We start from the raw sequence: 56291 nt of genomic DNA, 5'->3' as shown, positions 1-56291 counted from the left end.
GGTACCGCCGAGCCGAACAGCACGGTGACCCTCACCGACGGCAGCGGTAATCCGATCGGCCAGGCAACGGCCGATGGCAGCGGCAACTGGAGTTTTACACCGGGCAGCCCGTTACCCAACGGCACTGTGGTCAACGCTACGGCGAGCGACCTGGCCGGCAACACCGGCCCGGCAGCGACGGTCACCGTCGACTCCAGCGCGCCAGCTGCGCCAGTAATCAATCCGAGCAACGGCGTGACCATCAGCGGTACAGCTGAAGCCGGTGCCACCGTGACCCTGACCGATGGTGGCGGCAGCCCGATCGGCCAGATCACCGCCGATGGCAGCGGTAACTGGAGCTTCACCCCTGGCACGCCGTTGGCCAACGGCACCGTGGTGAACGCCACTGCAACCGATCCGACCGGCAACACCGGTCCGCAGGCTTCCACCACGGTAGACGCGGTGGCCCCGGCCGCACCAGTGGTCGAGCCAAGCAATGGCATGGAAATCAGCGGTACTGCCGAAGCCGGCGCAACGGTCATCCTCACCGACGGTGGCGGCAACCCGATTGGCCAGACCACCGCCGACGGCAGCGGCAACTGGAGTTTCACTCCAGCCACACCGCTGGCCAACGGCACGGTGGTCAACGCCGTGGCCCAGGACCCGGCTGGCAACACCGGCCCGCAGGGCAGCACCACGGTGGATTCGGTTGCACCCGCCGCGCCAGTGGTCAATCCGAGCAACGGCGCCGTGCTCAACGGTACCGCCGAGCCGAACAGCACCGTGGCCCTCACCGACGGCAGTGGTAATCCGATCGGCGAAGTCACCACCGACGGCAGTGGCAACTGGACCTACACCCCGATCACGCCGCTGCCCGATGGCGCCGTCGTCAACGCCACGGCNACGGCCGATAGCAGTGGCAACTGGACCTACACCCCGACCACGCCGCTGCCCGATGGCACCGTGGTCAACGCCACGGCGACCGATGCTGCCGGCAATACCAGCAATCCTGGTAGCACTACCGTGGACTCGTCGCTGCCGTCGATTCCGCAGGTCGAGCCGAGCAACGGCTCGGTGATCAGCGGTACCGCCGATGCAGGCAACACCATTATCCTGACCGATGGCAACGGCAACCCGATCGGCCAGGTCACCGCCGACGGTAGCGGCAACTGGTCGTTCACACCCGGCATACCGTTGCCGGATGGCACCGTGGTCAACGCCGTGGCGCGTAACCCCGGTGGGACCGAGAGTGCGCCAGCGGTCATTACCGTGGACGGCGTGGCGCCGGCCGCGCCAGTGGTCGAGCCAAGCAATGGCACGGAAATCAGCGGTACTGCCGAAGCCGGCGCGACTGTCATCCTGACCGACGGTGGCGGCAACCCGATCGGCCAGACCACCGCCGACGGCAGNACTGCCGAAGCCGGCGCGACTGTCATCCTGACCGACGGTGGCGGCAACCCGATCGGCCAGACCACCGCCGACGGCAGTGGCAACTGGGCCTTCACGCCTGTGACGCCGCTGGTCAACGGCACGGTCATCAATGCCGTGGCCCAGGACCCGGCTGGCAATACCAGCGGGCCAACCAGCGTCACGGTTGATGCCATCGCCCCAGCCGCACCGATCATCAACCTGAGCGACGGCAGCAGCCTCAGCGGTACCGCCGAGCCGAACAGCACCGTGACCCTCACCGATGGCAGCGGTAATCCGATCGGCCAGGCGACGGCCGATGGTAGTGGGAACTGGAGCTACACCCCCGCGACACCGCTGGCCGACGGCACTGTGGTCAACGCCACGGCGAGCGACCCGGCCGGCAATACCGGCCCAGCCGCGACGGTCACCGTCGATTCCAGCGCGCCGGCTGCGCCGGTAATCAATCCGAGCAACGGTGTGACCATCAGCGGTACCGCTGAAGCCGGTGCTACCGTCACCCTGACTGATGGCAGCGGCAACCCGATCGGCCAGATCACCGCCGATGGCAGCGGCAACTGGAGCTTCACCCCTGGCACGCCGTTGGCCAACGGTACTGTGGTGAACGCCACGGCGACCGACCTGACCGGCAACACCGGTCCGCAGGCTTCCACCACGGTGGACGCGGTGGCCCCGGCCGCGCCAGTGGTCGAGCCAAGCAATGGCACGGAAATCAGCGGTACTGCCGAAGCCGGCGCGACTGTCACCCTGACCGACGGTGGCGGCAACCCGATCGGCCAGACCACCGCCGACGGCAGTGGCAACTGGGCCTTCACGCCTGTGACGCCGCTGGTCAACGGCACGGTCATCAATGCCGTGGCCCAGGACCCGGCTGGCAATACCAGCGGGCCAACCAGCGTCACGGTTGATGCCATCGCCCCAGCCGCACCGATCATCAACCTGAGCGACGGCAGCAGCCTCAGCGGTACCGCCGAGCCGAACAGCACCGTGACCCTCACCGATGGCAGCGGTAATCCGATCGGCCAGGCGACGGCCGATGGTAGTGGGAACTGGAGCTACACCCCCGCGACACCGTTGCCCGACGGCACTGTGGTCAATGCCACGGCGAGCGACCCGGCCGGCAATACCGGCCCAGCCGCGACGGTCACCGTCGACTCCAGTGCGCCAGCCGCACCGGTAATCAATCCGAGCAACGGCGTGACCATCAGCGGTACAGCTGAAGCCGATGCCACCGTCACCCTGACCGATGGCAGCGGCAACCCGATCGGGCAGACGACCGCCGACGGCAGCGGCAACTGGAGCTTCACCCCTGGCACGCCGTTGGCCAACGGCACCGTGGTGAACGCCACGGCGACTGACCCAACCGGCAACACCGGTCCGCAGGCTTCCACCACGGTGGACGCGGTGGCCCCGGCCGCACCGGTGGTCGAACCGAGCAACGGCAGCGAAATCAGCGGCACCGCCGAGCCGGGCAGCACTGTCACCCTGACCGATGGCAGCGGCAACCCGATCGGCCAGACCACTGCCGACGGCAATGGCGACTGGAGCTTCACCCCGGCCACACCGCTGGCCAACGGCACGGTGGTCAACGCCACGGCGACCGATCCAGCTGGCAACACCAGCGGGCAGGGCAGCACCACCGTTGACGCCGTAGCCCCAGCCGCGCCGATCATCAACCCGAGCAACGGGGTGGTGATCAGTGGTACCGCCGAAGCCGGCGCCAAGGTGATCCTCACTGACGGCAGCGGCAACCCGATCGGCGAGACGACCGCCGACGGCGGTGGCAACTGGGCCTTCACGCCAGGGACGCCGCTGGTCAACGGCACGGTCATCAACGCCGTGGCCCAGGACCCGGCCGGCAATACCAGCACCCCAGCGACCAGCACCACGGTGGACACAGTCGCCCCCGGCCAGCCGACGATCGACCCGAGCAACGGGGTGGTGATCAGTGGTACCGCCGAAGACGGGGCCAAGGTGATCCTCACCGACGGCAGCGGCAATCCGATCGGCGAGACGACCGCCGACGGCAGCGGCAACTGGTCGTTCACGCCCGGTACGCCGCTGGCCAACGGCACGGTGATCAACGCCGTGGCCCAGGACGCGGTCGGTAACACCAGTGCCCCAGTGGTCAGCACCACGGTAGACGCGGTCGCCCCCGGCCAGCCGACGATCGACCCGAGCAACGGTACCGAGATCAGTGGTACCGTTGAAGCCGGGGCCAAGGTGATCCTCACCGATGGCAGCGGCAACCCGATCGGCGAGGCGACCGCCGACGGCAGTGGCAACTGGGCCTTTACGCCTGCAACCCCGCTGGCCAACGGCACAGTGATCAACGCCGTAGCCCAGGACCCGGCCGGCAATACCAGCGGGCCGACCAGCGTCACCATTGACGCCATCGCCCCGACGGCGCCGACGATCGACCCGAGTAACGGTACCGAGATCAGTGGTAGCGCTGAGCCCGGCGCCACCGTCATCCTCACCGATGGTGACGGCAACCCGATCGGCCAGACCACCGCCAACGGCAGTGGCGACTGGAGCTTCACCCCGGCCACGCCGCTGGCCAATGGCACAGTGGTCAACGCCGTGGCCGAGGACGCCGCCGGCAACACCAGCGGCCCGGCCAGCACCACGGTTGACACGGTGGCGCCGTCGGCGCCGCTGCTGAGCATCAGTGCCGACGGTGCGCTGCTGACCGGTACCGCCGAGCCGAACAGCCAGGTGCGCATCGTGATCGACGGCGATACCGCCAACCCGATCACGGTGAATGTCGACGGCAGCGGCAACTTCAGCCTGCCGTTCGCGCCGCCGCTGATCACTGGCGAGCTGATCGCCGGGGTCGCTGTGGACGCTGCCGGCAACCTAAGCGGTCCGGCGACGATCAACGCGCCGGACCTGGCACCACCGACCATCAGCGTGCCGGAGGCCGCCGATAGCTGGATCAACGCTGCCGAGATCAGCGACGGTATCCAGGTCGACGTGGCGATCCGTCCGACCATGCAAGTCGGCCAGGTGATCACCGTCGCGTTCGCCGGGCAGAACGGTTACGAGACGCAGGCAACGCATACCATCACCGCCGGCGATATCCTGGCAGGCAGCGTCACCGTGACCATTCCCCCTGGTGATGGCATGGGGCCGTTCCCGGAGGGCGCTTCGACCGTCACTGCCGATATCAATGGCGGTAGCGCGTCGAACCTGGTGCCGTTCACTGTCGACACCGTCCCGCCTGCGACGCCGGTGCTGTCGCTGGTGGGCAGCATCCTGACCATCTCCACCGATCCGGGAACCGAACTGACGGTCACCGTGGACGTCGGCGGGGTCACCGCCACCGCCACGGTGACTGCCGACAACAGCGGGCTGGCGTCACTGAACCTGCTCACCGACCTGGACATCGACCTTACCCTGGACCAGTTGCTCAATGCCCAGGTCTCGGTGATCGGCCAGGACCCGGCCGGCAACCCGAGCAATGTGGCGACCATCGGCGTCGGTAGCAGCATCGAACAGCCAGTTACCATCGGCAACTTCGGTGTCGATGTCAGCCTCAACCCGCTGAGCCCGCGGTTCGGCTTCAGCGGCACCACCGAGCCTGACTCCAGCGTGGTGATCCGTGTCATCACCCCGGCGCTGAATGTCGAGCTACTGCCGATCCAGGCGGACAGCTCCGGCAACTTCTCGCTGAACCTGCTGAGCCCGACCGTCCTCACCCAGTTGGGGTTGAACATCACCGATATCCTCAACCTCGGTTCGCAGATCTCGTTCAACCTCGTCGCTACCGACACCAACGGCAACGACAGTGCGGCCTACGGCATCACCCTGACCCCCAACGGGCTGTCGCTGAACATCGGCCAGATCGACGTCAACGGTACCGCCGGGGACGATGTCATGTCCGGGGCGAACGGTAGTTCGGAGCACATCAACGGAGGTGATGGCAGCGACCTGATCTTCAACGTGGGGACCGGCGACCAGGTAGTGGCCGGCGACGGCAACGACGCCATCCAGATCACCGCGACCGACTTCACCAGCATCGACGGCGGTGCGGGCTTCGACACCCTGATCCTGGCCGACGGCATCGATCTCGACTACAACGCCGTCGGCGTCGGTACGCTCTCCAACATCGAGCGTATCGACCTCGGCAGGGGCGACTCGGGGAGCGTGCTGACCCTGACCGCGGCGGAGGTCGACGCCATCACCGATGGCAACAACATCCTGCAGATCACCGGCGAGAACAATGACACCCTCAACGTGGTGGGTGCCGTGAATACCGGGACCACCCAGCAGGTCAACGGCATTACTTACGATGTCTACAACTTTGGCAGCAGTACCCTGCTGATCGAGGACAACACGGTACAGGTCGTGGTCTGATGCGCGGCCTGTCCGTGCTCAAGGGAAAGCGCCGTGGCGCGGGAGCCCTGTGGCTCCTGTGCCTCGGGCTGCCGTTGTCCGCCGCGGCCATCCCTCTCGACCAGGCGGTGCGGGAGGGATTGGCGATCCACCCCCAGGTGCGTTCGGCGATGGCTGAAGCGGATCGTGCGGGCACCGAGGTGGAGATCGCCAAGGGCGGCTATTACCCCTCTGTCGCCATGTCCGGAGGGCCGCAGGAGTTCGACGTTGGCGAGGTCGTCTACGACGTCACCGTATCGCAGATGCTGTATGACTGGGGACGGGTGACGAGCAAGGTCGACAGCGCCAGTGCAAGCCAGCGCAAGCTGTCCGAGGCGGTGCTGGTGGCGCGCGACGATGCGGCGCTGGATATCGTTGAGACGTATCTCGACGTGCTTGCCTCGGAGCGCCGGGTGGAGACGGTGCGCCAGCACATCCAGCGCCTCGACGGCATCCGCGAGATGACCCAGGCACGCGGTAGCGACGGTTACGCCGACCGCAGCGAACTGGACCGTGCCAACCTCGAGCTGTCGCGCGCCCAGGAACAGCTGTCGCTGGAAAAGGGCAACCTGCAGGACGCGCGCAACCAGTATGCGATTCTGGTTGGCCAGGACCCTTCCGAACTGGTGGAACCCGAACCGATGTCGCTGCAGCGCTACCTGGCTGCCAGCGACGTGGCGCGGGTGATCCGCGAGTCGCCGTTGCAGCGCAAGGCGTTGGAGGACGCCAATGTGGCCGAGGCGCAAGTCCGCGAGGCCAAGGCTTCGCTGCTGCCGCAGTTGAACCTGGAGGCCTCCGCGCTGCGCCGGGAGATTGGCGGTCGGCCGGAAAGCGACTCGGTGATGTCACTGCGCTTTCGCATGGACACCTTCCAGGGGCTTTCCAACTTTCGTCGGCCGACCGCTGCGCAACAGCGCCTGGAGTCGGCGCGATGGACGGCCGATGCGATGCAGCGTGATATCCGCCGGCAGTTGCAGACGCTGTTCGACAACGGTGACACGCTGCGCTGGCGGGAACAGTCGCTGAGCCAGCAGGTGACAGAGTCGGAGCAGGTTGGCGAGCTGTACCGCGAGCAGTTCGAGGTCGGCCGGCGCGACGTGATCGACTTGCTCAACGTGCAGCGTGAACGGTTCGAGGCCGAGCGGCAGTTGATCAATCTGCACATCGAGCGCAAGCGCATCGAGTACCGGGCGGCCGCGCAGGTCGGGCTGCTGGGGGCACTACTGGAGAATCGGTTGAATCATGGAAGTTGAACAATCCCCGGATAATGTCGTGACCCTGAACCACGACGACCCGCTACGCCAGGGCCTGCTGCTGTTGTGCAGGCAACTGGGCCGGCCACTGGGCGACGCCGAACTGGTCGACGGCCTGGCACTGGAGCACGGACGCCTGCCGCTGCGCCTGGTCGCTCGTGCACTGCGCCGCGCCGACATCACTGCCAAGGTCGCGGAGCTGCCGTTGCAGCAGATGGACGCCTACCTGCTGCCGGCCCTGCTGCTGCTCGACGATGGCCGCAGCCTGCTGCTGGTTGGCGTCGAGGACGAGCAGTGCGAGGTACTGGTGCCGCAGAGCGACGGTGGCAGTGAATGCATGGCGCTGCCCGCTCTGGAGGCGCTTTACAGTGGCACCGCGGTGTTCGCCAAGTGCCGCTACCGCCCCGACGGGCGGGTGGGCGACTACGCCAGCGGCCTGCCGGAACACTGGTTCTTCGGGCCACTCAAGCGGCTCTGGCGCTCCTATGCGGAAGTCACCGCGGCGGCCCTGGTGGCCAACGTCCTGGCCGTCGCCTCGGCGCTGTTCGCCATGCAGGTATACGACCGCGTGGTGCCCAACGCAGCCTTCGATACCCTATGGATACTCGCCAGCGGCGTGGCCCTGGCGATCATCGTCGACGGGATATTGCGGATCCTTCGAGGGCATTTGCTCAACGTGCTCGGCAAACGCCTCGACCTGCAACTGTCGAGCCTGCTGTTCGCTCGCGTGCTGAGTACCCGGATCGCCGCCAAACCGGCGTCGATGGGGGCGTTCAGCACCCAGGTGCGTGAGTTCGAGTCGGTCCGCGAGTTCTTCACTTCGTCAAGCGCCGCGCTGATCAGCGACCTGCCGTTCGTGGTCATCTTCCTGTTGATCATTGCCGTGATCGGTGGCCATGTGGTCTGGGTGCCGCTGGTGGCCTGCTTGTTGATGCTGTTGCCGGGGCTGCTGACCCAGCGCCTGCTGGGGCACCTGTCGCGGCAAAACCTGCGCGAGGGGGCGATGAAGAACAGTGTACTGCTGGAAGCCTTCGAACACCTGGAGACGGTCAAGGCCGCGCGTGCCGAAGGCCGCTGCCGCCAGCAGTGGGAGACGCTCACCGGGGAACTGGCCGGTACCGCGATGAAGACCCATGCCCTGGCCTCGACCCTCAGTTACTCGGCCAGCATCGTCCAGCAGCTGTGCTATGTCGGGGTGGTGGTGTTCGGTGTCTACCGGATAAGCGACGGGGCGATGACCGTCGGTGCCCTGGTGGCCTGTTCGATCCTTGCCTCGCGGGCCATCGCCCCCTTGTCCCAGGCTGCCGCCATCCTCGGCCGCTGGCAGCACACCAAGGTGGCACTGGAGGGCCTCGACCAGCTGATGTCGGCCGAGCAGGAGCGCCCGGTCGGCAAGCGCTTCGTGCACCGCGAGCGGCTCCACGGGCATTACCGCCTGGAGGCGCTGCGCCTGGCCCACGGCGACAGCCCGCCGGTGGTCGACGTGCAGGCGTTGAGCATCCAGGCCGGCGAGCGGGTGGCGCTGCTTGGCGGCAACGGTGCCGGCAAGTCGACCCTGCTGCGGCTGCTCAGCGGCCTGCTCGACGCGCAATCCGGCCGGCTGTTGCTGGACGACATCGCCCTGAGCCAGCTCGACCCGGCCGACCGCCAGCGTGGCATTGGCTACTTGCCGCAGGACGTGGCGCTGTTCCACGGCAGCCTGCGCGAAAACCTCAATCTGGCGAACGCCGCGCTGGGCGACGAGGAACTGCTGGAAGCCCTCGATGGCGTAGGGCTGGGCACCTTCGTACGCGTTCATCCGCTGGGCCTGGACATGCCGATCCTGGGCAACGCCAGCCTCTCCGGCGGCCAGCGCCAGGCGGTGGGGTTGGCCCGGGTAATACTGCAGGACCCGCCGATCCTGCTGCTCGACGAGCCGACCGCGGCCTTCGACCAGAACAGCGAGAAACAGGTTATCGACTACCTGCAGAAGTGGCTGGGCCGGCGCACCCTGATCATTACCACCCACAAGAAAAGCGTGTTGGCGCTGGTGGACCGTGCAGTGGTCCTGCGCAACGGCCAGGTGATCATGGACGGCCCACTGAACCAGGTGGTGCTGGGCAATCAGGTGCAGGCGCCGCAGGTCGCCGAAGGAGCTGGCCATGGCTACTGAAATGTGCTCTGTACCGCTGCGTCGGCAGTTGGCCGATCCCTTGCTGGCGACCACTCATCCGGTCTATCGCCCGCTGCTCTGGACTTTGCTCGGCAGTGTCGTGCTGTTCGTTGCCTGGGCCGCCTGGGCGGAGCTCGATGAGGTGACGCGCGGCGACGGGCGCGTAGTACCGTTCAGCCGTATCCAGAAGATCCAGAGCCTGGAAGGGGGCATTCTCGACCGTCTGCTGGTGCAGGAAGGTGACCTGGTGGAGGTCGGCCAGCCGCTGCTGCGCCTCGACGAGACGCGTTTTCTCACCAATTTCCAGGAGTCGGCCAACCAGGCCGGGGTGCTGCGGGCGGCCATCGCCCGGCTTGACGCTGAGGTGCTGGGCAAGGCGACCATCGAGTTCCCCCCGGACATCGATCCGCAGGGGCCGCTGGCGCGTTCCGAGCGCGAGCTGTTCAAGTCGCGGCGGGACAAGCTGCTCGAAGGCAGCCAGGCGATCCAGAGGCAGATCAGCCTGGCCCAGAGCCAGCTCGACCTGGTCCGCCCGCTGGTGGCCAAGCGTGCGGTGAGCCAGATGGAGGCTCTGCGGCTGAGCCAGGACATTGCTACCCTCAACGGCAAGCTGACCGAGCTGAAGAGCAGCTACTTCCAGGACGCCTACACCGAGCGCTCACAGCGCAAGGCCGACCTCAGTGCGCTGGAACCGATAGTCCAGCAGCGCCAGGACCAGTTGCGCCGTACCGGGATCGTTTCGCCGGTGCGTGGGCGGGTCAACACCGTGTTGATCAACACCCGTGGCGGGGTGATCCAGCCCGGCGAGGCGATCATGGAAGTGATTCCGGTGGAGGACCGCCTGCTGGTAGAGGCCAGGATCAAGCCGCGCGACGTGGCCTTCCTGGTGCCGGGCATGCCGGCCAAGGTGAAGATCACCGCCTACGACTTCAGCATCTATGGCGACCTCAAGGGCACCCTGGAGCAGATCAGCGCCGACACCATCGAGGAGGACACACCCCACGGCAAGGAGTCGTATTACCAGGTGCTGATCCGCACTGACGGTAGCCAGCTCAGGCGCGGCGAGGAGGTGCTGCCGATCATTCCCGGCATGGTTGCCGAGGTGGATATCCTCAGCGGCAAGCGCAGCGTCCTCAATTACTTGCTGCGCCCGCTGATCAAAGCCCGTCTCTATTGAGCCGTGTCGCAGCGTATGCAGCCAGGCGTTTGGAACGGGAATTGCTGCTTCCCTGAAAACCTGTGCATTTGGGGATACGGCCATGTTTCCAGAAGATCTGTACGTCATGTTCCTCTTCGCCGTTGCCGTGCTGGCTCTTGATGTGGCAGCCATCGTGCTCTACCGGGGGGCCAAGCCCTGACCCCGCGTTTGGGGACTTTCACCCTCAACCGGGTTTTGGTCTACAGTGCTGGGACGTCTCTCGTGTAAGGACACAGACATGGCAAAGCGTCGATGGGCAGTTATCGCGACCTCAATCGCGCTGGCAGTGGGGCCTGCGCTCACTTATGCCGACCCGGGTAACGGTAAAGGGCAGGGCCATGGCAAGGGCCAGCACGGTCAAGGTCACGGTGCCGCGTATGGTGGCCCGTCGATCAACCGTGGCGATGTGCTTGGCATTCTCGACGGGCACCGCAACTACTGGAGCGCAGGGCCGGCGCTGCCCCCCGGCATCCAGAAGAACCTGGCCCGTGGCAAACCACTGCCGCCGGGTATCGCCAAGAAGCTGGATGGCAGGCTGCTGGGGCAGCTCCCTCATTATGATGGCTATGAATGGATGCAGGCGGGTGCGGACTTGATTCTGGTGGCAGTCGCTACAGGGATCATCTACGAGGTGTTGAACGGCGCGCTGGATTGAGCTGGCGCAATCCCTGTGGGAGATCGCCCAGCCTTTGGGCTGCGCTGTCGCGTAGGGAACCGAGTTCGCACGCGGTGCGCGTATCCTGTGGGAGCGGCTTTAGCCGCGAAGAATCCAACGCGGTGCATGGCACCGGCTGCGCCGGTGTTCGCGGCTAAAGCCACACACACACAGAGGCACTGCTAATTCAATGAGTGATGTGCAGTTCCATGAGCGATCACCCAGCCCTTCCGGGCTGCGCATGACTTTAGATCTGCACTGACATCGAGATCTAGAACAGCATTCGACGACTGTGAACTGACAGCGCAGCCCAAGGGGCTGGGTGATATCCCACAGGGTCAGGTGTTCTCATGCACTTGCAGCACTGAACCCTTGTCGTCCGTCACCAGCAATCCGCTGGTTTGCCTGCCTTCTGTCTGCTGCTCGGCGAGCGGCACATCGGCATTGCGAAAAATGCTATGGCCTTGTTCACCGGTCTTCAGGGTGACAAGTTTGCCATTCTGATAAAAGAAGCGCGTGCTGGCGGTGTTCTGTTGCATGGCGGGTGCTCCGATGTCGGTGGGAGTTACACTTTCTCAGCGTACGCTCATCCACGCCACTGGCAGAAATATCAGGTGGTGCCCTGCAAACCCTGGCAGGCATCGTCCCATCAACTTTGGTTGATTGGTATCTGGTTGTAACCACCCGTTAGAATGCAGCGTATCCTTGATGGTCAATTGCAAATGCCTACGTTTCGTATCTTTCTCGCTTCTGTGCTAGTTGCCAGCCTTGCCGGCTGCGCAACCCCTGGCAAACCCACTGCCAGCAAGCTGACCCACAAATCACCCCAGCAGTATGCCGCCTGCGTACTGCCCAAGTGGCAAGCGCTGTCGCCGCAGGCCACGCAGAAATCGATCGCCCACGGCTACCGGCTGACGGCACCCAGCGCCGTGGCATCCGACGATGTGCTGGACGTAGTCGATTCTCGCGAGGGCAGCCGCGCGACGTTCTACAAGGGCAGCTTCCTGTCTGGCGACAAATTGCGCCAGGCTGCCAAGGAATGCCTGGACTGAATCAGTAGCCCGAGCCGCTAGAGCCGCCCATGCTGGGCAGACGGGTCTTGCGCTGGGCATTGCTCCACTCGGCGCAGGTCATGAACGCGGTATTGTCCACTTTGCCGGCGCCGTCGAAGCTGACGCTGTAAGGTTGCCGGTTGTCGGCCTTGCTCAGCATGTAGTCGAAGCAGGTGCCGGGCACCACGCTGCGCGCGGTCTCGGCATCGGGCTTGCCGCCGATCTGCACGACCTGGTCTTTGCTCATGCCGGTGTCTACTTTGGCCACCAGCGGTTGGTCGTGGTATAGCGCGGAGTTGGAGGAGCAGGCGGATAACGCGATCAGTGCGAAGATCAGCGCGTGAAAGGGTTTGTGCATGGCAGTGCTCCGGTAGAGGATGCCGATGAGGGCAGGTGCTGCGGATCGTGGAGCTGCTGGCGCAGCCCATCGCCAGCAAGCCAGCTCCTACATTGACCGCGTCGACCTCATGTCATGTGTAACTCCTGTGGTTTGCCGGCAACGGCGGCGCATGCCCTGGCGCGCCCCGACGCGACACAGGACCGCGCAGGCATCTGGATTTCGGATAAGACAGTTGCGCCCGCGCTCAGCCTGCATCACTGCGCTTGTTCATCTGCTCGCATTGCACCTGCGCAGCCGTCCTGCTTGGATAACTGGGCTTGAGCCGCTCCTTCGCTTGGTTGTCGTAAATGTCGAATCCCCCACAAACGGTAGCGGCGTAATAGCGGCTACCCACGCGGAACGACTCCTTTTCGATCGGCACAGCGGGAACGATAACGAATCTTGGTTGCATTTTTCGTGCCTCCCCAGGCAGATAGTTAAGTATTAGTCTGAGCATGGATAAGCATCAAGGCGACTCATGAATAAAACACGGTTTTCGTGAATGTCAGGTCGACGCCCGTACTGTCATCAAATGAAAACCCGCTGTCGTCCGATGCGAAGCACCCCGCACCCCAAGGGCATACAGTCCAATCACCCAGAACTGACGCCATGCGTCCAGATCGATGATTGGAGAGACAAGCATGTCCAAAGTCGTACGTTTCCATCAGACCGGTGGCCCCGAGGTGCTGCGCTACGAGGATGCCGAGGTCGGCGAGCCCGGTCCGGGGCAGGTGCGCTTGCGCCAGGTGGCGGTCGGCCTGAACTATGCCGATACCTATTTCCGCAACGGCACCTACCCGATCCCGCTGCCCAACGGCATCGGCGTGGAAGCGGCCGGCGTGGTAGAGGCGGTGGGCGAGGGCGTGACCCAGGTGGCGGTCGGTGACCGTGTCACCTACACCGGTTTCCTCAACACCCTGGGTGCTTACTGCACCGAGCGCCTGATCCCCGCTGCCGCACTGATCAAGCTGCCGGATTCCATTGCCTTCGAAACCGCTGCCGCCATGACCATGCGCGGTCTGACCTCCGCCTACCTGCTGCGTCGGCTCCATGATTTCAAACCCGGCGACAGCGTGCTGCTGCATGCCGCCGCTGGCGGAGTCGGCCTGATCGTTGCGCAATGGGCGCGGCTGCTGGGGCTGAACGTGATTGGCACGGTGTCCACCGAGGCCAAGGCCGAAGTGGCTCGCGCCCATGGCTGCAACCACGTCATCAACTACAGCGTCGAGGACGTGGCCACCCGCGTGCGTGAGCTGACCGACGGGATGGGGGTGAACGTGGTGTTCGACAGCGTTGGCAGGAACACCTTCATGGGCTCGCTCGATTCGCTCAAGCGCCGCGGCCTGATGGTTTGCGTCGGCACGGCGTCGGGCACCATCCCACCGTTCGACCCGCAGTTGCTGGCGATCAAGGGCTCGCTGCAGCTTACTCGCCCGGCACTGGCCGACTTCATCGCCGACCCGGCAGAAAAGGCCGACCTGGCCGGCGAGCTGTTCGACCACGTCGGCAGCGGGCGCATCCGTATCGAGATCAACCAGCACTACGCACTGCAGGATGCCATTCAGGCCCACCGCGACCTGGAAGCGCGCAAAACCACCGGCTCGTCGATCTTCGTCATCTGAAGAGGGCAACAGCATGCACATCGAACAACTGACCTGCGCGATCGGGGCCGAGGTAAGTGGCGTCAACCTGGCCGACGCCATCCACGACGACGACCTGTTCGCCCAGTTGCGCGCGCAGTTGCTCCGGCACCGTGTGCTGTTCCTGCGTGAGCAGCACTTCAGTCGCGCCGAACACGTGGCCTTCGCCCGTCGCTTCGGCGACCTGGAGGACCACCCGGTGGCTGGCAGCGACCCGGAACACCCGGGCCTGGTGCAGATCTACAAGCGCCCGGACCAGCCCAACGACCGCTATGAAAACGCCTGGCACACCGACGCCACCTGGCGCGAGGCGCCGCCGATGGGCTGTGTGCTGCGCTGCATCGAATGCCCGACAGTGGGCGGCGACACGATGTGGGCGAACATGGTGCTGGCCTATGACAACCTGCCAGGCGATGTGAAGGCCAAGATCGAAGGCCTGCGCGCCCGCCACAGCATCGAGGCCAGCTTTGGCGCTGCCATGTCGCTGGAAAAGCGCCTGGCGCTCAAGGCGCAGTTCCCCGATGCCGAACACCCGGTGGTGCGCACCCACCCGGAAACTGGCGAGCAGGTACTGTTCGTAAACGCCTTCACCACCCATTTCAGCAACTACCACACCCCGCAGCGGGTGCGCTTCGGTCAGGACGCCAACCCTGGCGCTGGCGACCTGCTGCGCTACCTGATCAGCCAGGCCTACCTGCCGGAGTACCAGGTGCGCTGGCGCTGGAAGCCCAACAGCGTGGCGATCTGGGACAACCGCAGCACCCAGCACTACGCCGTCATGGACTACCCGCCGTGCCACCGCAAGATGGAGCGTGCCGGGATCAAGGGCGGCCCCACGTTCTGAGTTCGCCGCCGTCGCTGGCGGCAACGCACAATAACAATAGCGAGGACTACAGCATGCAATTCTTCGACGATTCGTTGCACCCGGAAAACATGGAAAAGGTAGTGATCACCGTGGCCCCCTATGGCCCGGAGTGGATGCCCGAAGATTTCCCTGAAGACATTCCCCTGACCATGGACGAGCAGGTGCAGAAGGCCGTCGACTGCTTTGATGCCGGCGCCACGGTACTGCACCTGCACGTGCGTGAGCTGGACGGCAAAGGCTCCAAGCGCCTGTCCAAGTTCAACGAGCTGATCGCCGGGGTGCGCGAAGCGGTCCCAGACATGATCATCCAGGTTGGCGGGTCGATTTCCTTCGCCCCGGAAAGCGAAGGCGAGGCGGCCAAGTGGCTGTCGGACGACACCCGGCACATGCTCGCCGAGCTGACGCCGCGCCCCGACCAGGTGACTGTGGCCATCAACACCACGCAGATGAACATCATGGAGTTGCTGTACCCCGAGTACCTGGAAGGCACCTCGCTGGCCAGCCCGGCGATTCATGCTGCCTACAGCGAAATGACCGTGCCGGCCGGCCCGGCCTGGGTCCGTGAGCACCTGCGCCGCCTGCAGGCCAGCAACATCCAGCCGCATTTCCAGCTGACTGGCATGCATGCCCTGGAGACGCTCGAGCGGATTGTCCGCCGTGGTGACTACATGGGCCCGCTGAACCTGACCTGGATCGGCATCGGCGGCGGCTTCGACGGCCCCAACCCGTTCAACTTCTTCAACTTCATCCACCGCGCGCCGGACGGTTGCACCCTGACCGCCGAATCGTTGCTGAAGAACGTGCTGCCGTTCAACACCATGGCCCTGGCCATGGGTCTGCACCCGCGCTGCGGCAACGAAGACACCATCATCGACCAGCATGGCAAGCGCTTCACCTCGGTGCAGCAGATCCAGCAGACCGTGCGTGTAGCCCACGAACTGGGCCGCGAAATTGCCAGCGGCAAGGAAGCTCGCGCCATTTACCGTATCGGGCAGCAGTACGACAGCATCGAGCAGACCCTCAAGGCCAACGGCATGGCGCCGAATCGCCAGCCGGGCAACAAGGGCGTGCCGCAGCGCGGCTGATGCTGGTGCGGCAGGCCCGGCCTCTTCGCGGGCGAGTTCGCGAAGAGGCCCGCAAAAGCAACATGAATGTTGGCTGTAACCCATAACAACAAGAACAACCTCACGCCCCACACCCAAGGAGGCAACATGGCCACCTATCTCGCCAGTGCCGAAGACTCCGCCACCGACACCGCCCACAGCGTCCCCCGGCGCTATGCCTGGGTGGTCTTCGCCCTGACCTTTGGCCTGTTGATCTCCGACTACATGTCGCGCCAGGTGCTCAACGCGGTGTTCCCGCTGCTCAAGGGCGAATGGGCATTGAGCGACAGCCAGCTCGGCTTGCTCAGCGGCATCGTCGCGCTGATGGTCGGCCTGCTGACCTTCCCGCTGTCGCTGCTGGCCGATCGCTTCGGCCGGGTGCGCAGCCTGGTGCTGATGGCGGTACTGTGGAGCCTGGCCACGCTCGGCTGCGCTCTGGCGGAGAACTACCCGCAAATGTTTGTCGCACGGTTTCTGGTCGGGGTGGGTGAGGCTGCCTACGGCAGTGTCGGCATCGCTGTGGTGGTCGCCGTGTTCCCCCGCGACATGCGCTCGACCTTGGCCGGTGCGTTCATGGCCGGTGGCATGTTCGGCTCGGTGCTGGGCATGGCCCTGGGCGGTGTATTGGCCCAGCACCTGGGCTGGCGCTGGGCATTCGCCGGCATGGCGCTGTTCGGCCTGGTACTTGCGGTGCTGTACCCGTTGATCGTCAAGGAGGCACGTATTGCACCTGAATGCGCGCAGCATTTGCCGGGCAAGGCCGGCCGCCCGCTGCGCACCCTGTACAGCAGCCGTTCGGTGATTGCGGCTTACGTCGGCAGCGGCCTGCAGCTGTTCGTCGGCGGCACTGTGATCGTGTGGATGCCCAGCTACCTGAACCGCTATCACGCCATGGGCACAGACCGCGCCGGGGCAATCGCCGCGGTCATCGTGTTGTGCAGCGGCATTGGCATGATCCTCTGCGCCATGCTCTGCGACCGCCTCGGGCGGCAACGCCCGGACCGCAAGATCAGCCTGGCGATCGCCTACTGCCTGGGCAGTTGCGCGCTATTGTCCCTCGCTTTCGCACTGCCAGCCGGCACCGCGCAACTGGTGCTGATTGGCTTGGGCATGATGATCGCCGCCGGCACCAACGGCCCGTCCAGTGCCATGGTCGCCAACCTCACCCACGCCTCGGTGCACGGCACCGCGTTCGCCACCCTGACCCTGGCCAACAACCTGTTGGGCCTGGCCACCGGGCCGCTGATCACTGGACGGGTTTCCGACCTGATCGGCCTGCATGCCGCCTTCCAGCTGGTGCCGCTGATGAGTATCGCTGCTGCGGCGGTGTTTTTCCTTGGCAAGCGTCATTACCACCGCGACATGGAGCGTCTGCGTACCTCGGCACAGAACGCTGCCGGCGCACCCCGGGAGTTGAAGCCGTGAAACAGCTGCTATCCGTCGAAGTGTTCTTCGATTTCGTCTGCCCGTGGTGCCTGATTGGCCAGCGGCACCTGCAGGCCGCGCTGTTGCTGTTGCAGCGCGAACAGCCGCAAGTGCAAGTACAACTGCAATGGCGAGGTGTGCAGTTATTGCCTGGCTTGCCAGCCGGTGGCATGCCGTTCCATGCCTTCTACCTGCAGCGCCTGGGCAGCGAGGAGGCGATGCGCGAGCGCCAGGCCCAGGTGCGCGCTGCTGCTCGTGTGGTAGGCGAGAACATCGACTTCTCGCGTATTCGCCGCATGCCCAACACCGCCAGCGCCCACAGGCTGCTACAACGGGCCACCCGGCTGCTCGATGCACCGCAACTGGAAGCCCTGCTGGCACAGCTGCTCATCGCCCATTTCCACCAAGGCCGCGACCTGGGGGACAGCCGCACCTTGCTCGACATCGCCCAGCGTTGCGGGCTGGAGGCCGCACAGGTAGTCGACTGCCTGCGTGAGGATGGCGGCCCGTTCCTCAATGGGGCTGGGCGTGCAGGCAGTGCCGTGCCGCGGTTCCGCTTCAACCAGGGGCCGCTCATCGCTGGCGCGCAGCCTGCCGAGGTGCTGTTTGCGGCCATGATCGAAGCGCTGCAAGAGGTTGAACGGGTATGACCCGGCGTATTGCACTGGCCCCCCATCAGGTGCCGGAACGTAACGGCCGCGTGCTGCTGGCCTGCGAAGGCCGTAGCGTGGCCTTGTTCAACGTGGCCGACTCGTTCTATGCCATCGAAGACAGCTGCCCGCACCAGGGTGCGTCGTTGTGCGGCGGGCGGCTGGAAGGCCGTGTCATCCAGTGCTGCGCGCATGGCCTGCGCTTTGACCTGGCCAGCGGCTACCTGGTCAATTCCAGGGCCTTGAAGGTTGCCTGCTACCCGGTCGAGCAGCAGGGCGGGCAGGTCTACATCGTGTTTGACAGTGAGGAAGCGGGGCAATGAATACACTGGCACTGAGCGCTACCCATCAGCGTATCCGCACCCTTGCCCCGGGAGTGGTGGTCAGCCTTATCGTCGGCGCGGCCGCCAGTTTCCTCAGCGAGCATTACGCGGCGCCGGTCATGCTGTTTGCCCTGCTGTTGGGGATGGCGCTGAACTTTCTCGCGGTCGACGGCCCCTGCAAGGCCGGTATCGAATTCACCGCACGCACGGTACTTCGCCTGGGGGTGGCGCTGCTTGGCATGCGTATCACCCTGGACCAGATCGCCAGCCTGGGCTGGAAGCCCGTGGCCTTGGTCGTGACCCTGGTGGTGGTGACGATCCTGGTCTCGGTGGTGGTGGCCAAGGTGCTGGGTTTTTCACGGCTGTTCGGCATGCTCACCGGCGGTGCCACGGCCATTTGCGGTGCCTCGGCGGCGCTGGCGCTGGCAGCCGCCTTGCCCCAGCACCCGCGCAAGGAACATGCAACGCTGTTCACAGTGATCGGCGTGTCGGCGCTGTCGACCCTGGCGATGATCGTCTACCCGATGATTGCCCAGTGGCTGCAGCTGTCACCCGCGCAGGCGGGGGTCTTCCTCGGTGCGACCATTCACGATGTGGCGCAGGTGGTGGGGGCGGGCTACAGCATGTCCACCGAGACCGGTGACATCGCCACGGTGGTCAAGCTGATGCGGGTGGCCATGCTGTTGCCGGTGATTGTCTGCGCGGCCATGATTACCCGGCGCCAGGGCCTTGAAGCCGGTGGCCAGCGGCCGCCCTTGCTGCCCTGGTTTGCGGTCGGCTTCCTGCTACTGGCCTGCGTCAACAGCACAGGCTGGGTGCCGATGGCGGTGGAGGGCGGCATCAATGAGTTGTCGCGCATTTGCCTGGTGGTAGCAATCAGCGCACTGGGCATGAAGACCCAGCTCAAGGCGCTGGCCTCGGTCGGGCTCAAACCCATCGCGCTGATGGTGGGGGAGAGTGTGTTCCTCGTGCTACTGGTGCTGGCGCTGATGCACTGGGCCCTTTAGGAACTGCACAGGCCTAGAGAGCAGCGCGGTCGAGGTGGGAGCTGGCTTGCCGGCGATGGGCTGCGCAGCAGCCCCATGTGGCCTGTTCGCTCATGGCTAAGACCCTTGCTCATCCCGCTGTGCCCGCCAACTGGCCGGCGGCATGCCGAACTGGGCGATGAACCAGCGGGTGAACGAGCTGGGCATCGAATAGCCCAGCATGTCGGCGATACGCCCCAGCGAATAGCCGGGGTTTTCCAGGTAGCGCATCACCAGGTCACGGCGCACGCTGTTGATCAGGTCCTTGAAGGTCAACCCGCTTTCTTCCAGGCGCCGCTGCAGGGTGCGCACGTTCATGCCCTGGGTCTGTGCCACCTGCTCGATGGTGGCGCGGCCCATGGGCAGCAGCAGGTAGATGGTCTTGCGCAGCTCCAGCTCCAGCGACGGCGTGCCGCCCGCCGGCAGGCTGTCCAGGTAGCGCTGCGCCAGGCGCGCCATGGCTTCGTTGGCCTGCGGGCTGGCGCTGTCGAGATCGGCGGCCGGGCAGACGATGCCGTTGAACTCGCTGCCGAACACCAGCGTGCAGCCGAAAATGCGCCGGTGGGTGGCCAGGTCGGCGGGAGGCGCGTGGGTGAAGTTGACGCTGATCGGGTGCCAGTGGGCACCTAGCAGTGCCGCGCACAGACGCATCATCACGCCAATGGCCAACTCGGTGGCCTGGCGACTGAAGGGCGCGCGTTCGTTGATCACCTCCTCGCGAATGACCACGGTCTTGCCGGCTTCCTCGATATGAATGGCCAGGGCGTCGTTGAGCAGGTGACGGTACTGCACGATCACCTGCAGCGCATCACGCAGGGTGCGTTGGTGGCTGAGCAGCAGGCTGATTTCGCCGAAGTCCGACAGTTGCCGCAACTCGGCCATACGCAGCCCGAAGCTTTCGCAGCGGGTGGCGCTGGCGGAGGCCTCCAGCAAGGTGATGACGCTGGCAACCGGGATACGCCGGTTGGGGTCATCGAGCAACGCGGCGCTGAGGCCAACCTGTGCCAACAGCGCCTGGGGATTGAGGCCCAGGTGGCGGGACACCTCAAGGTAATTGGTCAAGCTGGCGGCACGAACTAGGGCGGGCATCGTCTGTTGTTTTCCATGCGGTTTCTTGTTTTTGGGTATGCCGACATGCGTTTTGTGTTTTATAGCCTGCGTGTCATGAATTGAAAAGCAAAGCCCTGCCTGGGCCATTGTCATCAAATGAAAAGCCCCTGACGCCGAATGTGAAGCACCCGGTGGGTGGGCTGTTTACTGTGAACCTCAAGCGCTATACCGCACACGAGGTTCACCGTGGAAAAATTGCAAACCACTGCCACCGTGCTGATCGTCCCCGGCCTGCGCGACCATGTCGCCGAGCACTGGCAGACCCTGCTCGCAGGCCGCCTGGCCAAGGTGCGCAGCGTACCGCCGCTGCAGGTCGACGGCCTGTGCTGCACGGCCCGGGTCGAGGCGATCCAGCGCGAGCTGGCCCAGATCGAGGGTGAAGTGATTCTGGTGGCGCACAGCGCTGGTGTGCTGATGGTCGCCCACTGGGCGGCGCGCTACCGGCGGCCGATCAAGGGTGCATTACTGGCGGCGCCACCCGACCTGAACGCGCAATGGCCGGCTCACTACCCAAGCCCGGCCAGCCTGGCCGAACACGGCTGGTCGCCATTACCCCTTGAGCCGCTGCCGTTCCCCAGCATTGTCGCGGCCAGCAGCAACGACCACTTGGCCAGCTTTGCCTCTGCCGGCGCCTTGGCCCAAGGCTGGGGTAGTGAACTGGTCGAGCTGGGCGCCGTCGGCCATCTCAATCCGGCCTCCGGCTTCGGCCCCTGGCCGCAGGCCGAGGCCTTCATCCAGCGACTGGACCAGCCCAACCTGCAATAGCGCATGGACGCCCCAGGCACGCCCGCATAAGACGGGCGGCGAAAAAAAAACAATAACAATACGTGGAGCCATCGTAATGCCAGAACACCGCATTCACCGTGCTGTGAAACCACAGCGCTGCCTGCTCGCCTGCGCCATCGGCCTGCTCACGCTGCCCGCCGCCCAGGCGTTCGAAGTCGATACCGGTAATGAAAACTGGGCCGTGCGCTTCGACAACACTGTCAAATACAACTATGGCGTGCGCACCGAAAGTGCCGACAAGCGCATGCTGGGCACGCCCAACAGCAACGACGGTGACTACAACTTCCGCAAGGCGGGCACCAACATCACCAACCGGGTCGACCTGCTCAGCGAACTGGACGTGGTCTACCAGGGCAACACCGGGTTCCGCATCAGTACCGCCAGCTGGTACGACAAGGCCTATGACAACACCGGTTCCAATAGCAACCCGTTCGTCAACGGCAACGGTGACCAGTCCGGCATCAACCCCAGCCTCAATGGCCTGCCCGGTACCGGCGTGCCGCTGGGCAGTCCGCACCTGAGCAACTACGCCCAGCGTTACTACAGCGGTCCGTCCGGTGAAGTGCTGGATGCCTTCGTGTTCATGAGCCGTGAAGTCGGCGAGGCCTCGCAGGTCAGCGCCAAGCTGGGCCAGCACAACCTGTTCTGGGGTGAAACCCTGCTCAACCCGGTGCACTCGCTGAGCTACGGCCAGTCCGGCCTCGACCTGGCCAAACTGGCCGCCTCTCCGGGCACCGAGGCCAAGGAGCTGTTCGTGCCGCGCAACCAGCTGTCGACCTCGTTTCTGGTCAACCCTGAACTGACCCTGGGCGCACAATATTTCTTCGACTGGGACGCCGCCCGCCTGCCCGAAGCCGGTACCTACTATGGCGGCTCGGATGTGGTAGGCGAGGGTGGCCAAAGCTTCCTGCTAGGCCACACCGGCACCCCGGGGCTGATCCCGGTGCGCGGCGCGCTGACCACCATCCGCCGTGGCCATGACCTGAAACCAGGCAAGAGCGGCGACTGGGGCGTCATGGCCAAGTGGTCGCCCGAATGGCTGGGTGGCACCCTCGGTTTCTACTACCGCAAGACCTCCGAGATCCTCCCGCAGGCCTGGCTCGACGCGCGCGGCATGACCGTCGCCAACGGCCCGTTCGGCAACCCGCCGGGCAGCCGCCAGGGCGCGGTCGGCAACCTGTACAACTCGTTGCAAAGCACTACTTACCAGTTCGCCTACTCCGACGACATCGACATCTATGGCCTGAGCCTGTCCAAGGATGTGGGCGGCATCAGTGTCGGCAGCGACCTGAACATCCGCCACAACATGCCACTGGCGAGCATCCCGGCGATCGTCAGTGCCCCCGGCCAAGGTGGCCTGGGCGGCGGCTTCGGCCTGCTGCCGGCACGCCTGCCCAGCAGCGGGGTGATCTACGACGTGCCCAAGGATGGCGACGGCCTGAGCGCCACCGGCGACACCCTGCACTGGACCTTGAACGGCTTGATGACCATTGGCGATACGCCGCTGTTCGATGCGGCAACCGTGCTTGGCGAGCTGTTCTACAGCAACCTGCTCAAGCTCGATAGCCACAACGAGGCCTTGTACAAGGGCAAGAGCAGCTACCGCGGCATCGACAAGTCCACCCGCGACAACTGGGGCATCGCCGTCAACTTCACCCCTACCTGGTACCAGGTACTGCCGGGCATGGACCTGAGTATGCCGCTGTCGGTAAACGTCGGTCTGGACGGCGTGTCGCCGGTGCAGGGCGGTGGCGCCGAGAATACCGGCAACTATGCGGTGGGCTTGAGCGCCGCAATCTACAACCAGTACTTCGTCGACCTCAAGTACGTCGACAGTTTCGGTGAGACCAAGGCCTGCAAGGACGGCCAGACCGACGGCAGCACCCCCAACGCCCTGGACGGCGAACAGGATTACACCTGCTACGGCGGCGGCTACGCCTCCTTCTCCGGCGGTGGTGCCACCACCGAGGACCGTGGCGCCCTGTACCTGACCGTCAAGACGACCTTCTGAGTCGTGTTTCCTACAGCCTACACAGGAAGACAACCATCATGAATTTCGTACGTATCCTGCTGGCCTCGTGCCTGTCACTGGCCGCACTGAACGCTGCCCAGGCCGCCGTTTCCACTGACCAGGCCGCGCGCCTGGGCACCAGCCTGACCGCCATCGGCGCGGAAAAGGCCGGCAATGCCGATGGCTCGATCCCGGCCTACCAGGGCGGCCTGCTGACACCGCCGGCCGGCTACCAGAGCGGCGCCAGCATGCGCCCCGACCCGTTCGCCAGCGACAAGCCGCTGCTGGTCATCGATGGCAAGAACGCCGAGCAGTACAAGGGCCAACTGACCGCCACCACCCAGGAGCTGCTCAAGCGCTACCCCAGCTACCGCGTCGATGTGTACCCGACCCACCGCAGCGTGGCGCTGCCGCAAGCGGTACTCGACAATACCCGCAAGAATGCCACTGGCGCCAACAGCAAGGAGGGTGGCACTGCGGTAGACAACGTGCTGCCGGGCATCCCGTTCCCCATTCCGCAGAACGGCGCCGAGGCGATGTGGAACTTCCTGCTGCGCTACCAGGGCGTGAGCATGACGGCCAAGTACGACTCGTGGAACGTCGACGCCGCCGGCAAGCCATCGCTGGCTACCACCGGCCAGGCCAATATCAGCTATCCGATCTACGAGGACATGGCCAAGCCGATTGGCGCCAAGGACACCTACTATCAGATGAAACTGGTGTACACCGGGCCCGCACGCCGCGCCGGCGAAGCCATGATGCTGCGCGACGCCGCCAACCCGCTGGTGCAGCCACGCAGCGCCTGGCAGTACCTGCCGGGCCAGCGCCGGGTCAAGCTGGCACCGAACCTGGCCTACGACACGCCCAACCCGGGTACCTCGGGTTCGGGTACCTACGATGACGTGTTCGTCTTCAACGGTGCGCTGGACCGCTACGAGTGGACGCTGGTCGGCAAGCAGGAAATGTACGTGCCGTACAACACCTACCAGCTGACCTACAACACCGACGTCAAGCAGGTGATTACCCCCAACCATCTGGCACCGCAGTTCGTGCGCTGGGAGATGCACCGGGTGTGGGTGGTGGAAGGCAAGCTCAAGGATGGTGCACGCCACATCTACCACAAGCGCCGCTTCTACCTCGACGAAGACAGCTGGATCGCCCTGGCCTCGGACCAGTACGACGCCCGTGGCCAGCTGTACCGTGGCTCGTTCGCCTTCCTCACCCAGAGCTACGACAAGCAGACCCCGGACGCCACGCCGTTCATGATCTATGACCTGATCGGCGGCACCTACAACCTCAATGGTGTGGTCGGTGCCTACGGCGGCATCCGCTACATCGACCCGCTGTCGAAAACCCAGTGGTCGCCCGAGTCGCTGGCCGGCAACGGCATTCGCTGAACGCACCGAGCAGAGGTGGCAATGTCTGTCTTCAAACGATGCAGCGTGGTGGTTCTGGCCTGGGCCGCGCTGCAGGGGGTGGCCCAGGCGGCGCCCTTCACCGATGTGCTGGACCTGCCCGCCATGCCCAGCGCCCTGGTCGTCAGCAGCGCCTTGCGCGATGTCACCCTGGCCGGGCAGCGCCTGGTCGCGGTGGGCCCGCGTGGGCACATCCTGTACTCCGACGACCACGGCGCGCGCTGGCAGCAGGCCCAGGTGCCAGTCAGCGCAGACCTTAATGCCGTGAGCTTCGCCACGCCAGAACTGGGCTGGGCGGTTGGCCATGATGGGGTGGTGCTGCACAGCCGCGATGGTGGCGTGCACTGGCAGAAGCAGCTGGATGGCCGGGCGCTGGCCGAACAACTGCCGGGCACGGGTAGCGACAATGCCTTGCTCGACGTGTGGTTCAGCGATGCCCGCAACGGCTATGCGGTCGGCGTGTTCAACCTGCTGTTGCGTACCGTTGATGGCGGCGAGCACTGGCAGCCCTGGCTCGAGCACAGCGACAACCCGCAAGGCTTGCACCTGACCAGCCTGGCCGTAATCGGTGACGAGCTGTACATCACCGGCGAGCAGGGCTTGCTGTTGAAGCTCGATGGCGAACGCTTCACCCGCGTCGAAACCCCCTACGCCGGTACGCTGTTCGGTGCCGTCGGCAAGCCCGGTGTGCTGCTGGTCTACGGCCTGCGTGGGCATGCCTACCGCAGCACCGATGGCGGCCGGCAATGGCAAGCGGTCAGCACCGGTGTGAACACCAGCCTCAGCGCCGCCGGCGTCGACCGTGACGGCCAGCTGTGGCTGGCCAGCCAGGCCGGCGACCTGCTGCTCAGCCGGGATGATGGCGCCAGCTTCAGCCTGGTGCCGCAGAGTGCCCGTGGCCCGGTGACCGCGCTCGCCGCTGACACCGGCAATGGCCTGGTCCTGGTCGGCGAGCGCGGCGTGCGCAAGCAGGCCGGCAACTCCACGCTGCACCCATAACAAGAGAAGACCCTGATGGCCGCTACCCGCCAAGACACCCTTCCGGTAATCCGCGATCTCGACGATTTCGACCCACGCTCGGGCAGCGGCCTGGAGCGCCTGGTGTTCAACCATCGCCTGCCGTTCCTGCTGTGCATGCTGCTGGCGACCTTGGTACTGGGCTACATGGCACTGAGCCGCCTGGAGCTGCGCCCCAGTTTCGACAAGATGCTGCCGCAGAGTCACCCCTACATCCAGAACTACCTGGAAAACCGCCCATCACTGCGTGGCCTGGGCAACGCGGTGCGGGTTGTGGTGGAAAACACTCAGGGCGACATCTTCGACCCGGGCTACCTGCAGACCCTGCGCCACATCAATGACGAACTGTTTCTCAGCCAAGGCGTGGACCGAGCCTGGGTGAAGTCGCTGTGGAGCCCGGCGGTGCGCTGGACCGAGGTGACCGAGGAGGGCTTCCAGGGCGGCCCGGTGATGCCCGACGGCTACCAGGGCGCGGCGGGTGACATCGAGCAACTAAGGCAGAACATCGAGCGCGCCAACATCGTCGGTAGCCTGGTGGCGCGCGACTTCAAGTCGAGCATGCTGATCGTGCCGCTGCTCGACCAGGACTCGGCCACCGGCAAAGGTCTCGACTACCACGCCTTCTCGCAAAAGCTCGAACAACTGCGCAGCCAGTACCAGGCCAGCGGCCAGTACCGCATCCATGTGATCGGCTTCGCCAAGCTGATGGGTGACCTGATCGACGGGCTGATCCAGGTGATGGCGTTCTTCGCCCTGGCGGTGCTGACCAGCCTGCTGATCATCTACTGCTATACCCGTTGCGTGCGCAGCACCTTGCTGGTGGTGTTGTGTTCGCTGACTGCGGTGGTGTGGCAGCTGGGCATCGTCGCCTGGCTGGGCTACGCCATCGACCCGTATTCAATCCTGGTGCCGTTCCTGATCTTCGCCATTGGCGTATCCCACGCGGCGCAGAAGATGAACGGCATCCTCCAGGACATCGGCCGTGGCACCCACCGCCAGGTGGCAGCGCGCTATACCTTCCGCCGTCTGTTCGTGGCCGGGGTGACCGCGTTGCTGGCCGATGCGGTGGGCTTTGCCGTGCTGATGCTGATCGACATCCCGGTGATCCAGGACCTGGCCATCACCGCCAGCATTGGCGTGGCAGTGCTGATCTTCACTTCGCTGCTGCTGATGCCGGTGGCGCTGTCTTACATTGGTGTCGGCCGCAAGGCTGCCGAGCGGGCGCTGTCCATCGACGCCCGCGCCGCCCAGCATCGTGGCTTTGGTCGGCTGTGGGACCTGCTCGACCGTTTCACCGAACGCAAGTGGGCCAGTGCCGCTTTGCTGGCAGCCCTGGCGCTGGCGGCACTCGGCATCTGGGGCAGCCTGCAGCTGAAAATCGGTGACCTCGACAGCGGCGCCCCTGAGCTGCGCGCCGACTCCCGGTACAACCTCGACAACGCCTACATCACGCAACATTACGCGCTGTCCAGCGACACCTTCGCGGTGATGGTCAAGACCGCCCCGGAAGGCTGCCTGCAGTATCAGACGCTGGTCCTGGCTGACCGCCTGGCCTGGGAGCTTCAGCAATTGCCAGGTGTGCAGACCACCGTGTCGCTGGCCAATGCCGTGCGCCAGATCACCGCAGGCACCTACGAAGGCAACCCGCGCCTGAACAGCCTGCAGCGCAACCAGGACGTGCTCAACTACGCCGCCCAGCAGGCCTCGGTCAACGCCCCGGAGCTGTTCAACAACGACTGCTCGTTGATGCCGGTAATCGCCTACCTCAAGGACCATCGCGCCGACACCCTGGCCCAGGTGGCCACCGTGGCCGAGCGCTTTGCCCAGGCCAACAGCAGCGCCGAACAGCAGTTCCTGCTGGCCGCTGGCAGTGCCGGCATCGAGGCCGCTACCAACGCGGTGGTCCGCGAGGCCAACCACCGCATGCTGTTGCTGGTGTACCTGGCTGTCACCCTGTTCTGCTTGGTCACCTTCCGCAGCTGGCGCGCCACGCTGGTGGCGATCCTGCCGCTGATGCTCACCTCGGTGCTGTGCGAGGCGCTGATGGTGGCCTTGGGCATTGGCGTGAAGGTCGCCACCTTGCCGGTAATCGCCCTGGGCGTGGGCATTGGCGTGGACTACGCCCTGTACCTGCTCAGCGTGCAGCTGCACTACCAGCGCGCCGGCCTGAGCCTGGCCCAGGCCTACCAGAAAGCCGTGGCCTTTACCGGCCGGGTAGTGGGCCTGGTCGGCATTACCCTGGCGGCCGGCGTGGTCGGCTGGGCCTGGTCACCGATCAAGTTCCAGGCTGACATGGGGCTGCTGCTGACCTTCATGTTCTTGTGGAACATGCTCGGCGCGCTGGTGTTGATCCCGGCTTTGTCGCATTTCCTCCTGCGTGGCCAGACTGCTCCGGCGCCTGCCGAGGCCCAGGCCGCGCCGCTTCCGCAAACCCAAGAAACCGAGTGCTCGCCTCATGTCTGATTACCTTCCGCCACTGCGCGACATGGATTTTCTGTTCAACGAAGTGTTCGACATCCCGGCCTGGTGGGCGCAAACGCCCGCCCTGGCCGAGCAAGTCGATGGCGACACTGCCCGGGCCGTGCTGGAGCAGGCCGGCAAGCTGATTGCCGAGGTGGTGGCGCCGCTCAACCGCAGTGGCGACGAGCAAGGCTGCCGCTGGGAGGCCGGCCAGGTACGTACCCCTGATGGCTTCGCCGATGCCTACCGGGCATTTGCCGCCGATGGCTGGGTGGGCGTGGCCGGAGCCACGGAATACGGCGGCATGGGCATGCCGAAAGTGATCAGCGCCCAACTCGAAGAAATGCTCAATGCCGCCAACCTGTCGTTCGGCCTGTACCCGATGTTGACCGCTGGGGCCTGCCTGGCGTTGCTCAACCATGCCAGCGAGCCGTTGAAGGCGCTGTACCTGCCGCCCATGTACCAAGGGCGCTGGACCGGTTCGATGTGTCTGACCGAGCCGCACGCTGGCACTGACCTGGGCCTGATTCGTACCCGCGCCGAGCCGGTTGCCGGTGGCCGTTACCGCATCAGCGGGACCAAGATCTTCATCACCGGCGGTGAGCAGGACCTGACCGAGAATATCATCCACCTGGTGCTGGCGCGGCTACCGGATGCGCCCACCGGGCCCAAGGGCATTTCGCTGTTCCTGGTGCCCAAGCTGCTGGTTGACGCCAACGGCGTGCTGGGCGAGGCCAATGCGGTGAGTTGCGGTTCGATCGAGCACAAGATGGGCATCAAGGCCTCGGCCACCTGCGTGATGAACTTCGACGGTGCAATCGGCTACCTGGTCGGCGAGCCGAACAAGGGCCTCAACGCGATGTTCACCATGATGAACTACGAGCGCCTGGGCGTAGGTATCCAGGGCCTGGCCCTGGGCGAGCGTTCCTATCAGGGTGCCATCGCCTATGCCCGTGATCGCCAGCAGGGTCGTGCGCCAACCGGCGCCGAAGCGCCCAGGCAAAGCGCTGACCCGATCATCGTCCACCCGGACGTGCGGCGTATGCTGCTGACCATGAAAGCGCTGAACGAAGGCGGGCGGGCCTTTTCCACCTACGTGGCGCTGCAGCTGGACCTGGCCAGATACAGCGACGCTCCGGTCGCGCGCGCGCAGGCCGAGGCCAGGGTGGCGTTGCTCACGCCGGTGGCCAAGGCCTTCCTCACCGACATGGGGCTGGAGACCACCGTGCATGGTCAGCAGGTGCTGGGCGGTCATGGCTATATCCGTGAGTGGGGCCAGGAGCAGTTGATCCGCGACTGCCGCATCACCCAGATCTACGAAGGCACCAATGGCATCCAGGCCCTCGACCTGGTGGGGCGCAAGCTGTTTGGCGATGGTGGCCAGGCCTATCGCAGCGTGTCCGCCGAAATTACCGCCTTTGCCGAGGCGCTGCCCGCGGCGTGCGCCGAGTTCGGCCCGCCATTGCTGGCTGCCGTGCGCAACCTCGACGAGCTGACCGCCTGGTTGCTCGACCGGGCTCAGGGCAACCCGCGTGAGCTTGGCGCGGCGGCGGTGGAGTACCTGCAGGTGTTTGGCTACACCTTCTACGCATATCTGTGGGCACGCATGGCTGCGGTATGCCAACGCCAGGCGGCGCCCGAGCCGTTCCACCTGAGCAAACTGGGCACCGCGCGTTTCTACTTTGCCCGCCTGCTGCCACGCATTCATTCGCTTAGCGCCAGCGTCAGGGCCGGTAGCGATAGCCTGTACCTGCTCGAGGACGGGCAACTGTGAAGGCCGCCGACATGATCACCACACGCGTCATGCCCGCAGCCGAGCAGGCCTACGCCTATCCACTGCTGATCAAGCGCCTGCTGCTGTCTGGCGTGCGCTACCAGCCGAGCCAGGAAATCGTCTACGCCGACAAGCTGCGCTACACCTACACCACGTTGCTCGAACGCATCCAGCGGCTGGCCAATGTGCTGACCGCCGCCGGGGTCAAGCCTGGCGACACCGTGGCCTTGCTCGACTGGGACAGCCACCGGGCGCTGGAGTGCTTCTTTGCCGTGCCAATGCTGGGTGCGGTGCTGCACACGGTGAACGTGCGGCTGTCCAGCGAGCAGGTGCGCTACACCATGAACCATGCCGAGGACCGCCTGGTGCTGGTGCATGACGACTTCCTGCCATTGATGGCGCAGTTACGCGATGACTTGCCGACCGTCGAGGGCTTCATCCGCCTTGGCGACGGTGGCCCCGCAATTCAGGGCGTGCCATTGCTCGGCGAGTACGAAGCGCTGCTGGCGGCTGCCGAGCCGCAGTTCGACTTCGCCGATTTCGACGAGCACTCACTGGCCACGCTGTTCTATACCAGCGGTACCACCGGCAACCCCAAGGGCGTGTACTTCAGCCACCGGCAACTGGTGCTGCATACCCTGGTCGAGCAAGGCACCCTGGCGGCCTGCGGTGAGCTGCCGCTGCTGCGCAGCGGCGACGTCTACATGCCCATCACGCCGATGTTCCACGTGCATGCCTGGGGCGTGCCCTATGTGGCCACGGCGTTGGGCATCAAGCAGGTCTACCCTGGGCGCTACGAGCCCAACCGCCTGGTGCGCCTGTACCGCGACGAGGGCGTGACGTTCTCGCATTGTGTGCCCACGGTGCTGCAGATGATGCTCGACAGCGAGGAAGGGCAGCGCGCCGACCTGACTGGCTGGAAAATGCTGCTGGGCGGCAGCGCCCTGACCCTGGGCCTGGCGCAGCGTGCCAGCGAGCGCGGCATCAGTGTGCATTGTGGCTACGGCATGTCGGAAAGCTGCCCGCTGCTCAGCATCACCCACCTGAGCGCCGACCTGCTGGCACTGCCCATGGCGCAACAGCTGCCGCTACGTATCGATGCCGGCGTGCCGATTGCCCTGGTGGACCTGCGCATCATCGACTCGGAAGGCAATGATGTGCCCCGTGACGGCGAAAGCCTGGGTGAAATCGTGGTGCGTGCGCCGTGGCTGACCCAGGGCTACCTGCATGAACCGGAGCAGGGCGCCGCGTTGTGGCTGGGAGGCTGGATGCACACCGGCGACCTGGCCTGCATCGACCCGGCGGGTGTGGTGCGTATTCGCGACCGGATCAAGGATGTGATCAAGACCGGCGGCGAGTGGGTCAGCTCGGTGGCGCTGGAAAGCCTCATCAGCCAGCACCCGGCTGTCGCGTCGGTGGCAGTGATTGGCATCCCGGACCCGCAGTGGGGTGAACAACCGTTAGCGTTGGTGGTTCGTTGTGACGGCATGCAGTTCGATCAGGCAGCATTGGCCGGGCACCTGCAGCCGTTTGTCGACAGCGGGCATCTGAACAAATGGGCGATACCGCGGCAGCTGCGTTGCGTGGACGAGATCCCCAAGACCAGCGTTGGCAAGATCGACAAGAAGCGGATCCGGCAGGCATTTCTCTAAATGCTGGCAAGACCGGCTGGTGGCAATGTGGGAGCGGGCGCGCCCGCTCCCACATTGCCTGAGCAAGAAAGCGGATGCAGGCAGGGCTGTGGATGCGTACAGTAGGTTGATCGCAACCTGGCAGGAGCCTGCTTATGTCCAGCGCATTCACTTTCATGCACTCGCCCGTCGGCACCTTGACCCTGGTAGCCCGTGGCGAGTGCCTGGCAGCCGTACTCTGGGAAGATGAGCGGGAAAACCGCGTGCGCCTTGGCGCCCTGCACCGTGACGACCAGTGCCCGGTACTGTTGGAAACCGCCCGCCAGCTCGGCGAGTACTTTGCCGGCAAACGCCAGCGCTTCGAACTGGCGCTGGATTTTGCCGGCACCGAATTCCAGCGCCAGGTGTGGGCCGCGCTATTGGCGATACCGTTCGGTGAAACCCGCAGCTACAGCGACATCGCCCGGCAGATCGGCAACCCCAGCGCGGTGCGCGCGGTCGGCGCCGCCAATGGCCGCAACCCGATCTCGATCATCGCCCCATGCCATCGGGTGATCGGTGCTTCGGGCAGCCTGACCGGCTTTGCCGGCGGCCTGGCGGCCAAGCAATACCTGCTGGCGCTGGAGGGCCGGCAAAGCCTGGCACTGGACCTGTAAGGCGTCAGCAGAGCCAGCTGGCGACCAGGCAGACCAGCACGGCCAGCGCCGAGCCGGCCATCAGGGTGTAGTGCCGATGGGCCCGGCGCGCATGTGGTTTGACTGCGCGCAGGTACTCGCCGGGTGTCGGCGCACCGGGCCGGTGGCGCAAACCTTCGGCCACATCGGCCAGTTGCCCCTGGATGAGCAAACCAGTCAGGTAGTAGGTACAGGCATAGCTCAGCAACGCCAGGAACAGATAGATCATGCCGGGTGAGCATCCACGGCCACGGCACTGCCGCTGGCTGTGTCCAGCACGATCAGCCCTTCGCTGTGATCGTCCAGGCTGGCCAGCAAGCGCCCCTGGCTGTCCCAGGCCGCCGAGCCGCCGGCACCGATGAAGGTGTCGGCCGGCCCCACGCAGTTGGCCAGCAACACCGGCATGCCCAGCTCGCGAGCCACTTCGGGGTAGTGCAGGTAACCCTCGCGCATGCCCTTGGCGGTTTTCGCCACGCTGACCAGATACAGGTCGGCGCCGTGTTCCCGCGCGGCGGCGGCATGCGCCATGAACATCGATTCGTAGCAGATTGCAGGCGCTACCCGGTGCGCTCCCACCTGCAGCAGCAAGGCTTGATCGCCTGGGGTGAACCAGGCCAGTTCATCATCATGCAGGCGTCGCTTGGCATAGGCCTGGCGCGGTGCGCCGGGGCTGAGGATTGGCATGCCGATGCGGATGCCATCGGGTGTCGGCAGTGGCAGGCCCGCGGCGACGGTGATACCAAACCGGTCGCAGGCTGCCTGCAGCGGGTCCAGCCGCGCGGAACTGACTGGCAGGGCAGTCTGGCGCGCTAGGGTTGGCTCATAGCCGGTCAGCGACAGCTCGGGGAACACCACCAGTTCGGCGCCGAGGGCCGCGGCCTGCTCGATGCAGGCCAGGTGGCGGTCGAGGTTGGCTTGCACATCGCCCTTGAACGATGCCAGTTGCACGGCGCACAGTTTCATGCAGAACCTTCCTTGGTTGGTTGAAGGGCCGAGCATACTACCGGTAGCAACGCCTGTTCCAGTGAAGGGGTCAGGAAGCCGGGTACGCGGCGAAGCGTTGGCGGAACCAGTCGTTGAGCATGGCCTTCTCGGCATACAGGCGGTCGCTGCTGCTCGTGCCCCGGCCCGGGCGGCTGAGGTACATCTTGTCGCTGACCCGCTCCTGCGCTTGCTGGTCGGGTTTGCCCGGTTGGCGGAGGGTGTAGCTGAGGTCGATGGTCGGCCAGGTGATTTCGCGCATGAAGCGTACATCGTAGGCCTGGCTGTGCCAGGGCTCGAAGCGCCCGGCCAGGTCGATGTCGCGGATGTCGATGACCAGTTGCTGGCCGGGTTGCAGGTAGCGTTGGCCAAGCTTCTGCAGGTACTGGGTCAGGGTGTTCATCACATAGGCATCGGCGCCACGCGCGTACCCGTGACTGTCGAGGCTGGCATCACGAAATTTTTCCGGATGGTCGAAACGCACCTCGACCTGCGCGGCCGGGGCACCTTGTGCCATGCTGTCCAGTGACAGCGCCACGAGCACGGCACACACGAGGGCGGTACGCATGATGCACCTCCGGATTAGATTGGCTGTGCCTCCATTTTACCCCTGGCATGGCGGCCCCAGCAGAGGAAGATTGCAATGGCACGGTTTCGGCGTCTGATTGCCAATCTGCGGGGACGTGACCTGGCGGTGGGCGATATCCATGGTCACTTCCAGCGCCTGCAGCAATGCCTGGATGCGGTGGGGTTCGATCCGGCCGTGGACCGCCTGTTCAGCGTGGGTGACCTGGTCGACCGTGGCCCGGACAGCGAGGCAGCGCTGCAATGGCTGGCGCAGCCCTGGTTCCATGCCGTGCAAGGTAATCATGAGGCCTTGGCAATTACCCGCGTGCGCGGCGGGCGGCTCGATCTGGACATGTACCGCGCCGCCGGTGGCGGCTGGTTTCTTGACTTGCCGCGGGTCGAGCAGTTGCGTTTCGTGGAGCGCTTCGAGCAGTTGCCGATTGCGATAGAGGTTGAAAGTGCGGCGGGCCTGGTAGGCCTGCTGCATGCCGACAGCCCGTTTGCCGATTGGGCGGTATTAAGGACCTGGCTGGAGCTGGATGACGACCCCGAAGTACGGGAAGTGTGCCAGTGGTCGCGGCGGCGCCTGAAGCTAGGCGATACCCAACCTGTGCAGGGCCTGCGTGCCTTGTTGGTGGGCCACACGCCGGTGCTGGAGGCCAAGCTGTTGGGCAACGTCTGGCACCTGGACACCGGAGGCTGGGCCAGCGGTCATTTCACCTTGATGGACATGCGAACCCTGCAACTGCTCAGCCCCGGGCCAGGTGAAACAGCAATACCGCAGCCAATAGCACCAGCATGACCCCGGAGGCCCGCTCCAGCCAGGGCAGGCTGCGAGCGAAGCGCCGCAGCACCAGCGGGTTGCCAATGGCCACGGCAACCAACAGGTCCCACAGCAACACGATGCTGAACATCCACAGGGCGTAGGTTGCTTTCCAGCCAACGCTGGCGCTGGCGACCATGCTGACCAGGCTGGCATAGAACAGCGCATTCTTGGGGTTGAGGATGCCGGACAGGAACCCCATGCCCAATCCCCGCCACCACCCTTGGGCGGTTTGCTGGCCAGCGACTGCGCCCAGGCTGGTTTGCCCGGCATGGCGCAGGAACAGGGTGCCGATGTACAGCAGGTAACCGGCGCCGGCCAGTTGCAGAATGGTGAACAGCAGGCTGCCTTCCTGCAGTACCGACAGGCCGGTGAAAGCCATGGCGATGAACACGCCATTGGCCAGGGCGATGCCCAGGCAGGCACCACTGGCGACGCGCCAGCCGGCGTTGACCGAGGTGCGTGCGACCAGGAAGAAGTCCGGGCCGGGAGAGAGCAGGGCAAGGAAGTGGGCGAGGGCGATGATCAGGAACTGTTGCATTGGGGGAGGCTGCTCTGGCGGAAAAGCCGAACTCTGCCCTTCGACGCTCACGCCGTATTGAACAATATTGCAGCCCCATGGACTCAGGCGCTGTGCAAATCCCGATACTGCCCCGGTGTCACCCCCACATGGGCCTTGAACACCCGCTGGAAATGGCTTTGGTCGGCAAACCCGAGCTGATAAGCCACCTCGGCCAGGGCCTGCCCTTCACCCAACAATTGGCGCCCACGGTTGACCCGGGCATTGAGCAGGTAGGCATGCGGCGTAAACCCGGTGGCCGCGCGAAATGCGCGAATCAACTGGTAGCGCCCAAGCCCGGCCTGCCGGGCCAGTACCGCCAGGCTCAACTGCGCCGGGTTCTGACCTTCGATGTGCGCGATCAGCCCACTCAGCTCGCTCGCCCCCAGGGCCGGTGCCGGCGCCAGTGGCGCGTGCCTGGCAAAGTCCAGGTCACCCAGAAAGGCAATCAGCGCCGCATCCTTCTCCCCATTGCTGGCGCTGGAGAACAGCAAACTGTTCAGTTCGCAGAACTGCCGATACACCTGCGGCACCTGGCAGATACGTGCCGGCTCGCCGGTCCCGGCACCATCCAGCCCGGACTCCAGATGCAGCTGTGCCAGCCAGTCGGCGTCCACATGCAGCATCTGGTAACTCCACGCCAGCCCGGGCTCGGGGTTGCAGGCATGTACCCGGCGGGCCGGGACCAGCACCAGCGTGCCGGGCGTCAGGCGTTGCTGGCCGTTGCCGGCACCGGTGAAATGACTGTGGCCGGCATCCACCACACCGATGGAAAACGTCGGGTGGCTGTGGGCCTTGTAGCAGGCGCGGCTATGGCAGGCGCGGCGGCTTTCGACATGCGGCAGGGCCGGGTCGCGCCACAGCGCGGCATGGGAACGGGGCATCACAGGGTCCTCGGTATGCCTGGCAGCTTATCAGGCGCCGCGCACCCATACAGTTTTTTCCGCTGGCTGTAACTTGACCGCAAGGCCCGCTAGCCGCCGAAATAGACGCCTGTTGCCAAAGGAAAACAAAAATGGACCTTTCAAGCCTGCTGCTTTTCATCCCCGCCTGCTTTGCCCTGAACATGGCGCCGGGGCCGAACAACCTGCTGTCGCTGCACAATGCCAGCCGCTATGGCCTGCGCACGGCCTGCGTGGCCGGCGGCGGGCGCATCGTTGCCTTCAGCGGCATGATCGCCCTGGCGGCCATGGGCCTGGCCGTGGTGCTGCACACCAGCGAATACCTGTTCCTGGCCATCAAGGTGGTGGGGGCGGCGTACCTGTTCTACATCGCCTGGCAACTGTGGCGGGCACCGGTGGGCGAGGCTTTGGTGGCAAGCGATCATCCACGCGGCACCTGGCGCCTGGCACGTCAGGAGTTCTGGGTGGCCGCCGGCAACCCGAAGGCAATCCTCATCTTCACCGCGTTCCTGCCGCAGTTCGTCTCGGTCGGCAGTGCCACCCCGGTGAGCGAGCAGTTCCTCTGGCTGGGCGTATTGTTCCTGTTGCTGGAATGGGCCGCCATCGCCATCTACGCCGGCCTTGGCGCCTACATGCAGCGCTGGTTCAGCCAACCCGGCCCGCGCCGGTTGTTCAACCGGGTCAGCGCCTCCCTGCTGGGTTGCGCCGGCCTCGGCCTGCTGGCTGCGCGCCGCTAGAAACGGGGAATCAGCGCTTAGTCGCGGTAGAACGTCTGCACCAGGTGGTAGCCGAACTTGCTCTTGATCGGCCCGTGCACCACGCGCAGGGGCTTCTTGAAGATCACCTGGTCGATGGCACCGACCATCTGCCCGGGGCGGACTTCACCCAGATCGCCGCCGCGCTTGCCCGAAGGGCAGATGGAGAATTTTTTCGCGAGCACGTCGAAAGCCTCGCCATTGGCGATGCGCTGCTTGAGCTTTTCGGCTTCGTCAGCGGTCTTGACCAGGATGTGGCGGGCTTGGGCTTTCATGGGGTACCTGTGCATCGGGAGAGAAAAGGGCGGCATTATGCCCAATGCCTGTCAATTAAGCACTTGGGGCTGCAGTGCAGCCCATCGCCGGCAAAGTGGCCCCTTGCGATTACGCTGGTCCGCGCAGTTCGACACGATCTCGAAACTGCTCCAGTGCTTCGGGGTTGGCCAGGGCATCGGTGTTTTTCACCGGCAAACCATGCACCACATTGCGAATCGCCAGCTCCACCAGCTTGCCGCTGATGGTACGCGGGATGTCATCGACCTGGGCGATCACCGCCGGTACATGGCGGGGCGTGGTGTACTGGCGGATCACCTGGCGGATATGCTGACGCAGGGGCTCATCCAGTTGCAGGCCGTCACGCAGGCGAACGAACAGCACCACCCGCACATCGCCTTGCCAGTCCTGGCCGATGGCCACGCTTTCCAGCACCTGCTCGACCTTTTCCACCTGACGGTAGATCTCTGCCGTGCCAATGCGCACTCCACCGGGGTTGAGAACCGCATCGGAGCGGCCATGGATCACCAGCCCGCCATCGGCACGCTGCTCGGCATAGTCGCCCTGGGCCCAGACCCCCGGGAACTGGCTGAAGTAGGCGTCGTGGTAACGGCTGCCGTCCGTATCCTTCCAGAACCCCAGCGGCATGGACGGGAAGTTGCGTGTGCACACCAGCTCGCCTTTTTCGCCCTGCACCGGCTGGCCGTGCTCGTTCCACACCTCCACCGCCATGCCCAGGCCCTTGCACTGGATTTCGCCACGGCGCACTGGCAGGGTCGGGTTGCCCAGCACGAAACAGGAGACGATATCGGTGCCGCCGGACATCGACGCCAGGCACAGCTCGGCCTTGATCTTGCGGTACACGTAGTCGTAGCTGTGTGGCGACAACGGCGAGCCGGTGGACAGTAGCAGGCGCAAGCTGGCCAGGCGGTGGCTTGCCGCAGGCTCCAGGCCCGCCTGCTCCAGCGCCGCCAGGTACTTGGCACTGGTCCCGAAGGCCTGGATGCCCTCGGCGTTGATCAGGTCCAGCAGCCGCTCGGGGCCGGGGTGGAAGGGCGAGCCGTCGTACAGCACCAGCGTGGCGCCCACCGCCAGGCCGCTGGCCAGCCAGTTCCACATCATCCAGCCGCAGGTGGTGTAGTAGAACAGCACGTCATCGGCCTTCAGGTCGTTGTGCAGGCCATGCTCCTTCAGATGCTGCAACAACACGCCGCCAGCGCGGTGGACGATGCACTTGGGCACGCCGGTGGTGCCGCTGGAATACAGGATGTACAGCGGGTGGTCGAAGGGCAGCGGGGTGAAGCGGGGCTCGCCGCCGGGCTGAAAGAACTCGTCCCACAGGCTGACGTTGGCGGCCTGGAATTCGTCGGCGCGCGTCCCGCTGCGGGTATGGGGCACCACGATCAGCCGTTGCAGCCCGGGCAGCTGTGCGCACACCTGGTTGACCTTGTCCACCTGGTCGATGGCTTTGCCGGCGTACTGGTAGCCGGCGCAGGCGATCAGCAGTTTCGGCTCGATCTGGCCGAAGCGGTCGATGATGCCGTGGACGCCAAATTCGGGCGAGGAGCTGGACCACACCGCACCGAGGCTGGTGCAGGCAAGCATGGCGACCAGTGTCTGCCAAGTATTGGGCATGACCGCGGCTACCCGGTCGCCGGGGACGATGCCGGCGGCCTTGAAGGCTGTTTGCAGGCCGGCCACCTGGGCGGCCAGCTGGGCATGGGTGAACAGCTGACGTTGGCCGTCTTCGCGCACGGCGACCAGGGCCGGGCGGTCGTCGCGGCGGCGCAGCAGGTGTTCGGCAAAGTTGAGGGTGGCATTGGCGAACCATTGGGCATCGGGCATCTGCGGCCCTTCGCTGAGCACCTGGCTCGGCGGGGTATGCCAGTGAACGTGAAAATAGTCGGCAAGGGTTTGCCAGAAGGCAGGACGCTGCTCGATGCTCCAGCGGTGCAGCGCCTGGTAGTCGTCGAGTTGCAGGTTGTAGCGCAGGTTGACCCGGCGGCGGAAGGCATCCATCCGGCTGGCCTCGATCTGCGCCGTGGAGGGGCGCCAGAGCACATCGTTCATGCCGAACCTCCTGTTGCCTGCAAGGGCCCCATCGCCGGTAAGCCAGCTCCCACAGGAGCCTCACAGATCTTGAGTGCAGCGACCAACCTGTGGAAGCCGGCTTGCCGGCGAGGAAGGCATCATCAAGGCCAAAGGCTTGCGTGTTACTCTACTTTAGCCTTTTGCACGTCCTGCGACGCGCTCCAGACGCGGTAGCGCACTTCGACATCCTTGGGCACATACACCACCACCGGCAGCTTGCTGTTGTAGCGCAGCCTGAAGCCTTCACCGACCACCGGCACGAACGCCTCGGTCTTCTTGCCATCGGGGCAGGCCATCAGTGTGCTGGCCGGGCCGCTGACCTTGTCCAGGCGGTAGTAGCTGTAGCCCCAGCCCTCCAGGGTACGTTCCTCCAGGGTACCGCCCAGGCGCTGCCGATTGCAGTCCACCTTCAGGGTCTTGCCGGCGAGGATCTCCAGCTGATAGGCCGATTCATCAGCCTGGGCCGGCAGGTGGATGACCTGCCGGGTGAAGCCTTTTTCCGCCTCGGGGTAGGGCGCGACGTCCTTCAGGCTGGCTGCCATCGCGGGTGCGGCGGCAGCCAGGGTCAGGGCCAGGATCGCGGTCATCGGGGTTGGGCGCATAGGGCCTCCTTGCAGATAAACGAATGCAAGACCGCCGCCAGGCCCAGGCCGCCCGTCACTGGGCCAACCAGCCACCATCGACGTTCCAGGCGGCACCGCGAACCTGGCTACCGGCCTCGCTGCACAGGAATAGTACCAGCTCACCCAGGTGTCCGGGGGTAACGAAGGCCAGCGACGGCTGTTTTTCTGCCAGCAGATCATGCTGCGCTTGCAGCGGATCGCCACCGTTGGCCGCACGATCGTCGATCTGCTTCTGTACCAGCGGGGTCAGCACCCAGCCAGGGCAGATGGCATTGCAGGTGACGTTGCTGGTGGCGGTTTCCAGGCCCACTACCTTGGTCAGGCCGACCACGCCGTGCTTGGCCGCCACATAGGCCGCCTTGCCGGTCGAGCCGACCAGACCATGCACCGAGGCGATGTTGATGATGCGCCCCCAGTTGCGCGTACGCATGCCGGGCAGGGCCAGGCGCGTACCGTGGAACACCGCCGACAGGTTGAGGGCAATGATCTTGTCCCAGCTTTCCGGCGGGAACTGCTCCACCGGCGCCACATGCTGGATACCGGCGTTGTTGACCAGGATGTCGACGCCACCGAACTCGCGTTCGGCCAGGGCGAACAGCGCGTCGATCTGGGCCACCTCCGACAGGTCGGCCGGGTGATGGGCTACCTTCACTCCGTGCCGGGCGATCTCGGCCAGCGCCGGTGCCGGGTCGCCGAAGCCGTTGAGCACGATGTTGGCGCCTGCGCGGGCCAGCACCTGGGCAATGCCCAGGCCGATGCCGCTGGTGGAACCGGTGACGAGTGCGGTCTTGCCTTTGAGGGTCATGCACAGCTCCTTAGACGATGCCGGTGGTGTAGAACGTGGCGATGATCACGAACACCGCCAGGGTCTTGATCAGGGTAATACCGAAAATGTCCTTGTAGGCCTCGCGGTGGGTCAGCCCGGTTACGGCCAGCAAGGTGATGACCGCGCCGTTGTGCGGCAGGGTGTCCATGCCGCCGCTGGCCATGGCGGCCACCCGGTGCAGCACTTCGAGCGGGATGCTGGCGGCATTGGCGGCGGCGATGAAGCTGTCGCCCATGGCCGCCAGGGCGATGCTCATGCCGCCCGAGGCAGAGCCGGTGATACCGGCCAGCAAGGTCACGGTGATGGCTTCGTTGACCAGCGGGTTGGGGATGCCGCGCAGGGCATCGGCCAATACCAGGAAGCCCGGCAGCGAGGCGATTACCGCGCCAAAACCATACTCCGAGGCGGTGTTCATGGCCGCCAGCAAGGCACCGCCGACGGCGCTTTTGGTGCCTTCGGCCAGACGGGCGCGGATCGCGCCGAAGGCACACACCAGCACCATCAGGATGCCCACCAGCAACGCCGCCTGCACTGCCCAGATGGCGGTGAGCTTGGCCACATCGCTTTGCACCGCGGCGCTCATGCCGGGCAATTGCAGGCTGTGGCTGGGGCCGTACCACTGCGGGATCCAGTGGGTGAACAGCAGGTTCATCACCCCCACCAGCAGCAGCGGCGACAGGGCCAGCCAAGGGTTGGGCAGGGCCAGGTCGGCAGCGGTTTCCGGTTCGTTGCGCAAGTCGCTGCCATAGCCTTCTCCGGCGCGCTGGGCCTTGTTGCGCTGGCGCTGCAGGTAGGCCATGCCGACGCAGAACACGAACAGCGTACCGATCAGGCCCAGCCAGGGCGCGGCCCAGGCGGTGGTGTTGAAGAAGGTGCTGGGAATGATGTTCTGGATCTGCGGGGTGCCGGGCAGGGCATCCATGGTGAACGAGAACGCGCCCAGGGCAATGGTTGCCGGGATCAGGCGCTTGGGGATATTGCTCTGGCGGAACATCTCGGCGGCGAACGGGTAAACCGCGAACACCACCACGAACAGCGAGACGCCGCCGTAGGTGAGCAGGGCGCAGACCAGCACGATCACCAGCATCGCCTGGCGGGTGCCGAGCAGGCGGATGGCGGCGGCAACGATCGAGCGCGAGAAGCCGGACAGCTCGATCAGCTTGCCGAACACCGCGCCCAGCAGGAACACCGGGAAGTAGAGCTTTATGAAGCCGACCATTTTCTCCATGAACACCCCGGTGAACGCGGGGGCCACGGCGGACGGGTCGGTGAGCAGGACGGCGCCGAGGGCGGCGATCGGGGCGAAGAGGATTACGCTGTAGCCGCGATAGGCAGCCAGCATCAGCAGGGCCAGAGCGGCAAGAGCGATGAGCACGGTCATCGGGGTGGGTCTCCTGGGTGAGTCTTGTTTTTATCGGTGAGCAGGAGATAGCGGGAATCGTGCCAGCATATAACTAATTGATTTTAAAGGATTATTTTCTTGTCTCTGAAATTGCTGTCTATATTTAGAGACTGTAGGGGCTGCTTTGCAGCCCATCGCCGGCAAGCCAGCTCCCACAAATGACCCTGTGGGAGTTGGCTTGCCGGCGATCGAGGGCAAAGCCCTCGCAGAGATCTCAAACCAGAAACGTCAGTCTCAAATTGGAGACGAAACCCCCAGCGCCGCCATCTTCTTGTACAAGGTCGACCGGCCCAACCCCAGTGCCTGCGCGGCCTGCGGCACATTTCCCGCATGCTCGGCCAATGCTCCGACAAGCAGCTTGCGCTCAAACTCTTCACACGCCTCACGGTAACTCTGCCGAACAGGTCCAGCCGCCACCGGGCTCAAGGGCCCCAATGCCGCCCGTATATCCGCTACTCCCAGCCGCGGCTGATCCGTCAGCAGCATGGCCCGCTCCAGCACATTGCGCAGCTCGCGAATGTTCCCCGGCCATGCATGCCGCGCCAATAGCTGCTGCGCTTCGGCCTCCAACTCGTACTGGCTGCCCAGTTCGCCCAGGATGGCCTCGCACAGCGCCGGCAGGTCCTCCAACCGTTGCCGCAGTGGCGGCACCTCGATCGGCAGCACATTCAGCCGGTAATACAGGTCGGCGCGGAATGCCCCACGGGCAATGGCGGCCTGCAGGTCGATGGAGGTGGCGGCAATGATGCGCACATCGCTGTGCAGCATCTGGTTCGAGCCTACCGGCTCATACTCCTTTTCTTGCAACACCCGTAGCAGCTTGCTCTGCAGGGCCAGCGGCATGTCGCCGATCTCGTCGAGGAACAGCGTGCCGCCTTCGGCCAGTTGCAGCTTGCCGCTGCGGCCCTTGCGCTCGGCGCCGGTAAAGGCGCCGGGGGCGGTGCCGAAGAATTCGGCTTCCAGCAGTGTCTCGGGGATCGCCGCACTGTTGATGCTGACAAACGCCTTGTGCGCCCGCGCCGACGCCGCATGGATGGCATGGGCCAGCAGTTCCTTGCCGGTACCGGTTTCGCCCAGCAGCAACACCGGCGAATCACTGCTCGCGCCACGCCGGGCGCGGCGTTTGGCCTCCAGGCTGGCGGCGCTGCTGCCGACGAACTGGGCGAAGCTGTACTTGGCCTGGCGGGCGCGCAACTGCGAGCGGGTCGAGGCCAGTTCCTGCTGCATGCTGGAGTAGCGTTTGAGAAGCGGCGACAGGCTGCGCAACTCATCGAACAGGGCAAAGCCGATGGCACCGATCAGCGCGCCCTGGTCGTCGTGGATGGGCAGGCGCATTACCACCAGCGGCTCGTTCGGGGTGTCGAGCATGTCCAGCAGGATCGGCCGGCCATTGCTCACCACCTCGCGCATCAGGCTGCCCGGGATCACCGCCTCGCACGGCTGGCCGATGGCACTGGCGGCGTCGGCCAGGCCAAAGCGCCGGGCGTAGCGCTCGTTCATCCAGACGATGCGCGCCTGGCGGTCGACGATCACCGTGCCTTCGCTGGACTGTTCGATGATTTCGAACAGCGAGCGGATCGCCAGTTGCCGTACCTGGGGGTAGTCCTTGAGGCTGTCGCTGTCGTGCATGGGTAAAAATCCTGAAATCTGTATAAGCAGGTCCGGCCTCTTCGCGGGTAAACCCGCTCCCACAGGTTCACCACAAATCTGGGGGGCTGTGGGGTACCCGCGAAGAGGCCGGGCCTGAAAACCTAGCTTCTGGGGTCGAACGCCTCGCGCAAGGCATCCCCGATGAACACCAGCAGCGACAGGATCACCGCCAGCACAAAAAACGCGGTAAAGCCCAGCCACGGCGCCTCCAGGTGCTGTTTGCCCTGGGTCACCAGCTCACCCAGCGAAGCACTCCCGGCCGGCATGCCGAAACCGAGAAAATCCAGTGCAGTCAGCGTGGTGATCGCCCCGGTCAGCATGAACGGTACATAGGTCAGCGTCGCGTTCATGGCATTGGGCAAGATGTGCCGCAGCATCACCTGGGTGTCTGGCAGCCCCAGCGCCCGGGCGGCCTTCACGTACTCCAGGTTGCGTCCCCGCAGGAACTCGGCGCGCACCACATCGACCAGGCTCAGCCAGGAGAACAGCGCCATGATCCCCAGCAGCCACCAGAAGTCCGGCTCGACAAACCCGCTGAGGATGATCAGCAGGTACAGCACCGGCAACCCCGACCACACCTCCAGCAGGCGCTGGCCGACCAGGTCGACCCAGCCGCCGTGATAGCCTTGCAGGGCACCGGCCGCCAACCCGATCAGCACGCTGACCACGGTCAGGGCGAAGGCGAACAGCAAGGATACCCGCATGCCATACAGCACCCGGGCCAGCACGTCGCGGCCCTGGTCGTCGGTACCCAGCCAGTTGCTTGCGCCAGGCGGGCTGGGGGTGGGCACTTGCAGGTCGTAGTTGGGAGTATCGGCGCTGAACGGGATGGGGGCGAACAGCATCCAGCCACCTTGCTGCTCGATCAGCTGGCGCACATAGGCGCTGCGGTAGTCTGGCTGGAACGGCAGTTGGCCGCCGAACTGCTGCTCGGTGTAGCGCTTGAGCGCCGGCACGTACAGTTCGCCTTTGTAGCCCAGCAGCAGCGGTTTGTCGTTGGCCACCAGCTCGGCACACAGGCTCAGCAGCAGAAGGGCAGCGAACAGCCATAGCGAAACCCAGCCGAGGCGGTTGTGGCGAAAGCGTTGCAGGCGACGACGCGAAATCGGTGAAAGCATCAGCGTGCCCTGGTGTCGAAGTCGATACGCGGGTCGAGCAGGGTGTACGACAGGTCGCCGATCAAGCGGATCAGCAGGCCCGCCAGGGTGAAGATGAACAGCGTGCCGAACACCACCGGGTAATCCCGCGACACGGCCGCTTCGTAACTCATGCGGCCCAGGCCATCGAGCGAGAAGATCACCTCGATCAGCAACGAGCCGGCAAAGAACACCGTGATCAACGCCTGCGGCAACCCGGCCACCACCAGCAGCATGGCATTGCGCAGCACATGGCCATACAGTACCCGGTGCTCGCTCAGGCCCTTGGCGCGGGCGGTTACCACGTATTGCCGGGAAATCTCGTCGAGGAAGGCGTTCCGGGTCAGCAGTGTCAGGGTGGCGAAGCCGCCGATCACCAGGGCGCCGACCGGCAGCACCAGGTGCCAGAAGTAGTCGGCGACCTTGCCCGGCAGGCTGAGTTCGTCGAAGTTGTCCGAGACCAGGCCGCGTACCGGGAACCAGTTGAGCGAGGTGCCGCCGGCGAACAGCACGATCAGCAACAGGGCGAAGAGGAACGAGGGCAGGGCATAGCCGACCACGATCAGCGCGCTGCTCCAGGCATCGAAGCGGCTGCCGTGGCGAACCGCCTTGCGGATGCCCAGCGGGATCGACACCAGGTAGGTGATCAGCGTGGCCCAGAAGCCCAGCGACAGGGTGACCGGCAATTTGTCGAGGATCAGGTCGGTGACCTTGGCGCCGCGGAAGAAGCTGTTGCCGAAGTCCAGCCGGGCATACTGGCCCAGCATCAACCACAGGCGCTCGGGGGCGGACTTGTCGAAGCCGTACTGGCGCTTGATCTCCTCGATCAGTTTCGGGTCCAGGCCACGGCTGGCCCGTGACTCGCCGTGCAGCACCTCGGCCCGGGTGCCGGGAGCGCCGCCGCCGACGCCTTGCAGGCGTGCCACTGCCTGCTCCACCGGGCCACCCGGGGCGGCCTGGACGATGGCGAAGTTGACCAGCAGGATCGCCAGCAGGGTCGGGATGATCAGCAACAGGCGGCGCAGCAGGTAGGTGGTCATGGCGTGGGTTTCCGGCGTTCGGCCATTTGCGCATTGGTCAGCGCGGTGGGGCTGACCTCCCACCAGGTGTCCAGGCCTTCGTCATAGGGCGCCTGGACCTTGGGCAGGCCGAAGCGGTTCCACCAGACGGTGGAACTGCCCGGCGGGTAGTAGTTGGGGATCCAGTAGTAGTTCCATTGCAGCACCCGGTCCAGGGCATGGGCGTGGTGCAGCATGTCGGCCTGGGTGTCGGCGCGCACCAGGCCGTCGATCAGGCGGTCCACGGCGGGGTCCTGCAGCACCATCAGGTTGTTCGACCCGGGGTCGCGGGCCGCGGCCGAGCCAAAGTAGTTGTATAGCTCGGCACCGGGCGACAGGGTGACCGGGTAGCCGGTGACGATCATGTCGTAGTCACGCGCCATCAGGCGGTTGACGTACTGGGCCGAATCGACGTTGCGAATGTCCAGGGTCACGCCAATCTGTGCCAGGTTGCGCTTCCACGGCAGCAGCAGGCGTTCCAGGCCTGCCTGGCCATTGAGAAAAGTGAACGCCAGCGGCGTGCCCTGGCTGTTCACCAGGCGGTCGCCTTCGGGGCGCCAGCCGGCTTGCTCGAGCAGCGCCAGTGCCTGCAGCTGCTGCTTGCGGATGATCCCCGAACCATCGGTGACCGGGGCGGTGAACACGGTGCTGAAGACTTCGTCCGGTATTTTGCCGCGCAACGGTTCGAGCAGCTTCGACTCGCCGGCATCCGGCAGTTGGCGGGCGGCCAGCGGGGTATTGGAGAACACGCTCTGCTGACGGATGTACATATTGCGCATCATCTGCCGGTTGCTCCACTCGTAGTCCCACAGCAGGCCCAGCGCCTGGCGCACGCGACGGTCCTTGAACTGCGGCCGGTCGAGGTTGAACACGAAACCCTGGGCCACCTGCGGCTTGGCCGGGCCCAGGTGGGCGCGCTGCAGGCGGCCATCGTCCAGTTGCGCGCCGTTGTAGCCCAGGGTGTAGGCGGTGGCGGAGAACTCGCGGTTGTAGTCGTAGCCGCCGCCTTTGAGCACCTGCCGCGCCACTTCGGTATCGCCAAAGTACTCGATGCGCAGCTTGGCGAAATTGTAGCGGCCACGGCTGACTGGCAGATCGCGCGCCCACCAGTCGGGGTCGCGTTCGAAGGTGATGCTGCGGCCGTTGTCGATGTGCCCGATACGGTACGGCCCGCTGCCGACCGGCTTGTCGAAGCCGGCGCCGTTGGCGAAATCGCGCTGCTGCCAGTCGTGTTCGGGCAGTACCGGCAAACTGGCGATGTCCAGCGGCAGGGTGCGGCCGTGGTCGGGCTTGAAGTCGAAGCGCACGCTGTGCGGGCTTTCCACGATGACGGCGGCAACATCGGCAAACTGGGTGCGGTACTTCAGGCTGCCCTTGCTCATCAGCAGCTCGAAGGTAAAGCGTACGTCCTCGGCGTGCACCGGCTTGCCATCGGCGAAGGTGGCGCGCGGGTCGATCTCGAAACGCAGCCAGGCATCCTCCGGGCCGCGCTCCATACGTCGGGCGATCAGGCCGTAGACGGTGTAGGGCTCGTCGAATGAACGCATGGCCAGTGGCGCATACAGCAGGCCATCGACCTCGCTGACCCCGATACCCTTGTCGATGTACGGCAGGATATGGTCAAACTGGCCGATCTCAATGGCCGAGCGGCGCAGGATGCCGCCTTTGGGGGCGTCGGGGTTGACGTAGTCGAAATGCTGGAAGTTGGCGTTGTAGCGGGGGGCTTCGTCGTAGACGGTGAGGGCGTGGCTGGGGGCGGCATGAGCGTTGACAGCCAGGCAAAGCAGGAGCAGGCAACGCAGAAACTGTGGGAGCGGGTTTACCCGCGAAGGCGTCCGAGCATGCAGCCTCGTTGCCTGGGCTGACGCATTCGCGGGTAAAGCGCAGCGGCGCACCGCCGCTCCCACAGGGGATTTCATCGGCTGCGAGGACTTAGTCCTGGCGGCTGGTCACTTCCAGCAGGTGGTAGCCGAACTGGGTCTTCACCGGGCCTTGCACGGTGTTGATCGGGGCGCTGAACACCACGGTGTCGAACTCCTTGACCATCTGGCCCGGGCCGAACGCGCCCAGGTCACCGCCCTGGCGGCTGGACGGGCAGGTGGAGTTGGCTTTGGCGATTTCAGCGAAGTCGGCGCCTGCTTCGATCTGCGCTTTCAGTTCGTTGCATTTGTCTTCGCTGCTGACCAGAATGTGGCGGGCGGTTGCACGGGCCATGGGTACTGCTCCTTGGGCTAAAAAGGCAAGCCTAGCGCACTTGTCCGGGGTATGTCTCGCCAGGCTTGCAACCCGCTGCCTACAGTTTTTGCGCCGCCTCACGCAACAGGGTTTCGGTCGAGGCCCAGCCCAGGCAACCGTCGGTGATCGACACGCCGTATTGCAGCGCGCCCTTGCCCAGCGCCTGGCAGCCGTCGAACAGGTGGCCTTCGATCATCACGCCAACGATCGAGCGGTCGCCGGCCAGGCGCTGCTCCAGCACATCGTTGAATACTGCCGGCTGACGCGCCGGGTCCTTGCCGCTGTTGGCATGGCTGCAATCGACCATGATCCGCGCCTGCAGCCCGGCCTTGGCCAGCGCCTGGCGGGCCATGGCGATGCTGTTGGCGTCAAAGTTCGGGCCCTTGTGGCCGCCACGCAGCACCAGGTGGGTGTCCGGGTTGCCCAAGGTTTCGATGATGGCCGGGTAACCCTGCGCATCCATGCCGAAGTGGCGGTGCGGGTGAGCGGCGCTGCGCATGGCGTCGCTGGCGATGGCGATGCCGCCGTCGGTGCCATTCTTGAAGCCGACCGGCAGCTCCAGGCCACTGACCATTTCGCGGTGGATCTGCGACTCGGTGGTGCGCGCGCCAATCGCGGCCCAGGCCAAAAGGTCATCGAAGTAGCCGGCGGCCATGGGCTGCAGCAGTTCAGTGGCAACCGGCAGGCCGCGTTCGATCATGTTGAGCATCAGCCCGCGGGACAGGGCGATGCCGGCGTGCATGTCGTCGCTGCCATCGAGATGCGGGTCGTAGGCCAGGCCTTTCCAGCCGACCGTGGTGCGGGGTTTTTCGACGTAGGCGCGCATCACCAGCAGCAGCTTGTCGTCAACTTTGCGGCTGAGAGCGGCCAGGCGGTCGGCGTATTCCAGGGCCGAGCGCGGGTCGTGGATCGAGCACGGGCCAACGATCACCAGCAGGCGCTGGTCGCGGCCTTCGAGGATGTGGCGGATGGCCTGGCGGTGGGCATGGACTTGCTGGGTCAGTTCGCTGGACAGCGGCATTTGCTGCTTGAGCAGGTGCGGGCTGGGCAGGCGCTGGCTGACGGTGGTGTTGGCCGCTTGTGGCTGGGTCAGGGCGAGGCTGGAAGCTTGCATGGCGCTTTTTTCCCTGGGCGGACGGCGGGTTCTGGCCCGCGTGGTCGGCCCTATCGAGGTGTTCGACAGATCGTTGAATTCGTATTGGCTGCTGCATTGCCACCTGTGGAAGACCGAACGGAGGCGGCAGGCTGGCCCGAACGGAATTGGCTAAATCGCCAGGCGTAGGTGTTTGCGTAGTAATAAGTGGCGTAGTTCATGAATCTGTCCTCAATGTGAATCGGTGTTGTTCAAAGGTCTGAAAAGCAAAACCCCCGGTCGGGAAGCCGACCGGGGGTTTGAGTATTCTCATGTTCGGCGGCCCCTCGAAGGTGGGCGCCGTGTGGGTATCGGCGCCTAGTGGCTAAACCAATACCCGAAGTAATAGCTGGCAGGTGCCACGCAGCCGGCAACGGCCAGCACAGGGCGCAGGGAGCGACCGGTGTGGTTGGCGTGGTTGCGGGTGTGTTTCGGCATGTTGCTCTCCAGTGAATGAGCCCGAGCTTACTTCAGTTCTGCCGGGCCATTCAATGGATAAATGCGATGGGGGCGATCAATTGTTTTTTGTACTGGCTGGTTCAATGGCCATAGCGCCCGACCAGGCTCTGCGCCCCTAACGCATGGCCTTGCAGCAGTTGCAGCAGGCCGCTGCGGTCCAGGCCCTCGGGCAGGGTGGCCAATGGCAGGTCGGTGGCGATCAGCGTCAGTACGTAGTGGTGCGGGTTGTCGCCAGCGGGTGGGCAGGGGCCTCGGTAGCTGAGCGTGCCCCGCGAGTTGCGCCCCACCGTCACGCCTTGCCCGGTCAGCCCGGCGACGCCTTCCTTCAGCCCATCCTGGGCCGGGTCTATGTTGTAGGCGATCCAGTGGACTACGCCAATACCCTTGCCGCCGTCCGGGTCGAACATGATCAGTGCCAGCGACTGGGTGCCTGCGGGGAGGTTGTCCCAGCTCAGTTGCGGGGTGCGCTCTTCGCCAGCACCGCAGGCCGGGTCCGGGCCAACCTGTTGCAAGGCGATCACGCCGCCATCGGTGAACGACGATGAGCTGATCGACAGCGCGCCCTGGCCGCCAGCGACGGCCAAGGTGCTGCACGGCAGCAGGACGGCGAGCAGCCAGGGTTTGAGGTGCATGGTGAATCCTTGGCAAGGCGTTCCGGCGCAGTGTAGCCCAGGCTGGCCTCAATGGCTGTCCTGGTCTTCGGCGGTGCCACCGGTGCGCCCGGCGCCGGAGCCGGTGGCTTCGCCGGTGCTGTTGGAGCCGCCAGCAGCGCCGTCGGCGGCATCGCTGTTGCTGCCGGTGTCGCTGCTGTCGTTGCCTTTGCTGCTGCCAGGGCTGTTGACGCTGCTGTCTTCACCGGCGGTCTTGCCACCGGACGGGGTGGTTTGCTGGCGGCTGTCGGTGGCGGCCAAGCTGGTGCCAGTGACGGTGGCCAGGGCCAGGGCCAGGCACAGTGAGAGTGGGCGAATGCGGATCATGGAACGTCTCCTTTGCGGATGATCTGTCATTCGTTGGGCTGGGGGCGGGGAGCGGGGTGCCGTCTGGGCGACGGGTGGTCATTTTTGCCGGCTGCTGCACAGCCCGATCGAGACGCCAGGCCGCCACAGGGGGGGCGCGAGGCCCCACGAAGCAGGCAATCAGCGGCAGTTGCCCGCTTTGCGATAACCCGCCGCCTGCGCCTCACCTTCGGTGGCGAAGGTGACCTGGTTCTTCGCTGTAACCTGGGCGTAGCCCGGGCAGCCGACGGAAAGGTGATAAACGTGGCTGTTGCGGTTGCCAAGCACCGCCCCCAGCGACTCGGCACTGGCCAGGCTCGGCTTGGCCTCTGGTTTGGCGGCCTTCACCGACACCGCTTGTACCACGCCACTGCCGACTGGCTTGTAGTTGGCCGTCCATTTGCGTTCCCCGGTCACGAAGGGGTTGGCATGTCCCATGATCGCCGCAATGCGCCGCTCACGCTCTTTTTCCCAGGCCGACACCGGGTGCTGTTTGTCCCAGGCCATCAGCAACTGTTGCTGTTGGCGCGACATGCTCAGTTTGTAGCGGTCGTACATGTAGAACGTAGTGCGGGCGACCAGGCCTTTCACTTCGTCACGTGGTTCGGCAGCGCGCTGCACGAAGTCGACCTTGGTGCGGCACTGGCCATATTGCCCGGCATTGCCAGCGACCATGCCGTAGTTGAAATTGCTGCGGTCGCCATTGACCTCACCCACTGCCGGGTACAGGTTGAACAGGTCGGCCTCCATGGCGCGGAACACCGGGTCGTCATCCACGCAATGCTCGCGGCCGCCGTTCTTCCAGCACTGGCGCTGGTTGCCGAAGGTGTAGGCCGGCACGATGTGCTCCCATTCGGTGCGCTCGGCGCGGTTCTGCTGCTTGCGTGTCTGGTAGCCGCACGAGGCGGCATCGATACGCCCGCCGGACTTGCCCACCCAGGTCCATTTGCAGCCGCAGTACAGGTCGCCCATGGCACTACTGGCCTGGTCCATGTACACCTTCTGCTTGGCCATCACCTTGGCCTCGGTAAAGGTCGCTGGCGGGTTGGCCAGGGCGGGGAAGGTGAAGGAAAACAGTAAGAATACGGCGTAAAGCAGTGATTTCATGGGAAAAACATACTTCAGGTAGGGGTGCGCATTGTAATCATTTCTCCGCAGCTGGCCAGCCTGGACGCGCTCCCTGTGAGCGGCCTGCGTACCCTGTGTGGGCTAATTCAATGAGTGATATGCAGTTCTATGAGCGCCCACCCAGCCCTTGGGGCTGCGCTGTCGCGCAGGGAACAAATATCGCTCGCTTGGCGCGTCCATACATAGAAGTAGCATTTGGCCTCAGTGCCCGCCCTTCATCCGCCGCGCCACCAGGTAGATCCCCAGCCCAACCAGCGCTGTCGCCGCGCCGATATACCCTGTGCTGGTCCAGCCCATGCCCGCGGTAATAGCCATGCCACCCAGCCACGGCCCCAGCGCATTGGCCAGGTTGAACGCCGCATGGTTCGACGCCGCCGCCAGGCTTGGCGCTTCATGGGCAATGTCCATCAAGCGGATCTGCAACGGCGCCGCCAGGGCAATCATGCTCCCGACCAGGCCAATGCCCAGCAGCAGGCTCCACAGTGCATGCGCGGCAAAGCTGAAGAACAGCAGCACGGCAACCGACCACACCAGCACCAGCCCCACAGCGCGGAACTGCAAGCGGTCGAACAGCTTGCCGCCGGCGATGTTGCCAACGATGCCACCGACGCCGAACGCCGCCAGGCCGAATGGAATCCACTGCGGCGATACCTGGGTCACTTGCAACATGGTCGGCGCCAGGTAGCTGAACACACAGAACATGCCGGCAAAGCCGATCGAGGCGATGGCCAGCGCCATCCACACTTGCGGCAGGGTGAAGGCTTGCAGTTCCTTGCGCGGGTCGCTGCGCACTTCATCGTGGCGCTGGGGCACATAGCGCCAGACCAGGGCAATGGTGCACAGGGCGATCGCGCCGACCAGCACGAACGCTGAGCGCCAGCCGAAATATTGGCCCAGCAAGGTGGCGACCGGGTTGCCGAGCAACATGGCCAGGGTCAGGCCCATCATCACCCGTGCCACGGCCCCCGCCCGCTGGTCTTTGGCCACCATGCTCGACGCCACCACCGCTGCAATGCCGAAGTAGGCGCCATGGGGCAGGCCGCTGATGAAACGGAAGGCGACCAGGCCGCTGAACGAGGGGGCGAAGGCGGTAGCCAGGTTGCCAACGGCATACAACGCCATCAACAACAGCAGCATGTGCTTGCGCAACAGCCGGGCACCGATAATCGCCAGTGTCGGGGCGCCGACCATCACCCCCAGCGCATAGGCGCTGATGGCATGGCCCACCTGGGGCTCGCTCAATTGCAGGTTGCTGGCGATGTCGGGCATCAGGCCCATGATGGCGAACTCGCCGGTGCCGATGGCAAAGCTGCCCAGCGCCATGGCGGCTTCCATTTTCGCGACGGTGCTTTTGCTAGGGAGCGGAGGTAATTCCTGAACTGACATCTGGATCCTTGTTGAAACATGCTGAAACGTTCAAGCCAGGATCATAGTCAATCCGTGACGGCGACGTCGAGGAAGCTGACCGGCTTCCTTGCACAGCTGTCGGGGGCATATGTGGGCAGCGGGCATGCTCGCGAAAGGGTCGGAACAGGCTGGCCTCAACGCTCCAGGTAGTGGGTCTGCGCGGCAAAATCGATAAAGCGCTTGCTGGCCAGCGAGAGGTACTCCCCCGAGCGCCAGCACAACCTGAAGCTCATCAGCTGCGCTGGCTTGAACGGCACGCCGACGATGCCCGGTGTGCGCTGCTGTACCGAGCGCAGCAGGGTCGCCACGCCCATGTTGTCCAGCGCCGCCTGCACCACCAGTGATACGAAGTTGCTTTGCAGCGCCACCTGGTAAGTGATGCCATGTTCGGCGAAGAACGCGTCCAGCAGGTGGCGCTGTACGAAGGTGCGGTCGAATACCACCATGGCGGTATTGCGCAGGTCCTCGGCCGTAAGGAAGGCCTTGCCGGCATAGGGGTGGTCAGGGTGCATGCAGGCCAGCATCTCGTCGCTGCCGAGCAGGATCGATTCCTTGTCGGGCGGTACGCGCCTGGATTCCAGCAGTGCCAGGTCGATTTCCCGTTGTTCCAGGCGATGGCCAATGTCCTCGGCACTGCCTTCGAACACGGTCATGGCAATGCCCGGGTACAGTTGGCGAAAGGCGTTCATCAAGCCGGGCACATAGTGCAGGCCGAACATCGGCGGGATACCCAGGCGTACTTCGCCGCGCTTCAGGTCGGCCATGTCGCGCAGCTCTTGCCGGGCCACATCCATTTCGCGCAGGGCCGATGCAATACGTGGCAGGAACCGTTTGCCCTCGGCCGTCAGGATGACTTTGCGCGTGGTGCGGTTGAACAGGGTCACGCCCAGTTCCTCTTCAAGACGGGTAACGGCCATGCTCAGTGCCGGCTGGGCGATATGCAGGTGCTGCGCGGCTTTGGTGAAGCTGCCTTGGCGTACGATCTCGACGCAGCAGCGCAATGCCTTGAGGTTCATTGAGGGGGGTACCGTTCATAACAAACTGTGATGCCAAGCATCATAACAATATATTTATTATTATTAACCAGAGGGCCTACGATGCGCGCCACTGAGACATCCTGCAACATCTCAGTCACGCAGCTTAATAAATCTGCAATCCCACGAAGATTTTGAGGTAGTACCCCAAATGGCCAAGGCCGCCGATGTCGTTGTGCAATGCCTGGAAAACGAAGGTGTCGAGTATGTGTTCGGCATTCCTGGTGAGGAAAACCTCGACCTGCTCGAATCCCTGCGCAAGTCGAAGATCAAGCTGGTACTTACCCGTCACGAGCAGTCCGCAGGNGAAAACCTCGACCTGCTCGAATCCCTGCGCAAGTCGAAGATCAAGCTGGTACTTACCCGTCACGAGCAGTCCGCAGGTTTCATGGCTGCCACCTATGGCCGCCTGACCGGCAAGACCGGCGTCAGCCTGTCGACCCTCGGCCCCGGCGCCACCAACCTGGTCACCGCCAGCGCCTACGCCTACCTGGGCGGCATGCCGATGATGATGATCACCGGCCAGAAGCCGATCAAGAAGTCCAAGCAGGGCCGCTTCCAGATCATCGACGTGTGCGGCATGATGGACCCCATCACCAAGTACACCCACCAGTTCGCCTCGGCCGACAACATCCCTGCGCGTATGCGCGAAGCCTTCCGACTGGCTGAAGAAGAAAAGCCGGGTGCCGTGCATCTGGAACTGCCGGAAGACATCGCCGCCGAGCAGACCGACAGCCTGCCGATCCCGCCAAGCCTGCACCGCCGCCCGCTGGCCGAGCACGTGGCGATCGACGCTGCCGTGCAAAAGCTGCAGAACGCGCGTAACCCGATCCTGGTGATCGGCGCCGGCGCCAACCGCAAGATGACCGCCAAGGTCCTCAAGCAACTGATCGACAAGACCGGCATTCCGTTCATCACCACGCAGATGGGTAAAGGTGTGGTCGACGAGCGCCACCCGCGCTTCCTCGGCAACGCCGCACTGTCGTCGGGCGATTTTGTACATCGTGCGGTTGAAGCCGCCGACCTGATCGTCAACATCGGCCACGACGTGATCGAGAAGCCTCCGTTCTTCATGGTCCGTGGCGGCACCGAGGTCATCCACATCAACTTCCGCTCCGCCGAAGTCGATGCCGTGTACTTCCCGCAGGTGGAAGTGATCGGCGACATCGCCAACGCCGTGTGGCAGATCAGCGAAGCGCTGAACGACACTTCGCACTGGGACTTCACCCGCCTGATGGCGATCCGTGAAGCCAACGAAGCGCAGATCGCCGAAGGTGCCGACGACAACCGCTTCCCGGTCTACCCGCAGCGCTTGGTCGCCGACATCCGTCGCGTGCTGCCGTCCGAAGGTATCGTTGCCCTGGACAACGGCATCTACAAGATCTGGTTCGCCCGCAACTACAAGGCGCACAAGCCGAACACCGTGCTGCTGGACAACGCCCTGGCGACCATGGGCGCCGGCCTGCCATCGGCCATGGCCGCGCACCTGGTGCACCCGGACCGTCCGGTGATCTCGGTGTGTGGCGACGGCGGCTTCATGATGAACAGCCAGGAGCTGGAAACCGCAGTACGCCTTGGCATGCACATCACCGTGGTGATCCTGCGTGACGACGGCTACGGCATGATCCGCTGGAAGCAGGCCAACATGGGCTTCACCGATTTCGGCCTGGACTACGGCAACCCGGACTTCGTCAAGTACGCCGAAGCCTACGGTGCCAACGGCCACCGTGTGGAAAGCGCCGAAGGCCTGCTGCCGCTGCTCGAGCACTGCATCAAGACCCCGGGCGTGCACGTGATCGACTGCCCGGTCGATTACAGCGAGAACGACCGCATCCTCAACAGCGAGCTGCGTGAGCGCGCGCTGGCGGTGTAA

General features: G+C 64.9%; 49 protein-coding genes. 24 read left to right on the top strand and 25 right to left on the bottom strand.

Annotation, left to right across the window (positions count from 1 at the left end):
- The 5 genes from FQ664_RS15515 to FQ664_RS15495 form a co-directional block, all read left to right on the top strand.
- A partial coding sequence (locus FQ664_RS15515) for an Ig-like domain-containing protein (RefSeq protein WP_144173053.1) occupies positions 1–5766 on the top strand: 5766 nt, incomplete at its 5' end.
- Positions 5766–7037: a TolC family protein gene (locus tag FQ664_RS15510; protein ID WP_144173052.1), complete on the top strand. Its 1272-nt coding sequence runs from the start codon at positions 5766–5768 to the stop codon at positions 7035–7037. The genes FQ664_RS15515 and FQ664_RS15510, both read left to right, overlap by 1 nt.
- A complete protein-coding gene (locus tag FQ664_RS15505) occupies positions 7027–9189 on the top strand; it encodes a type I secretion system permease/ATPase (protein WP_144173051.1) in 2163 nt (720 codons plus the stop codon). The genes FQ664_RS15510 and FQ664_RS15505 overlap by 11 nt, the downstream gene beginning before the upstream one ends.
- Positions 9179–10366: a beta-barrel domain-containing protein gene (locus FQ664_RS15500; RefSeq protein WP_144173050.1), complete on the top strand. Its 1188-nt coding sequence runs from the start codon at positions 9179–9181 to the stop codon at positions 10364–10366. Before FQ664_RS15505 ends, FQ664_RS15500 begins: the two co-directional genes overlap by 11 nt.
- A 259-nt stretch (positions 10367–10625) precedes the next feature.
- Positions 10626–11042 (top strand): anti-virulence regulator CigR family protein, encoded by a 417-nt coding sequence (locus tag FQ664_RS15495; RefSeq protein ID WP_144173049.1) that lies wholly within the window; start codon positions 10626–10628, stop codon positions 11040–11042.
- A 338-nt stretch (positions 11043–11380) separates the two neighbouring features.
- Here the strand turns inward: FQ664_RS15495 and FQ664_RS15490 are convergent, their stop codons facing one another.
- A complete protein-coding gene (locus FQ664_RS15490; protein WP_144173048.1) occupies positions 11381–11581 on the bottom strand; it encodes a hypothetical protein in 201 nt (66 codons plus the stop codon).
- 153 nt (positions 11582–11734) lie between these two features.
- On the opposite strand from FQ664_RS15490, the gene FQ664_RS15485 reads away from it, so the two are divergent.
- Positions 11735–12094: a hypothetical protein gene (locus FQ664_RS15485; protein WP_144173046.1), complete on the top strand. Its 360-nt coding sequence runs from the start codon at positions 11735–11737 to the stop codon at positions 12092–12094.
- Between the two features lies 1 nt (position 12095).
- Here the strand turns inward: FQ664_RS15485 and osmE are convergent, their stop codons facing one another.
- Positions 12096–12452 (bottom strand): osmotically-inducible lipoprotein OsmE, encoded by a 357-nt coding sequence (gene osmE, locus FQ664_RS15480; RefSeq protein WP_144173045.1) that lies wholly within the window; start codon positions 12450–12452, stop codon positions 12096–12098.
- A 226-nt stretch (positions 12453–12678) separates the two neighbouring features.
- The gene (locus FQ664_RS15475) at positions 12679–12885 is read right to left on the bottom strand and encodes a hypothetical protein (RefSeq protein WP_144173044.1); all 207 of its coding nucleotides are present in this window, start codon (positions 12883–12885) and stop codon (positions 12679–12681) included.
- 229 nt (positions 12886–13114) lie between these two features.
- Here FQ664_RS15475 and FQ664_RS15470 point away from each other — a divergent pair, with 229 nt between their 5' ends.
- From FQ664_RS15470 to FQ664_RS15440, 7 genes are all read left to right on the top strand, one after another.
- Positions 13115–14095: a quinone oxidoreductase family protein gene (locus FQ664_RS15470; protein ID WP_144173043.1), complete on the top strand. Its 981-nt coding sequence runs from the start codon at positions 13115–13117 to the stop codon at positions 14093–14095.
- A 13-nt stretch (positions 14096–14108) separates the two neighbouring features.
- Positions 14109–14957: a TauD/TfdA dioxygenase family protein gene (locus FQ664_RS15465; protein ID WP_144173042.1), complete on the top strand. Its 849-nt coding sequence runs from the start codon at positions 14109–14111 to the stop codon at positions 14955–14957.
- A 53-nt stretch (positions 14958–15010) separates the two neighbouring features.
- Positions 15011–16063 carry a beta-keto acid cleavage family enzyme gene (locus FQ664_RS15460; protein ID WP_144173041.1) on the top strand — a complete coding sequence of 351 codons (1053 nt, stop codon included), beginning with the start codon at positions 15011–15013 and terminating at the stop codon, positions 16061–16063.
- Positions 16064–16189: 126 nt separating this feature from the next.
- A complete protein-coding gene (locus tag FQ664_RS15455; RefSeq protein WP_144173040.1) occupies positions 16190–17506 on the top strand; it encodes an MFS transporter in 1317 nt (438 codons plus the stop codon).
- Positions 17503–18156, top strand: a complete 654-nt coding sequence (locus FQ664_RS15450) for a DsbA family protein (RefSeq protein ID WP_144173038.1) — start codon at positions 17503–17505, stop codon at positions 18154–18156. Before FQ664_RS15455 ends, FQ664_RS15450 begins: the two co-directional genes overlap by 4 nt.
- Positions 18153–18479, top strand: a complete 327-nt coding sequence (locus FQ664_RS15445; RefSeq protein ID WP_144173037.1) for a Rieske (2Fe-2S) protein — start codon at positions 18153–18155, stop codon at positions 18477–18479. The genes FQ664_RS15450 and FQ664_RS15445 overlap by 4 nt, the downstream gene beginning before the upstream one ends.
- On the top strand, positions 18476–19486 hold the full coding sequence (locus FQ664_RS15440) for a YeiH family protein (RefSeq protein ID WP_144173036.1): 1011 nt from the start codon (positions 18476–18478) through the stop codon (positions 19484–19486). The genes FQ664_RS15445 and FQ664_RS15440 overlap by 4 nt, the downstream gene beginning before the upstream one ends.
- Positions 19487–19582: 96 nt before the next feature.
- Here the strand turns inward: FQ664_RS15440 and FQ664_RS15435 are convergent, their stop codons facing one another.
- Positions 19583–20593 (bottom strand): AraC family transcriptional regulator, encoded by a 1011-nt coding sequence (locus tag FQ664_RS15435; protein ID WP_144173035.1) that lies wholly within the window; start codon positions 20591–20593, stop codon positions 19583–19585.
- A 207-nt stretch (positions 20594–20800) separates the two neighbouring features.
- Between FQ664_RS15435 and FQ664_RS15430 the strand changes: the two genes are divergently transcribed.
- The 8 genes from FQ664_RS15430 (at position 20801) to FQ664_RS15395 (ending at position 32364) form a co-directional block, all read left to right on the top strand.
- Positions 20801–21379, top strand: coding sequence for an RBBP9/YdeN family alpha/beta hydrolase (locus FQ664_RS15430; protein ID WP_144173034.1), 579 nt, complete (start codon positions 20801–20803; stop codon positions 21377–21379).
- Positions 21380–21455: 76 nt separating this feature from the next.
- A complete protein-coding gene (locus tag FQ664_RS15425) occupies positions 21456–23411 on the top strand; it encodes a DUF1302 domain-containing protein (protein WP_144173033.1) in 1956 nt (651 codons plus the stop codon).
- Between the two features lie 38 nt (positions 23412–23449).
- Complete coding sequence (locus FQ664_RS15420; protein ID WP_144173032.1) at positions 23450–24808, top strand: DUF1329 domain-containing protein; 1359 nt, start codon at positions 23450–23452, stop codon at positions 24806–24808.
- Positions 24809–24829: 21 nt separating this feature from the next.
- A complete protein-coding gene (locus FQ664_RS15415) occupies positions 24830–25825 on the top strand; it encodes a WD40/YVTN/BNR-like repeat-containing protein (protein WP_144173031.1) in 996 nt (331 codons plus the stop codon).
- Between the two features lie 15 nt (positions 25826–25840).
- On the top strand, positions 25841–28306 hold the full coding sequence (locus tag FQ664_RS15410) for an efflux RND transporter permease subunit (protein ID WP_144173029.1): 2466 nt from the start codon (positions 25841–25843) through the stop codon (positions 28304–28306).
- Positions 28299–30077, top strand: coding sequence for an acyl-CoA dehydrogenase C-terminal domain-containing protein (locus FQ664_RS15405; protein ID WP_144173027.1), 1779 nt, complete (start codon positions 28299–28301; stop codon positions 30075–30077). The genes FQ664_RS15410 and FQ664_RS15405 overlap by 8 nt, the downstream gene beginning before the upstream one ends.
- 11 nt (positions 30078–30088) lie before the next feature.
- Positions 30089–31729: a fatty acid--CoA ligase gene (locus FQ664_RS15400; protein WP_144173026.1), complete on the top strand. Its 1641-nt coding sequence runs from the start codon at positions 30089–30091 to the stop codon at positions 31727–31729.
- 134 nt (positions 31730–31863) lie between these two features.
- Entirely contained in the window at positions 31864–32364 is a 501-nt protein-coding gene (locus FQ664_RS15395) for a methylated-DNA--[protein]-cysteine S-methyltransferase (RefSeq protein ID WP_144173025.1), read from the top strand.
- Between the two features lie 4 nt (positions 32365–32368).
- Here FQ664_RS15395 and FQ664_RS15390 read toward each other — a convergent pair whose 3' ends face one another.
- From FQ664_RS15390 to FQ664_RS15380, 3 genes are all read right to left on the bottom strand, one after another.
- Positions 32369–32611, bottom strand: coding sequence for a hypothetical protein (locus tag FQ664_RS15390; protein WP_144173024.1), 243 nt, complete (start codon positions 32609–32611; stop codon positions 32369–32371).
- Complete coding sequence (locus tag FQ664_RS15385) at positions 32608–33345, bottom strand: carbon-nitrogen hydrolase family protein (protein WP_144173022.1); 738 nt, start codon at positions 33343–33345, stop codon at positions 32608–32610. Before FQ664_RS15385 ends, FQ664_RS15390 begins: the two co-directional genes overlap by 4 nt.
- A gap of 70 nt (positions 33346–33415) precedes the next feature.
- Positions 33416–33931, bottom strand: a complete 516-nt coding sequence (locus tag FQ664_RS15380) for a DUF3016 domain-containing protein (RefSeq protein ID WP_144173021.1) — start codon at positions 33929–33931, stop codon at positions 33416–33418.
- Positions 33932–34006: 75 nt separating this feature from the next.
- On the opposite strand from FQ664_RS15380, the gene FQ664_RS15375 reads away from it, so the two are divergent.
- Complete coding sequence (locus FQ664_RS15375) at positions 34007–34732, top strand: metallophosphoesterase (protein WP_144173020.1); 726 nt, start codon at positions 34007–34009, stop codon at positions 34730–34732.
- Here FQ664_RS15375 and FQ664_RS15370 read toward each other — a convergent pair.
- A complete protein-coding gene (locus FQ664_RS15370) occupies positions 34680–35294 on the bottom strand; it encodes a LysE family translocator (RefSeq protein ID WP_144173019.1) in 615 nt (204 codons plus the stop codon). The genes FQ664_RS15375 and FQ664_RS15370 overlap by 53 nt on opposite strands.
- Before the next feature lie 83 nt (positions 35295–35377).
- The gene (locus tag FQ664_RS15365) at positions 35378–36196 is read right to left on the bottom strand and encodes an AraC family transcriptional regulator (RefSeq protein WP_144173018.1); all 819 of its coding nucleotides are present in this window, start codon (positions 36194–36196) and stop codon (positions 35378–35380) included.
- Positions 36197–36327: 131 nt separating this feature from the next.
- On the opposite strand from FQ664_RS15365, the gene FQ664_RS15360 reads away from it, so the two are divergent.
- Entirely contained in the window at positions 36328–36951 is a 624-nt protein-coding gene (locus FQ664_RS15360) for a LysE family translocator (protein WP_144173017.1), read from the top strand.
- 17 nt (positions 36952–36968) lie between these two features.
- On the opposite strand, the gene FQ664_RS15355 is transcribed toward FQ664_RS15360, so the two are convergent.
- The 16 genes from FQ664_RS15355 to FQ664_RS15280 form a co-directional block, all read right to left on the bottom strand.
- The gene (locus FQ664_RS15355) at positions 36969–37244 is read right to left on the bottom strand and encodes a peptidylprolyl isomerase (protein WP_016499499.1); all 276 of its coding nucleotides are present in this window, start codon (positions 37242–37244) and stop codon (positions 36969–36971) included.
- Between the two features lie 109 nt (positions 37245–37353).
- Positions 37354–39312 (bottom strand): acetoacetate--CoA ligase, encoded by a 1959-nt coding sequence (locus FQ664_RS15350; RefSeq protein WP_144173016.1) that lies wholly within the window; start codon positions 39310–39312, stop codon positions 37354–37356.
- A gap of 143 nt (positions 39313–39455) precedes the next feature.
- Positions 39456–39935 carry a serine protease inhibitor ecotin gene (eco, locus tag FQ664_RS15345; protein ID WP_144173015.1) on the bottom strand — a complete coding sequence of 160 codons (480 nt, stop codon included), beginning with the start codon at positions 39933–39935 and terminating at the stop codon, positions 39456–39458.
- A gap of 55 nt (positions 39936–39990) precedes the next feature.
- Entirely contained in the window at positions 39991–40761 is a 771-nt protein-coding gene (gene hbdH, locus FQ664_RS15340; RefSeq protein WP_144173013.1) for a 3-hydroxybutyrate dehydrogenase, read from the bottom strand.
- A gap of 10 nt (positions 40762–40771) precedes the next feature.
- On the bottom strand, positions 40772–42163 hold the full coding sequence (locus FQ664_RS15335) for a GntP family permease (protein ID WP_144173011.1): 1392 nt from the start codon (positions 42161–42163) through the stop codon (positions 40772–40774).
- 255 nt (positions 42164–42418) lie between these two features.
- Positions 42419–43813 (bottom strand): sigma-54 interaction domain-containing protein, encoded by a 1395-nt coding sequence (locus FQ664_RS15330; RefSeq protein ID WP_144173009.1) that lies wholly within the window; start codon positions 43811–43813, stop codon positions 42419–42421.
- Between the two features lie 122 nt (positions 43814–43935).
- Positions 43936–44952, bottom strand: coding sequence for an ABC transporter permease (locus tag FQ664_RS15325; RefSeq protein ID WP_144173007.1), 1017 nt, complete (start codon positions 44950–44952; stop codon positions 43936–43938).
- Positions 44952–46010: a microcin C ABC transporter permease YejB gene (locus tag FQ664_RS15320; protein ID WP_144173005.1), complete on the bottom strand. Its 1059-nt coding sequence runs from the start codon at positions 46008–46010 to the stop codon at positions 44952–44954. Before FQ664_RS15320 ends, FQ664_RS15325 begins: the two co-directional genes overlap by 1 nt.
- On the bottom strand, positions 46007–47947 hold the full coding sequence (locus FQ664_RS15315) for an extracellular solute-binding protein (RefSeq protein ID WP_474707145.1): 1941 nt from the start codon (positions 47945–47947) through the stop codon (positions 46007–46009). The genes FQ664_RS15320 and FQ664_RS15315 overlap by 4 nt, the downstream gene beginning before the upstream one ends.
- 13 nt (positions 47948–47960) lie before the next feature.
- Entirely contained in the window at positions 47961–48242 is a 282-nt protein-coding gene (locus FQ664_RS15310) for a peptidylprolyl isomerase (RefSeq protein ID WP_144173004.1), read from the bottom strand.
- 79 nt (positions 48243–48321) lie between these two features.
- Complete coding sequence (locus tag FQ664_RS15305; protein WP_144173003.1) at positions 48322–49377, bottom strand: 3-deoxy-7-phosphoheptulonate synthase; 1056 nt, start codon at positions 49375–49377, stop codon at positions 48322–48324.
- Positions 49378–49934: 557 nt separating this feature from the next.
- Positions 49935–50486 carry a YbhB/YbcL family Raf kinase inhibitor-like protein gene (locus tag FQ664_RS15300; RefSeq protein WP_144173002.1) on the bottom strand — a complete coding sequence of 184 codons (552 nt, stop codon included), beginning with the start codon at positions 50484–50486 and terminating at the stop codon, positions 49935–49937.
- 48 nt (positions 50487–50534) lie between these two features.
- Entirely contained in the window at positions 50535–50831 is a 297-nt protein-coding gene (locus FQ664_RS15295) for a hypothetical protein (RefSeq protein ID WP_144173001.1), read from the bottom strand.
- Between the two features lie 159 nt (positions 50832–50990).
- Positions 50991–51956: an endonuclease gene (locus tag FQ664_RS15290; RefSeq protein WP_144172999.1), complete on the bottom strand. Its 966-nt coding sequence runs from the start codon at positions 51954–51956 to the stop codon at positions 50991–50993.
- 222 nt (positions 51957–52178) lie between these two features.
- Positions 52179–53363, bottom strand: a complete 1185-nt coding sequence (locus FQ664_RS15285; RefSeq protein WP_144172998.1) for an MFS transporter — start codon at positions 53361–53363, stop codon at positions 52179–52181.
- 155 nt (positions 53364–53518) lie between these two features.
- Positions 53519–54400, bottom strand: coding sequence for a LysR family transcriptional regulator (locus FQ664_RS15280; RefSeq protein ID WP_144172997.1), 882 nt, complete (start codon positions 54398–54400; stop codon positions 53519–53521).
- 169 nt (positions 54401–54569) lie between these two features.
- Here FQ664_RS15280 and FQ664_RS15275 point away from each other — a divergent pair, with 169 nt between their 5' ends.
- Complete coding sequence (locus FQ664_RS15275) at positions 54570–56291, top strand: acetolactate synthase large subunit (protein WP_144172996.1); 1722 nt, start codon at positions 54570–54572, stop codon at positions 56289–56291.

Source organism: Pseudomonas persica (assembly GCF_900291015.1).
GTDB lineage: Bacteria > Pseudomonadota > Gammaproteobacteria > Pseudomonadales > Pseudomonadaceae > Aquipseudomonas.
Note: the sequence above shows the minus strand (reverse complement) of the source record. Positions and strands in the feature narration are given on the sequence as shown.

Excerpts from the sequence above, each read along its gene's own strand:
- FQ664_RS15510 (WP_144173052.1), top strand. The coding sequence starts at position 5,766 with ATGCGCGGCCTGTCCGTGCTCAAGGGAAAGCGCCGTGGCGCGGGAGCC.
- FQ664_RS15505 (WP_144173051.1), top strand. The coding sequence starts at position 7,027 with ATGGAAGTTGAACAATCCCCGGATAATGTCGTGACCCTGAACCACGAC.
- FQ664_RS15500 (WP_144173050.1), top strand. The coding sequence starts at position 9,179 with ATGGCTACTGAAATGTGCTCTGTACCGCTGCGTCGGCAGTTGGCCGAT.
- FQ664_RS15495 (WP_144173049.1), top strand. The coding sequence starts at position 10,626 with ATGGCAAAGCGTCGATGGGCAGTTATCGCGACCTCAATCGCGCTGGCA.
- FQ664_RS15490 (WP_144173048.1), bottom strand. The coding sequence starts at position 11,581 with ATGCAACAGAACACCGCCAGCACGCGCTTCTTTTATCAGAATGGCAAA.
- FQ664_RS15485 (WP_144173046.1), top strand. The coding sequence starts at position 11,735 with ATGCAGCGTATCCTTGATGGTCAATTGCAAATGCCTACGTTTCGTATC.
- osmE (WP_144173045.1), bottom strand. The coding sequence starts at position 12,452 with ATGCACAAACCCTTTCACGCGCTGATCTTCGCACTGATCGCGTTATCC.
- FQ664_RS15475 (WP_144173044.1), bottom strand. The coding sequence starts at position 12,885 with ATGCAACCAAGATTCGTTATCGTTCCCGCTGTGCCGATCGAAAAGGAG.
- FQ664_RS15470 (WP_144173043.1), top strand. The coding sequence starts at position 13,115 with ATGTCCAAAGTCGTACGTTTCCATCAGACCGGTGGCCCCGAGGTGCTG.
- FQ664_RS15465 (WP_144173042.1), top strand. The coding sequence starts at position 14,109 with ATGCACATCGAACAACTGACCTGCGCGATCGGGGCCGAGGTAAGTGGC.
- FQ664_RS15460 (WP_144173041.1), top strand. The coding sequence starts at position 15,011 with ATGCAATTCTTCGACGATTCGTTGCACCCGGAAAACATGGAAAAGGTA.
- FQ664_RS15455 (WP_144173040.1), top strand. The coding sequence starts at position 16,190 with ATGGCCACCTATCTCGCCAGTGCCGAAGACTCCGCCACCGACACCGCC.
- FQ664_RS15445 (WP_144173037.1), top strand. The coding sequence starts at position 18,153 with ATGACCCGGCGTATTGCACTGGCCCCCCATCAGGTGCCGGAACGTAAC.
- FQ664_RS15440 (WP_144173036.1), top strand. The coding sequence starts at position 18,476 with ATGAATACACTGGCACTGAGCGCTACCCATCAGCGTATCCGCACCCTT.
- FQ664_RS15435 (WP_144173035.1), bottom strand. The coding sequence starts at position 20,593 with ATGCCCGCCCTAGTTCGTGCCGCCAGCTTGACCAATTACCTTGAGGTG.
- FQ664_RS15425 (WP_144173033.1), top strand. The coding sequence starts at position 21,456 with ATGCCAGAACACCGCATTCACCGTGCTGTGAAACCACAGCGCTGCCTG.
- FQ664_RS15420 (WP_144173032.1), top strand. The coding sequence starts at position 23,450 with ATGAATTTCGTACGTATCCTGCTGGCCTCGTGCCTGTCACTGGCCGCA.
- FQ664_RS15415 (WP_144173031.1), top strand. The coding sequence starts at position 24,830 with ATGTCTGTCTTCAAACGATGCAGCGTGGTGGTTCTGGCCTGGGCCGCG.
- FQ664_RS15410 (WP_144173029.1), top strand. The coding sequence starts at position 25,841 with ATGGCCGCTACCCGCCAAGACACCCTTCCGGTAATCCGCGATCTCGAC.
- FQ664_RS15405 (WP_144173027.1), top strand. The coding sequence starts at position 28,299 with ATGTCTGATTACCTTCCGCCACTGCGCGACATGGATTTTCTGTTCAAC.
- FQ664_RS15400 (WP_144173026.1), top strand. The coding sequence starts at position 30,089 with ATGATCACCACACGCGTCATGCCCGCAGCCGAGCAGGCCTACGCCTAT.
- FQ664_RS15395 (WP_144173025.1), top strand. The coding sequence starts at position 31,864 with ATGTCCAGCGCATTCACTTTCATGCACTCGCCCGTCGGCACCTTGACC.
- FQ664_RS15390 (WP_144173024.1), bottom strand. The coding sequence starts at position 32,611 with ATGATCTATCTGTTCCTGGCGTTGCTGAGCTATGCCTGTACCTACTAC.
- FQ664_RS15385 (WP_144173022.1), bottom strand. The coding sequence starts at position 33,345 with ATGAAACTGTGCGCCGTGCAACTGGCATCGTTCAAGGGCGATGTGCAA.
- FQ664_RS15380 (WP_144173021.1), bottom strand. The coding sequence starts at position 33,931 with ATGCGTACCGCCCTCGTGTGTGCCGTGCTCGTGGCGCTGTCACTGGAC.
- FQ664_RS15375 (WP_144173020.1), top strand. The coding sequence starts at position 34,007 with ATGGCACGGTTTCGGCGTCTGATTGCCAATCTGCGGGGACGTGACCTG.
- FQ664_RS15370 (WP_144173019.1), bottom strand. The coding sequence starts at position 35,294 with ATGCAACAGTTCCTGATCATCGCCCTCGCCCACTTCCTTGCCCTGCTC.
- FQ664_RS15365 (WP_144173018.1), bottom strand. The coding sequence starts at position 36,196 with ATGCCCCGTTCCCATGCCGCGCTGTGGCGCGACCCGGCCCTGCCGCAT.
- FQ664_RS15360 (WP_144173017.1), top strand. The coding sequence starts at position 36,328 with ATGGACCTTTCAAGCCTGCTGCTTTTCATCCCCGCCTGCTTTGCCCTG.
- FQ664_RS15355 (WP_016499499.1), bottom strand. The coding sequence starts at position 37,244 with ATGAAAGCCCAAGCCCGCCACATCCTGGTCAAGACCGCTGACGAAGCC.
- FQ664_RS15350 (WP_144173016.1), bottom strand. The coding sequence starts at position 39,312 with ATGAACGATGTGCTCTGGCGCCCCTCCACGGCGCAGATCGAGGCCAGC.
- eco (WP_144173015.1), bottom strand. The coding sequence starts at position 39,935 with ATGCGCCCAACCCCGATGACCGCGATCCTGGCCCTGACCCTGGCTGCC.
- hbdH (WP_144173013.1), bottom strand. The coding sequence starts at position 40,761 with ATGACCCTCAAAGGCAAGACCGCACTCGTCACCGGTTCCACCAGCGGC.
- FQ664_RS15335 (WP_144173011.1), bottom strand. The coding sequence starts at position 42,163 with ATGACCGTGCTCATCGCTCTTGCCGCTCTGGCCCTGCTGATGCTGGCT.
- FQ664_RS15330 (WP_144173009.1), bottom strand. The coding sequence starts at position 43,813 with ATGCACGACAGCGACAGCCTCAAGGACTACCCCCAGGTACGGCAACTG.
- FQ664_RS15325 (WP_144173007.1), bottom strand. The coding sequence starts at position 44,952 with ATGCTTTCACCGATTTCGCGTCGTCGCCTGCAACGCTTTCGCCACAAC.
- FQ664_RS15320 (WP_144173005.1), bottom strand. The coding sequence starts at position 46,010 with ATGACCACCTACCTGCTGCGCCGCCTGTTGCTGATCATCCCGACCCTG.
- FQ664_RS15315 (WP_474707145.1), bottom strand. The coding sequence starts at position 47,947 with ATGAAATCCCCTGTGGGAGCGGCGGTGCGCCGCTGCGCTTTACCCGCG.
- FQ664_RS15310 (WP_144173004.1), bottom strand. The coding sequence starts at position 48,242 with ATGGCCCGTGCAACCGCCCGCCACATTCTGGTCAGCAGCGAAGACAAA.
- FQ664_RS15305 (WP_144173003.1), bottom strand. The coding sequence starts at position 49,377 with ATGCAAGCTTCCAGCCTCGCCCTGACCCAGCCACAAGCGGCCAACACC.
- FQ664_RS15300 (WP_144173002.1), bottom strand. The coding sequence starts at position 50,486 with ATGCACCTCAAACCCTGGCTGCTCGCCGTCCTGCTGCCGTGCAGCACC.
- FQ664_RS15295 (WP_144173001.1), bottom strand. The coding sequence starts at position 50,831 with ATGATCCGCATTCGCCCACTCTCACTGTGCCTGGCCCTGGCCCTGGCC.
- FQ664_RS15290 (WP_144172999.1), bottom strand. The coding sequence starts at position 51,956 with ATGAAATCACTGCTTTACGCCGTATTCTTACTGTTTTCCTTCACCTTC.
- FQ664_RS15285 (WP_144172998.1), bottom strand. The coding sequence starts at position 53,363 with ATGTCAGTTCAGGAATTACCTCCGCTCCCTAGCAAAAGCACCGTCGCG.
- FQ664_RS15280 (WP_144172997.1), bottom strand. The coding sequence starts at position 54,400 with ATGAACCTCAAGGCATTGCGCTGCTGCGTCGAGATCGTACGCCAAGGC.